Genomic DNA, 43,428 nt, shown 5'->3' with positions numbered 1-43,428 from the left:
CGCGGCGCTCGCGGCCCTGGCCACGGCCGGCCCGCCCGGCCGCGACGCCGCCGAAGGTGAGAAGGCGGCAGGGGTGGGTGCCGCCGTCGCGCTCGGGCTCGCGACGGGAGTGGGTCCGCCCTCAGGGCCGGAAGCCGGATTGGGCGCGTCCCGGGGTGGGGCTGCCGGGCGTGGGGCCGGGGTGCCGGCGGGGCCGTCGGCGAGCAGCCCGTTCGTCAGGATGATCGGGGGTGCGGTCGTCGGTGTGCTGGTCGGGTTCATGGCCGGCCTGTTCGCCGCCGTGCTCGTCAGCGTGGCCGTCAGTGACGGGATGGCCCTGGTCACGCTCGTCCTGTGCACCGCGCTCATGGGCGCGGTCGGCGCGGGGATGGGGGCCGGGTCCGGACGCCGGGCGGCCGCGGCGGCCTACCAGTCGGCGCAGGTCGCGGCGTACCAGTCGGCGGCCCAAGCGGCGGCGGGCTACCCACCGGCGGCTCAGGGTGCGGGCGACCCGCATACGGTTCAGGCGACAAGCGGCGCGCCCGCGACCCCGACGACGGGCGGCGCACCCGTGACCCCGACGACGGGCAGCCTGTCCGCGGGCCAGGCGGCGGTCGGTCCGGCTGCGGGGCAGGCGGTGGGGAGCCCGCCGGTGCCGGCGCCGTACCGGAATCAGGGAGGGCCGCCGCCCCCCTACGTGCCGCCGCCCCTCTTCCCCAGGCCCGAGCTGCCCGACTCGCCCCGCTGGCTGCTGCCCGCGGCGGCCGGGGCCGGGGTGTTCGCGGCGGTGGCGTTGCCCGAGGCGCAGGTCGGCCTGGGGATCGTGCTGGTCGCGATGGTTCTGGGCGCGGCCGCGCTTCCCGCCGTGGTGCGGCGGATGACGCCGTGGACGGTGGCGTTCGGGCTGACGGCTTACTTCCTGATCTCGATGGCGGCGGTGCGCGACGCCGACTGGCTGGTCGCGATCCTGCTCGTGGCGGGAGCCGGCCTGGGCGCGCTGGCCGTGTCAGGAGCCGGGGCCGGGTGGCTCGGCGTGATCAGGGGCGGCATGTCCGTGATGCTCGCGCTCGGCCCGGTGCCGTGGTTCCTGGCCCAGCCGCTGAAGAAGCTGTCCGCCAAGCGGCGCGTCCTGCCGATGCTGGCCGCGCTGGGCATCACGGCGGTGCTGCTCCTGGTGTTCGGGCTGCTGTTCGCCTCGGCGGACGCGGTGTTCGCCTCCTTCCTGGAACGGCTGACGACCGCGCCGGACTGGGCGGAGTCGGCTCCGGTGCGGATCTTCCTGTTCGCGCTGTTCGCCGTGCTGCTGGCCGCCGTGGTGCTGGTCGCGCTCAGGCCGGTGGTCGACCCCGTGGGGCCGGAGCCGAAGTTCAGCGTGAGCAGGAGTGTCTGGATCGTGCCTCTCACGGCGGTGAACCTGCTGTTCGCCTCGTTCGTGGCGGTGCAGATCACGGCGCTGTTCGGCGGCAACACCTGGGTGCTGAAGACGGCCGGGCTCACCTATGCCGAGTACGCCAGGCAGGGGTTCTTCCAGCTCGTGGTGGTCAGCGTGTTCGTGCTGGGCATCGTGGCGGTCGCCAGCGGGATGCTCAAGGTCGAGCGGCGCGAACGCTGGCTGCTGGCCGTGCTGCTCGGCGTGCTGTGCGGGCTGACCATGGTGGTGCTGGCCTCCGCCCTGCACCGCATGAACCTCTACACCGAGGCGTACGGCCTGTCCAGGCTGCGCCTGTCCGTGCAGGCCACGGTGTGGTGGCTGGGCACGCTGTTCGCGCTGGTGCTGCTGGCGGGGGCGGCTCGGCTCCTGGGCCGGGGCTCCGGCTGGCTGCCGCGTACGGTCGTGCTGGTGACCGGGCTGGGCCTTGGCGCGTTCGCCATCGTGAACCCCGACCTCCAGGTCGCCCACACGCAGGTCCAGGTGCGCGGCGTGACCAAGCTGGACTCCGACTACCTCGGAGACCTCGGCGCGGAGGCCGTACCCGCGCTGGACAAGCTGCCGGAGCCGCAGCGCAGCTGCGTGCTGGCCGACGTGGTCAGGGCCAACGGCCTGTCCCGCCCCGACCCCTGGAACGGCTGGAACCTCGACCGGGCCCGGGCCCGGGCCGTGCTGGCCGCCCGGCCGATCGACAAGTCCGTGCAATGCCCTCCGGCGTATTCGCGCGGCTCTGATTGAATCTTGGTGTGAGGTTCGACGTAGTCATCAACGGCGGCCGGGTGCTCGACGGTACGGGCGCCCCGCCGTACCGGGCGGACGTCGCGGTCGCGGACGGCAAGATCGCGGCGATCGGGAGGCTGGGCGGCGCCGGGGCGGAGACCGTGATCGACGCGACGGGGCGGTTCGTCGCGCCCGGCTTCGTCGACTGTCACGCTCACGGCGACGCGGCCGTGTTCGACCCGGCGGTCCAGCGGGCGGCGCTCCGGCAGGGGGTGACCACGTTCGTGCTGGGGCAGGACGGCCTGTCCTTCGCGCCCGGCTCGGCCGCCACCGTCGCCTACGCCTCCCGCTACTTCGCCGCCGTCAACGGCCCGCTGACCGTCAAGGGCCCGCTGACCGCCGACGGCCCGCTCGCCGGTGATGGGCCGCTGACCGTCGGGGAGCTGCTCGGCGGCTACGACCGCGCCGTGGCGCTCAACACCGCCTACCTCCTCCCGCACGGCACCATCCGCTACGACGTCATGGGGCCCTCGCCCGAGCCGCCCTCCCGCGACGAGCTGGCGGCCATGCTGCGGCACGTCGAGCGGGGCCTGTCGGACGGGGCGGTCGGCCTGTCGACCGGCCTCGAATACCTCCCCGGCCGCTACGCCACCGCCGAGGAGCTGGCCGCCCTGTGTGCCCCGCTCGGCGGCCTCCCGTACGTCACCCACATGCGCGCGTACGGCCCTCAGGCCGGCGTGGGCATGACCGAGGTCATGGACATCGCCGAGCGCTCCGGCGCCGCCGTGCACGTCTCCCACCTGCACGGCCCCGCGGACGTGCTGCTGCCGCTGGTCGAGGAGGCGCTCGGCAAGGGCGTGGACCTCACCTTCGACACCTACCCCTACCTGCGCGGCAACACGATTCTGGCCATGGTCGTGCTGCCCGGCTCCGTGCCGGGCGCCGAGACCGACCGGGCGCTGGAGATGATCGCGTCGGACGAGCTGGACGGCTGGTGGCCGACGCTCGACGCCGTCTGGCCGCGGCTGACCGTCTCGCACGCCCCGGGGATGGAGTGGGCCGAGGGCCTGACCATCGTGGCGGCGGCCGAACGGGACGGATCGGCGCCCGCCGAGTTCTGCCGCCGCCTCCTGACGGAGACGCGGCTGGAGGCGGGCGTCGTGTCCGCGCGCCCCGACGAGGGCCCGGAAGGGGAGGAGTCGGTACGCAGGATGCTCCGGCATCCCTCGCACACCGGCGGCTCCGACGGCATCTATGTGGGCGGCCATCCGCATCCGCGGGGGTTCGGGGCGTTCGCCAGGTTCCTCGGCCGGCACGTGCGGGAGCTGGCCGACTGGACGTGGGAGCAGGCCGTGGTGCACCTGGCCTCCCACCCGGCCAGGCGCTTCGGACTGACGGACCGAGGGCTGGTGAGGAGCGGGTTCGCGGCCGACGTGGTGGTGTTCGACCCGGCGGCGGTGGGCGACCGGGCGACCTACGAGGCGCCGCGCACGCTTGCGGCGGGCGTCGGCGACGTGCTCGTGTCGGGGGTACGCGTGCTGGCCGGGGGAGAGCTGACCGGCGCGACTCCGGGGCGTGCGCTTCGTCCATGATGGGGGCGAAGGTCTGAGATAGGGTCGGACGCGGATGAAAGGGGTGTTGTGCTCGGGCAGCAGATCTTCGCGGGTGGGCTCGAACTCCCCCTCATGGTCGTGCACCGGGACGCGCTGGAGCACAACATCGAGACGATGGCGGCCTTCGTCCGCGATCACGGCATGGAGCTGGCACCGCACGCCAAGACGCACATGTCCGCTGAGATCGCCGCGCTCCAGCTCGAAGCGGGCGCCTGGGGTCTCACCGTCGCGACGCCGCGCCAGGCGCGGGTGGTCCGCGGGTTCGGGGTGGGCCGGATCCTGGTGGCCAACCAGTTCGTGGACCCGGCGGGGCTCGACTGGGCCGCGGGCGAGCTGGAGCGGGATCCGGCGTTCGAGCTCCTGAGCTTCGTGGACTCCGAGGCCGGGGTGGACATACTCGCTCGGCATGCCGCGTCCCGGCCGTTCCGGGTGTTGGTGGAGCTGGGGCACGAAGGCGGACGAGCCGGGTGCCGGTCGCTGGACCAGCTGCTGAGCCTGGTGTCGTACGTGCAGGAGGTCCCCGGCGTCGAGCTGGCCGGGGTCGCCGGGTACGAGGGTGCGCTCAAGACCGCCGACGATGTCCGGAAATATCTGGACTTGCTGCAGGAGGCCGTCGAGTACGTCCGCCTCAAGAGCCCGATCCTCACCGTGGGCGGCAGCCAGTGGTTCGACGTGATCGGCCGCGAGCTCGTCACCACCCAGGCCAGGATCCTGCTGCGCAGCGGCGCGTACGTCACCCACGACGACGGCTACTACCGCGAGCGCACCCCGTTCAACCGCATTGACGGGGAGCTGCGCCCGGCGCTGGAGGTCTGGGCGCACGTGCTGTCCACGCCCGAGCCCGGCTTGGCGATCGTGGGCATGGGCAAGCGGGACGCGCCCTACGACGAGGGGCTGCCCATCCCGCGCCGCGACGGCGTCACGATCGTGAAGATGCAGGACCAGCAGACGGTCGTGCGCGCTCACGGGCTCAAGCCCGGTGACCTGCTGGCCTTCGGCATCTCCCATCCCTGCACCGCGTTCGACAAGTGGCGCGTGCTGCCCGTGGTGGACCAGGACTACCGTGTCGTCGGCCAGATAACCACCAACTTCTAGGGAGACGCGGTGAAAAAGGAGCTCAGGACCACCGAAGGCGCCGCCCCGATCGGCGCCTACTCGCAGGGCCTTGTGGTGGGTGACTTCGTCTACACCTCCGGCATGGGCCCGCTCGACCCGCAGACCGGTGAGATCGTCGGCGACGACGTGGCCACCCAGACGCACCAGGTCATGCGCAACCTCGGCGCCATTCTCGCCGCGCACGGGCTCGGCTTCGACGACGTGATCAAGTCCACGGTCCACCTGCAGCACCTCGAGCGCGACTTCGCCGCCTACAACGAGGTTTACAAGTCCTATTTCAGCCAGCCGTTCCCCGTGCGCACCACCGTAGGATCCCAGCTGTTGGGCATCCTGGTGGAGATCGACTTCGTCGCTCACAAGAGCGCTTAAGGTCTGCTTGTGGACAGTTCGGTGTACGTCTTCGTCGAGGACCTGCGCGGCGAGGGCGTCGAGCGGGTGCTCGACAGGATCAGCGCGTACGGCGTGAGCGGCATCACCGTCGGCGCCGTGCACCACGCCTCCCGCGACGTCACCCCACACGGACTGTCCCGGCTGACCATCCGCCACGACGGGGCGCACTTCCCCCCGCCGTCCGATCTGTTCGCCGGGCTCCGCCTGTCTCCTGTGCCCGGCTATCCGAACGCCCTCGACGGGCTTCGCGAGGCTTGTGCGAAGCGATCCATGAAGCTCCACGGATGGACGGTCTTCCTGCGCAACGCCACGCTCGGCACCAAGCATCCGGACGTGACCGTACGCGACTGCTTCGGTGACCGAGGCTCGCTCACCGACCTGTGCCCCGCCCACCCCGACGTGCGCGAATACGCGGTCGCGCTGGCCAGGGCGGTGGCCAGGCTCGGGGTCGACAGCGTGGTGGCGGAGTCGCTGCACTTCAGGCCGCTCAAGCCGCAGCGCTCGTTCGTGCCGCTGGGGCCGATGGACGCGTACCTGTTCGGGCTCTGCTTCTGCGACTACTGCATGCGCCGCGCCACCGACCTGGGCGTGAACGCCGAGGTGGCGCGTGACGAGTGCGCCAGGATCGTGGGCGGCGTGTTCGACGGCGACCCGCCCGCGCAGGGGGAGGTGACCCGGGCCGCGCTCACCGCCTACGCGGGGCCCGATGTCGTGGCCTACGCGCGGGCCCGGTCGGAGACCGTCACCACGCTGGTGTCCGAGGTGGCCTCGGCGGTGGCCGACGAGGGCTCCAAGCTGGTGTTCATCGACTCGACCGGCGCGGTCAAGGGCTACCTGGACGGGCTGCCCACGCCCGGGCTCGCGGCGCACGACGCCTGGCAGCTCGGGGTCGATCTGGTGGCGCTGGGTGACCTCGTCCCGGCCTTCGGGGTGCTGGCGTACGCGCGGGACGCCGCTCGGGTGGCTGACGACGTGGGCGCCTACCTGCGGTCGGTGGGCAAGGACCGGGAGGTGCGGGCGGTGCTGCGGCCCGGCTACCCGGACAGCGACTCGGCGGACCGGCTGGTGGCCAAGGCCCGGGGCGCGAAGGCGGCGGGCGCCCTCGCCGTGGACTTCTACGCGTACGGGCTGGTGCCCCACCCGGTGCTGGACCGCATCCCCGCCGCGCTCTCAGAAGCGTTGTAGCCCGTCGAGCAGGGCCGAGACCGCCGCCGTGGGGAAGTCGTCGGCGACCGGCAGGCCCCGGAAGACCGCCCGCATCCACACGGCCCCGGCCAGCAGGTCGACGATCAGCATCGGGTCGACCGGCTCCTTCAGCTCGCCCCGCCGTACCGCACGCTCGAAGATCTCCCGCTCCCGCGCGAAGCGGTCGGCGAAGAAGCGGCGGGCGTCCAGCTCGGGATGGCGGACGGCGGCGGCCAGCGCGGCGACGGCGATGTCGCTGGACGGCGGCTCGGTGAGCAGCCGCTGCACCCCCTCGACCAGTGCGACCAGGTCACCGCGCAGGCTCCCCGTGTCCGGCGCCTCGAACCCCAGCACGTCGGCCTCCACCAGCGCCGCCCCCAGCAGCGCGGCCTTGGACGGCCACCAGCGGTAGATCGTCGTCTTGTTGACGCCCGAGTGCTCGGCGACCCCCTCGACGGTCAGGCCGTCGTAGCCCTTCTCCGCCACCAGCCGCAACGTCGCATCGAAGATCTCCTGCTGTTTCCTCGGCGCCATGGGGTCATTTTCTCCCGGCGAACGCCGTGGCCACTCCCAGTCCCAGGTAGACGAAGCCGCTGACGTACCGGAGGGTCCTGGCCCGGGCGGTGAGCCGGGTGCCGAGGGCGCCGGCGGTGCACGCGTACACGACGTCGGAGATCAGCCCCAGGAGCAGCAGCGTCAGGCCGAACAGCACCACCTGGAGCGCCGGCGAGCCCGCCTCCGGGTGCACGAACTGCGGCAGGAACGCCAGGAAGAACAGCGCCACCTTGGGGTTCAGCACGTTGACCAGCACGCCTTCGAGGAAGACCTTGCGCAGCGGCTGGGGTGGCGGCGCCACGCCCTCCGTCTCCTTGCCGGTGAACGCGCGGATGCCGAGATAGACGAGGTACGCGACGCCGGCCCACTTGACGACCGCGAACAGCGTCGCCGACTGCGAGATCACGTACGAGAGGCCCGCGGCGGCGGCCGCGATGTGCACGAGCGTGCCGGTCTCCACGCCGAACGCGCTGGCCAGGCCCGCGGCCCTGCCCTGGGCGAGGCCCCTGGCGGTGATGTAGAGGTGGTTCGGGCCGGGGATGAGCACCAGGGCGAGCGAGGCCGTGACGAAGAGGGCGAAAGTCGTTGGATGGATCACGAAACAGCAGCGTAAAATGGCTTTGGTATGTAGATGAGGGCCAATCTTGGTCCGGTTTCCTGGACCAATGGGATGTCAGTGGCGCGTGGCATAGTTTCTGGCGTGAACGGTCTTCTCGTCGGGCGCTCTGAAGAGTTGTCCGGACTTGTGCGGGTGCTGCGGTCGGCAGCCGAGGGCACGGCCGGGGTGGCGCTCGTCGGCGGAGACGCGGGCATCGGCAAGTCCCGGCTGATCGCGGAGCTGGTGCCCGAGGCCCGCAAGCGCGGCTTCCACGTGCTGGTCGGCCAGTGCGCCGAGCTGGGCGACGCGCTGCCCTACCTGCCGCTGGCCGACGCGCTGCGCGGCGCGGAGCCGGCCGTGCGCGAGGCCGCGGCCGCCCATCCCATGCTGGGCCAGCTGCTGCCGGGCATGGAGAGCGCCCCTTCGGCGGGGCTCACGCAGCAGCGGCTGTTCGGCTCGCTGCTGGGGCTGCTGGCCGACGTGCAGCCGGTGCTGTTCGTGATCGAGGACCTGCACTGGGCCGACCGGTCCACCCGTGACCTGCTGGTCTTCCTCAGCCGCATGGTGCAGAGCGAGCGGGTCTGCGTGGTCGGCACCTACCGCACCGACGACCTCCACCGCCGCCACCCGCTCCGCTCAGTGCTGGCGGAGCTGCGGCGGCTGCCCACGGTGATGGGCGTCGAGCTGGGGCCGCTGGGCTCCGGCGACATGTCCGACTATGTCGCCACCTTGGGGGAGGTGGGCGCTCAGGAGCTCGGCCTCATCGTGACCCGCGCCGACGGCAACCCCTTCTACGCCGAGGAGCTGTTCGCGGCGATGGCCGAGGGCGACAGCCTGCCCGACGGGCTGGCCAGCCTGCTGATGTCCAGGGTCGAGCTGCTGTCGGAGGCCGGGCAGCGGGTGCTGCGGGCCGCCGCCGTGGCGGGCCGGCGGGTGGAGGACGAGCTGCTGCGGGAGGTGTCGGGGCTGCCGCTGGAGGAGTTCGAGGAGGCGGTCAGGGAGATCGTCTCGCGCGGGCTGCTCAGGGTCGACGGCTACGGATACACGTTCCGCCACGCACTGCTGCAGGAGGCGGTCTACACCGATCTGCTGCCCGGCGAGCGCACGCGGCTGCACGCCGCCTTCGCCAAGCTGCTGACCTCACCCGCCGAGCTGGCCCACCACCACCTCGCCGGCCACGACCTGGCCGGGGCGCTGGCGGCCTCCGCCGAGGCGGGGCGGCTGGCCGAGCGGCTCGGGGCTCCCGCCGAGGCGCACAGCCACTACGACCAGGTGCTGGGCCTGTGGGATCGCGTCGAGGGCGCGGCGGAGCTGGCCGGGGAGAGCCGGTTGGCGCTGGCGCTCCGCAGCGCCGTGGCGGCGGCCGACAGCGGCGACAACCACCGTGCGATCACCCAGCTCAAGGCCCTGCCGCCGACGTCCGAGGTCAGCGAACGCCTGGCCTATTACCTCTACGAAGCCGACGACCAGCCGGGCGCCATCGCGGCGGCGGAGCGCGCGGTGGCGAGCGCCGAGGATCAGCAGGCGCTCGCCCGCGCCCTGGCCACGCATGCCCGCACCCTGATGTACAGCCCCCGCCACCACGAGATCGAGGCCCTGACCGCGCGGGCGCTGGAGACCGCGCGCGCGTCCGGCGCCAGGGACGCCGAGGTGGGCGCCCTCATCACGCTGGCCGTCTACGTGGAGCACCAGGGCGACGTGGCCAGGGCCCACGAGCTGGTCGAGACGGCCTCCGCCGAGGGCACCGGCGACCTGGCGATGGACCTGCGCGCCCACTTCCAGCACGCCCGCATCCACTACGAGCAGGGCCTGCTGGCCAAGGCCGCCGAGGTGGCCGACGCCGGCGTCCGCATGGCGTCCGAGACCGGGCTCAAGTGGAGCACCTACGGCACCGACCTGCGCTTCCTGCGGTTCCTGATCCACTACGTGGCCGGCGAGTGGGACCAGGCCGAGGCGGTCGCGTCCGGCTTCGGCGCGCGGGTGGGCACGCTGTCGGAGGCGACCCTGTCGTCGTTCGCGCTGTTCATCGAGGTGGCGCGGGGTCTGCCCGCGGTCGAGGCGCGGCTGAGCTGGGTGCGGCCGTTCTGGTACGACGAGCTGCCCGCGTACATCTCCCGTGGCCTGGCCGCCGAGCACGCGCTCTGGAACGGCGACCCCGCGGCGGCGCTCGACCACGTGCGGGCGGTCATGGCGCCGATGGAAGATGGCTACGCGTGGGTGCTGCGGGTGGCCGCCATCGGGCTGTGGGCGCTGGCCGAGCTCGGCACCACCGAGGGGGCCGACGAGCTGCGCGCCCGCGCCCGCCTCGCCGTCGACTCCGGGCCCACCGGCGTGCCCGGCCATCTGGGGCCCGAGGGGCTGGCCTGGGCGCTGCGGGTGGAGGCCGAGTGGCATCGGGTGCACGGGCGGCTCGATGTGGAGCTGTGGCGCCGGGTCGTGGACGCGTTCGACTACGGGTTCGTCTACGAGGTGGCGCGGGCCCGCTGGCGGCTGGCCGAGGCGCTGCTGGCGGCCGGCGACCGGGAGGGGGCGCAGGCGGAGTGGGCCCAGGCGCGGGAGACGGCGGAGCGGCTGCGGGCCACGCCGCTGGCCGGCGCGCTGCTGGAGTTCGGGCGGCGGGCCCGGTTCGGGCAGGCCGGCGGGCACGGCGGCGGCCAGGGCGACGGCGGGCTGACGGCCCGGGAGGCGGAGGTGCTGCGGCTGGTCGCCGAGGGCCTGACCAACCGGGAGATCGCGGAACGGCTGTTCATCGCGCAGAAGACGGTCAGCGTGCACGTGTCCAACATCCTGGGGAAGCTGGAGGTCTCCACCCGCACGCAGGCGGCCGCGGCCGGACGGCGGCTGGGGCTGCTGCCTTAGCGCCAGGTCAGGCGCGCCGGGTGAGGGCGACGGCGTCGAGGGCGTGCAGGGCGCCGAGTTCGTCGGCGGTCATCCAGACGTTGCTGATGCGGCCGTCCGCGATGGTGAGGATGTCGATGATGCGCAGGTCCAGGAGGCGGCCCGTGGGCTGGAGGAGCCCCGCCGAGGTCGCCAGCGGGCCGACCTGCTTGCCGCGCATCCTGAACGCCACCGCCACCTTGTCCCCCGTCTCGACCAGGTCGAGCACCTCGCGCTCGGGATCCTCGAAGGTGGCCTGCATGGCCCGGGCCCTGGCGACCAGGTCGGAGGCCGTGAGCAGGGCGCCGTTGACCCGTACGGGGTCGGTGTAGAACTCCCGGAACGCCGCCTCCGCCTCGCCTGCCGGAGGCAGCGGGCTGGTCCACAGGCGGAGAAGACCGTCGACGTCGAATGCCATGCCGCCAGTGTGCGCCCGTCGCCCGGATCCGCCCAGAGGCATCCGTTCAGGCGGGGCGGGTGAGGTGGTCGATGAGGAGGCCGACCCTGGTCTCCTGGTGCTCGGCCGGGATCCGCCGGTCGTGGGCCAGGGTGGCCTGGCCGTGCAGGGCGGCCCACACCACCTCGGCGAAGACGCCCGGATGGTGCTCACCGGCCACCGGCTCCAGCGCGAGCACGAACTCGCCGAACGCCGCCCGCAGCTCCTCCGGCGTCTCGTCGGTGGCGAAGGGGATGGCGACGGGCATGACGAACATGGCCTCGTACAGGGCGCGGTGGGTGCGGGCGAAGTCGAGGTAGGCCGTCGCCACCCGGCGCAGCACCTCCTTGGGCTCGCCGCCCGCCGTCCGCGCTGCTCGGAGCTTGCTCGTCAGCTCCGTGAACCCCTCGATCGCCACCTCCCGCACGATGGCGTCCTTGCCCTTGAAGTGGCTGTAGAGCACCGGCTGGCTGTATTCGACGCGCTCCGACAGGCGCCGGGTCGTCACGGCGTCCCAGCCCTCGGACTCGGCCAGTTCGCGGGCGGCGGTGATGATCAGCTGGTGGCGCTGGGCGCGTTCGCGTGCTCGGCGGGCGGCTATCGACATACCCAGCACGCTAGCATGACTAGCACTCCTAGCGTTGCTCTGGTCAGCTGGTGATGGTCAGGTCGCGGAAGAGGAAGTAGTTCGCGATGTCGCTCTGCAGGTACTGGTGGTAGTAGGTGGCCATGGGCTTGGCGGCCTTGTCCGCGGTGAGGATCGTGATGACCACGTACTTCTTGGACGCGCCCGAGCGCATCTTGCCGTAGGCGTAGCTCTTGTGCGTCTTGTCCGTGTGCCACTTGACCGCGCGGGAGGTGAGCGACGCCAGGCGCGTGACGGCAGTCTTGGCGGCACCCTCGCTGGGGAAGGACAGCACGAGCTGGACCGCCTTGATGTGCCCGCCGTACGCCGAGTATGCGAGCTGGACGGCGCGCCGGCAGTTGTTCTTGGCCAGCACGCCCTGGCCGTCGACCGGGTCGCAGCTGTCGTACGTCCAACCGGCGACCTTCTTGGCCTGGAGCTTCACGTCTCCCAGCTTGAAGTCCCAGTTCTCGAACTCGTCGTCGGTGAGCGGCGAGCCGGGATCCACGCGCTTCGAGGTGCTGGACCGGGTGTCGCTGGGGACCGGGGTGGGCTCGGCGGGCTCGGAGGCGGGCGGGTCCGACGGGGAGTCCGACGGGGGGTCCGACGGCGGGTCCGACGGCGGTGCGGTCGTGGTCGTGGGGACGGGCTCGGCGGTCGGCAGCGCGACGGCCGGTTTCCGGCCGGAGTCACGCATGTAGAGGAACGCGACGACCCCGCCGCCGATCAGGAGGACCGAGACCAGGCCCACGACCAGGCCGATGACCAGGGCGCTGGTGCTCTTCGCCGCCGGGGCCGCAGGCTGGGGCGGCCCTGGGACGGGGCCTGGGGCGGGGAGCAGCAGCGTCCCTTGGGGCCCGGTCGGGTTGCCGTACGGCGGCCCGCCCTGCCCCGGCGGCTGCCCCTGACCGGCCCCGTAGCCGCCTTGCCCGCTGGTCGGGCCGTATCCGGGCGGCGTGGCTCCCTGCCCAGCAGGCGGACCGTATCCGCGTTGTGGGGCTCCTTGCCCGGGCGGCGGGCTGTATCCGGGCGGAGGGACTCCTTGCCCGCTGGTCGGGCCGTATCCGGGCGGAGGGGACCCCTGTCCAGGCCCGTACCCAGGAGATCCCTGACCGGGAGGTGGGCCGTATCCCGGTTGCGGGGAGCCCTGCGCGGGAGGAGCCGGGTGTCCGGGTTGGCCGTATCCCGGCTGTCCCTGGCCGTAGCCGGGCTGCGGGGGGCCGGGTGGCGGGCCGTACTGCTGCTGTTGCTGCGGACCGTACCCCTGCGGCGCTCCTTGCGCGCCCCACGGGCCTTCCGGCTGGGGCTGGGGCGGGGGAGGCTGCGGAGGGTATGCCATTGCTCCATTGTGGTGTAGCTGATCCCCATGTGCCCCAGCCGCCCCCCGAATCCCATCTGACGCGCTCAGGAGACCGTACGCGCCTCGTCGCACACCTGACGGCGGTACTTCCCGGGCGCCAGCCCGTACTGCCGCTTGAAGGCGTTCCCGAACGCGAACTCCGACCCGTACCCGACCCGCTGCGCCACCTCCGCCACCGAGACGTCGGACTCGCGCAGGATGCGGGCCGCCGTGGCCAGGCGCCACCACGTGAGGTACGCCAGCGGCGGCTGCCCGACGAGGGCGGTGAAACGGCGGGCGAAGCCGGCGCGCGAGAGCCCGGCGTGGGCGCCGAGCGACTCGACCGTCCAGTGACGGGCGGGGGCACGGTGGATGGCGTCCAGCGCGCGGCCGATGGCGGGGTCGGACAGCGCGGCGGCCCAGCCCGAGTCCCTGCACGCATCGGACTCCAGGTCGAACCAGGCCCGCAGGATGTAGAGCTGGAGGACGTCGAGCAGGGACGTGACGACGGTGTCGGCGCCCGGCCGGGGGTTGTCGATCTCGCCGGCGAGCAGCTCGACGGCGGCCCGGAGCTCGGGGTGGTGGCCGAGCGTCGTCGGCAGGTGGATCACGTCGGGCAGCGCCCCCAGGATCGGGTGGGTCCTGGTGGGGTCCAGCTGGTAGCCGCAGCAGAGGGTGACCGTCTCGGCCCCGTCGCCGCCCGCGATGGTCGAGGCGAACAACTCGGAGTCCAGGTACGGGTTGCAGATCGGCGCGGCGAGCGGCGTATCGGGACTGTCGGCCAGGCCGTACCCGTCGCCGTGCGGGAAGAAGACCACGTCGCCCACGCTCAGCGGCACGGGATCGCCGGCGGGCGGGATGAGCCAGCAGGATCCGCGCAGCACCATCTGGAAGCCGGCCGACCCGGGCACCTTGGGGAACTCCTTGCCCCAGGGGGCCCGCCAGGAGACGCGCACGGAGGTCGGGCGGCCGGTACGCATGAGGGCGACGACATCGCTCAGCACGTCCACGTCTTCAGTCTAAGGCAAGAGACTCTCACGTATAAAAAGTAGCTTTTGAAGCATTGGATATCTCAACCCTCGCTCCTACTGTTGGTCAGGCATTTCCTGACCCTCTGAGAGGACCGATTGACATGATCAGGGTTGGCATCATCATGGGGAGCACCCGTCCCGGCCGCAACGCCGAGGCGGTGGCGCAGTGGGTCCACGAGCTGGCGGCTAAGCGCGGCGACGCCGAGTACGAGCTGGTGGACCTGAGGGACTACGCCCTGGGCAACCTGGACGAGCCGCAGCACCCCGCCGCAGGGAACTACGCGCACGAGCACACCAAGCAGTGGGCGGCGAAGATCGCATCCTTCGACGCGTTCGTCTTCGTGACGCCCGAGTACAACCACTCGATCCCGGGCTCGCTGAAGAACGCCGTCGACTTCCTGTACGCGGAGTGGACCAACAAGGCGGCCGGTTTCGTGGGTTGCGGAGTGGGCGGCGCGGTCCAGGCCGTCGGGCACCTGCGCGACGTCCTCTCCAATGTGGGCGTGGCCACTGTGCAGCAGCAGGTGGCGCTCTCGATCTTCACGGACTTCGAGAACATGACCGCGTTCAAGCCCGCCGCCGTGCACGAGGACAAGCTCGGCGTCATGCTCGACCAGGTCCTCGCCTGGGGCGGCGCCCTCCGCCCGCTGCGCGCGGCCTGACTCACGACGGACCAGGCCCTCCCCGATCCAGCCGGCCGACCCTCGCCCCGCCTCGCCACTGTTCGGGCGGCCCTCGGCGGTACGGCCGCGGTGCGGCGAGCCCGCCGACCAGCTATGGCGCACCCGCCCCCTCGCCGCCGGGGGCGGGTGCTTCGGCGTGCACTCGTTGGAGGGGGTGATCGGCGTGCTGAGGTGACGGATGGGACGAGCGCTGAGAGGCCGCCTCGGTGCTACGCCGGACACCGACGGAGATGGCGGGGTGGGGCCGCCGTCGCGGGGATGACGGCGCAGGAGCGACGGCGCCCGGGGTGACGGCGTGGGGGACGACGGCGCTGAGGGCGGCGTGGGGGTGGGGGCGGGGCGCCCGGCCACGGCCGCCGCCGACCCGGCGACGGCGATCGGAGCGCTGGGCGCGGCCCTCTCGGACGCCAACCAGGACGTGCGCAAGGCCGTCGTGCTCGCCCTCACCCCCTGGGCGTCCGACGCCGAAGCGGCCGCGGGACTGCGCGCCGCCACCGGCGATCCGGACGCCGACGTACGGGCTTACGCACGAAGAGCAGTCCATGACTTGACTCGATCTTGAAACTCATAAATCCTTAACCCTACTTGGATAGTAGGAAAGATAGGGAAAGGGGCGGTTGTGCGAGCGCTCATCCTGCTCGGGCTGGTCGGTTTCGCGGCCCAGCTCGTCGACGGAAGCCTGGGCATGGCCTACGGCGTCACGTCGACCACGCTTCTGCTGGCCATCGGCACCAATGCGGCGGCCGCCTCGGCGACCGTCCACCTCGCGGAAATCGGCACCACACTCGCCTCGGGCATCTCCCACTGGCGCTTCGGCAACGTCGACTGGAAGGTCGTCGCCAAGATCGGCATCCCGGGAGCGATCGGCGCCTTCGCCGGCGCGACGTTCCTGTCCAGCCTCTCCACCGAGGTCGCCGCCCCGGTCATGTCGCTCATCCTGCTCACGCTGGGCGTCTACATCCTCATCCGCTTCACCGCCTTCGGGCTGCCGCGCGGCAACCTGGGCAAGCCGCTGCGCAGGCGCTTCCTCGCCCCCCTCGGCCTGCTGGCCGGTTTCGTCGACGCGACCGGCGGTGGCGGCTGGGGCCCCGTCGGCACCCCCGCCATCCTGGCCAGTGGCCGCCTGGCCCCGCGCAAGGTGGTCGGCTCGGTCGACGCGAGCGAGTTTCTCGTCGCCATCGCCGCCAGCATCGGCTTCTTCGTCGGCATCGGCTCCGAGAACATCGACTTCGCCTGGGTGGCCGTGCTGCTGCTCGGCGGCGTCATCGCCGCGCCGATCGCCGCCTGGCTCGTCCGGCACATCCCGCCGCGCATCCTCGGCTCGGCCGTGGGCGGCGTCATCGTGCTGACCAACGTGCGCAGCCTGCTGCGCAGTGACTGGATCAAGGCCTCCGGCGGCGTCCAGGCGGTCGCCTACATCGTCATCGCCGTCATCTGGGTGGCCGCCATCGCCTGGTCGGTCCGCGAGTACCGCCGCGACAAGGCCAACGAGTCGGTCGAAGCGGTCGAGTCCGAGCTGCAGGTCCGTGCGGCGGCAGAGGAGGAGACGGCCTCCGCCTGAGGCCACGCGCGCAGGCTCGGCTTCCCGCGGGGGAGCCGAGCCCGACGCATTGATGCCTATGAGAATCTCTGCCCGCACCCAGTACGCCCTCGGCGCCATGCTCGCCCTGGCCGCGGCGGACGGCCCTATGCACGCGGAATGGATCGCCGCCACCCAGGAGATCCCGCGCCGCTTCTGCGACAACATCCTGCTCCAGCTCCGCAGGGCCGGCCTCATCCACAGCCAGCGCGGCCCCGACGGAGGCTACTGGCTCGCCCGCCCGGCCAAGGAGATCGCCCTGGCCGACATCATCCGCGTCACCGAAGGGGTGGAGCAGGCGACCCGGCCCTTCCCCAAGGCCGCAGCGCCGCTGGCCGTGATCTGGGCCCAGCTGCGCAGCCACGAGGACGCCCTGCTGGGCGAGATCACCCTCGCCGACATCGTGGACTCCGCCGAGCCCGCGTAGCGCTCCCAAGGCGGATATGCCCGGACGCATGGCTATTTCATGCTTTATAGGTAGGTTATATTGGTTTGCGCCGATGGCTCCCGTACAACGAAGGGCAGATCTCCCATGTCATCCTCCAGACTGCGCACCACAGCCGTGGCGAGCACCGCGATGCTCGCCGTCGTGGGGCTTCTCGGCGCCTGTGGCGGTGGCGGAGCTGCCCAGTCGGCCAGGAGCGGCGGGCAGCCGGTCCAGGGCGGCACGCTCACCTACCTCGAGCACCAGCCCCCGACCTGCCTCTACCTGCCGGCGGCCGGGTTCTATCCCAACGGCGGCATCCTCAACCAGATCACCGACAAGCTCACCTGGCAGAACCCGAAGACGCTCGAGATCGAGCCGTGGATCGCCACCAAGTGGGAGGTCGACAAGGACGCCACCGAGTACACGTTCCACCTGCGTGACGGCGTGACGTTCAGCGACGGCAGCCCGCTGGACGCCTCCGCCGTGGCGGCCAACTACGACGTGTACGGCCTCGGCGACGAGAAGCTCAAGCTGCCCGTCGCCGAGTTCGTCAACAACTACGAGCGCAGCGAGGTCATCGACCCGTTGACCGTGCGCTTCCACTTCGACAAGCCGTCGCCCGGCTTCCTCCAGGGCACCTCGGTGATCGGGGCCGGGCTGGTGTCCAAGAAGACGATCTCGCTGCCGTACGAGCAGCAGTGCCAGCTCAAGAACATCGTCGGCTCCGGCCCCTTCACGCTGAAGAACCAGATCGTCGACAAGGAGGTGGACCTGGTCGCGCGCAAGGACTACAACTGGGCGCCGCCGTCGTCGAAGCACCAGGGCCGCGCGTACCTGGACGAAATCAAGATCATCGTGACGCCCGAGGACAACGTGCGCGTCGGCGCCCTCACCTCCGGCCAGGCCGACTTCGTCAGGTACGTCCAGGCCTACGATGAGAAGACCGTCAAGGACGCGGGCTTCCAGATCTACGCCGAGCCCACGCGAGGCGTCAACAACGGCCTCTACCTGCGGCCGCGCAACAGCATCCTGAAGGACATCAAGGTCCGCAAGGCGCTGCAGGCCGGCACGAACGCCAAGGAGGTCGTCGACACCCTCTTCACGGGCAGTTACCCGCTGGCCACCTCGGTGCTCAGCCACCTGGCGCAGGGCTACGTGGACCTGTCGAAGGACCTCGCCTACGACCCCGGCAAGGCCAACCGGCTCCTCGACGAGGCGGGCTGGGCCAGGGGCGCCGACGGCATCCGGGCCAAGGACGGCGTGCCGCTGCAGCTCGGCGTGTTCGTCTCCGGCCCGCAGCCGCTGTCGAAGCAGACACTCGAACTCGTCGGCCAGCAGTGGGCCAAGCTCGGCGTGAAGCTGGAGATCCGCCCCGCCGACGCCGGCACCCAGGCCGTGGACATCAAGAACGCCGACAAGACCGCCATCCAGCACGGCATGGTCGGGCGCGCCGACCAAGACGTGATCAAGAGCCACTTCCACAGCAAGAACCGCGACGTCATCCTGTCCGACGACACCAAGCTGGACAAGCTGCTGGAGGAGGAGTCGGCCGAGCCCGACGCCGCCAAGCGCAACGCCAAGGTCGCCGAGATCCAGCGGTACGTGCTCGACCAGGGCTACGCGATCCCGCTCTTCGAGGAGCCGCAGGTCTACGGCGGTGCGCCGTACGTCCAGGGGGTGGCCTTCGAGGCGGTCGCCAGGCCGTGGTTCTACTCGGTGTGGAAGTCGCAGCAGTGACCAGGTACCTGCTCGGCCGGGTCGGGCAGGCGGCGCTCGTGCTCTGGATCGCCTTCACGGCGAGCTACGTGCTGCTGCAGCTGCTGCCCGGCGACTCGATCCTGATCAAGTTCCAGAACCCCGAGCTGGGCCTGTCTCCGCAGCAGATCGCCGAGATCCGGGCCTATTACGGCGCCGGCGACCCGCCGCTCCTCGACTACCTGAACACCCTGCTCGGCTTCCTGCGCGGCTCGTTCGGCTACTCGATCGACACCGGCACGCCGGTCGTCGAGCGGCTGGGCGAGGCGCTGCCGGAGACGGCGAAGCTGGCCTCGGCCGCGTTCGCGCTGGCGGTGCTGATCGCCGTGCTGATCGCGTTCGCGGCCGGCTACAGCAGGGCCTCCTGGCTCAGGAACGCGCTGCTGTCGGTGCCGTCGTTGTTCGTGTCGGTCCCGGCGTTCTGGCTGGGCATCCTGCTCATCCAGGTGTTCTCGTTCCGGCTCAAGCTGGTGCCCGTCATCGGCGGCGGGCCGGTTCAGCAGCTCGTCCTGCCGGTGCTCACGCTGGCCGTGCCCATCTCCGCGCCGATCGCCCAGGTGCTGGCGCGCAGCATGGACCAGGTCTCCACGCAGGCGTTCGTGCCCGTGGTGGCGGCCAAGGGGGCCTCGCGGTGGTGGATCCTGTGGCGGCACGTGGCCCGCAACGCCGTGCTGCCGACCCTGACCGTGGCGGGACTGACGCTGGGCGAGCTGATCGCCGGGTCGGTCGTGACCGAGACGGTCTTCGGGCGCGGCGGCATTGGGCGGCTGACCGAGCAGGCGGTCAACGCGCAGGACACGCCGGTGATGCTGGCGGTCGTGGTGCTCGCGGCGGCCGTGTTCGTGCTGGTCAACCTGGTGGTGGACGTGCTGTTCCCGGTGCTCGACCCACGGCTCGAGGCGGCCTCGTGAAGCGCGGGGGACGGCCGGCGCTCGCGTGGGCGGTGATCGGCCTGGCCGTGCTCTGGGCGGTCCTGCCGGGTCTGTTCACCGGGTACGACCCGATCGCGGGTGTCCCGGCCGAGAAGCTGCAGGCGCCGAGCGCGTACCACCTGTTCGGCACCGACGCGGTGGGACGCGACCTGTTCGCGCGGGTGGTGCACGGGTCCGTGCACTCGCTGTCGGGCGCGTTCGTGGCCGTGGCGGTGGGCCTGGTGCTGGGCACGCTGCTCGGGCTGCTGGCCGGATCCGTCGGCGGGGTGCTGGACGAGGCCGTCATGCGGATCGTGGACGTGCTGCTGTCGGTGCCCGGCCTGCTCCTGGCCCTGACCGTGATCATCCTGCTCGGCCCCGGCACCGTGAACGTGGCCATCGCGGTGGGCGTGGGCTCGGTCGCGGCCTTCGCCAGGCTGTCGCGCTCGGAGGTGGTCCGGGTGCGGCGCACCGACTACGTCGAGGCCGCGTTCGGCAGCGGCGGCCGGTTCCTGGCCGTGCTGTGGCGGCACGTGCTGCCCAACTCGCTCGGCCCGGTCATCGCGCTCGCGGCGCTGCAGTTCGGGATGGCCATCCTGGCGATCTCGACGCTCGGCTTCCTCGGGTACGGCGCCGAGCCGCCCACGCCCGAGTGGGGCCTGCTCATCTCGGAGGGGCGCAACTACCTGGCCACGTCGTGGTGGCTGACCACCCTGCCCGGCGCCGTCGTGGTCACGGTGGTGCTCGCCGCCGGCCGCATCAGCCGTTCGATCGGGAGGCACGAGTGAGCCTGCTGGAGGTCCGCGACCTGGCCGTCTCCTACGACGGCAGGCGCGCGGTCGAGGAGGTCTCCTTCACCGTGGAGCCCGGCGAGGTCGTCGCCGTCGTCGGAGAGTCCGGATCGGGCAAGTCCACCACCGCGCACGCCGTCATCGGCCTGCTCCCCTCCAACGGCGCCGTGGACGCGGGCCGGATCCTGCTCGGCGACGCCGACCTGGCGTCCTGGTCGTCCAAGCGCATGGAGTCGGTGCGCGGCGCGCAGATCGGCCTGATCCCCCAGGACCCGTCCAGCTCGCTGGACCCGGTCAAGACCGTCGGAGCGCAGATCGCCGAGGTGCTGCGCATCCACAAGCGCGGCGACCGCCGGGCCATCCGGAGCCGGGTCGTCGACCTGCTGGCCCGTGTGGGCCTGCCGGACCCCGAGGCGCGGGCCCGCCAGTACCCGCACGAGCTGTCCGGCGGCATGCGCCAGCGCGTGCTCATCGCCATCGCGATCGCGCTCGAACCCCGCCTGATCATCGCCGACGAGCCCACCAGCGCCCTGGACGTCACCGTGCAGCGGCGCATCCTGGACCTCATCGACGACCTGCGCGCGGAGTCCGGCACCGCGCTGCTGCTGGTGACCCACGACCTGGGCGTGGCCGCCGCCCGCTCCGACCGGCTGGTCGTCATGAAGGGCGGCCGGATCGAGGAACAGGGCAGGACGGCGGAGGTGCTGGCGGCCCCGGCCGCCGACTACACCAAGCGCCTGCTGAACGACGCCCCGTCGCTGTCGGCGTCCCCGTTCCGCGACCCCCCTCCCGGGAGCGAGCCCGCGATCGTGGTGCGCGACCTGGTCAAAAAGTTCAAGGGGTTCAGGGCGGTGGACGGGGTCTCGTTCGAGGTGGCCCGCGGCACCACGCACGCGCTCGTGGGCGAGTCCGGCTCCGGCAAGACGACCACGGCCCGGATGGTGGTGCGGTTCGCCGCGCCCACCTCGGGAACGGTGACCATCGCCGGGGCCGGGGAGGGTCGCGGGTTCCGCCGGCACGTGCAGCTCGTCCACCAGAACCCGTACGGATCGCTGGACCCCCGGCAGTCGATCGGCGACATCGTGGAGGAGCCGTTGCGCAACTTCCGGCTGGGGGACCGGGCCGAGCGGCGGGCCCGCGTGCTCGACCTGCTGGACCGGGTCGCGCTGCCGCGGGACGTGCTCACCCGCAGGCCGCGCGAGCTGTCCGGCGGCCAGCGGCAGCGGGTGGCCATCGCCCGCGCGCTGGCGGCCGGGCCCGAGGTCGTCGTGCTCGACGAGGCCGTCTCCGCCCTCGACGTCACCGTGCAGGCGCAGATCCTCGACCTGCTCGAACAGCTCCAGCGCGACCTGGGGCTGACCTACCTCTTCATCTCGCACGACCTGGCGGTGGTGCGGCAGATCTCGCACACCGTCTCCGTCATGAACAAGGGAAGAATCGTGGAATCAGGAACGACCCGGCGGGTCTTCACCGACCCCCGGCACGAATACACCCGCGAGCTGCTGGCCGCCATCCCGGAGCCCGCGATATGAGGCTCGGCTTCTTCACCCGGCTGCTGGACGACGTGCCCGCGGGCGAGCGCTACCGGCTGGCCACCGAGCAGATCGCCCACGCCGAGGCGTACGGGTTCGACACGGCCTGGGTCGCGCAGCACCACTTCGACGGCGCGGAGGGCGGCCTGCCGGCGCCGCTGGTGTTCCTTGCCCACGTGGCCGCCCGGACCAGCCGTATCAGGCTCGGCACCGGGATCATCACGCTCCCGCTGGAGCAGCCGGTGCGAGTGGCCGAGGACACCGCCGTGCTCGACCTGCTCACCGGCGGACGGCTGGAGGTCGGCGTGGGCAGCGGCGGGACGCCCGCGTCGTTCGCGCCGTTCGGGCACGACAGCGGGGAGCGCTCGGCCGTCTACGCCGAGCACCTGACGGTGCTGCTCAACGCCTGGTCCGGGGGCGACCTCGGCGGCGGCAACCGGCTCTACCCGCCCGCGCCGAGGCTGCTGGAGGCGGTCTGGCAGGCGACGTTCTCGGTCGGCGGCGGCGTACGCGCCGGGCGGGCGGGCCACGGGCTCATGCTGTCGCGCACGCAGCCCCGCCCGGCCGACGACCCGCAGGCCACGCTGGCCCAGATCCAGCGGCCCATCGCGGACGCCTACCTCGAACACCTGCCGCCCGGCGCGGCGCCGCGGATCATGGCCTCCCGGACCGCGTTCGTGGCCGACAGCCGGACCGAGGCGCTGCGCTACGCCGAGCTCGGGCTCGGGCGGGGGCGGCTGCCGTTCGAGCTGCCGGACAGCGACCTCGACCGGCGCATCGCCGCGTTCGACGTGCACGTGGGCACGCCGCAGGACGTCATCGAGAGCCTCAAGGCCGACCCAACCCTCGAACGGGTCACCGACCTGGTCCTCCAGGTGCACTCGGTGGACCCGCCGCACCCGCTCATCCTCCGCTCGATCGAGCTGCTGGCGACCGAGGTCGCGCCCGCGCTCGGCTGGGTTCCCTCCACAGAATTGAGCTCCACATGATCGCTGACGTCATCGACCACCTGGCGGGCATCCAGCCCGGCTCGCCGCTCGACTGGTTGCGCGGCCGCCGGCCCGCCGCCCGCGAGCACGCCCAGCGCAGCTACGACGCGCTGTTCAGCCCCGAGACGGAGGAGGAGATCACGCTCGTCGAGCGGGACGCGGTCGCCGCCTTCGTGGCCGGGCTGCACGACGATCCCGGCATCGCGCGCTTCTACGCCGACCGGCTGGCCGAGCTGTCACCCGGACTGCTCGCGGCCGTCGAGTCGGAGGTCTCGGCCGGGGCCACGACCGGGCCGTACGGGGTCTACCCGGGGGAGGGGCCGCTGTCGGTGGAGAGCGACGAAGGGCTGCGCTACCGGGCGCGCCGCCCGGGCGACCTGGGCGTCCGGCTCGCCGCCGCGTTCGAGCACGCCCACCTGCTCGTGTTCCGCCCCAGGGAGGCCGGCCGGGAGTCCCTGGACGCGCTGGCCCGGGCGGGCTGGAGCGCCACGGGCGTCGTGACGCTGTCGCAGCTCGTCGCCTTCCTCACCTTCCAGATCCGCGTGGTGGCCGGGCTGCGTCACCTGCAGAACGGAGCGACCTCATGACCCGACTGGCGTTCACGCGGGAGCAGCTCGGGTGGCAGCCCTGGCTGGCGCCACTGGAGACGGACGAGCTGACCGACGAGCACTACGAGGCGCTGGTCGACAAGGCCCGCGCGAAGTCGCCGTACTTCCTGCTCCTGGCCAGGGACCCGGCGATCCTGCAGGCCAGGACGAAGACCGACAACGACATCTTCTACAACGCCGACGGCGGGCTGCCGCGGGCCGGGCGTGAGCTGGCCGCGACGGCGACCTCGCGCCGCAACGGGTGCGTGTTCTGCGCCTCGGTGCACGCCCGCTTCGCCGCCCACTACTCCAAGCGGGCCGACGACGTGCAGCGGCTGCTCGACGAGGGGGTCGGCGCGCCCCAGGACGGGGAGTGGCAGGCGATCATCGACGCCTCGGTGGCCCTGGCCGCCACCCCGGCCGAGTTCGGCGCGAACCACATCGAGGCGCTGCGCGCGGCCGGGCTCGACGACCTGGCGATCAGCGACGTCGTCCACGCGGCCGCGTTCTTCAACTGGGCCAACCGCCTCATGCTCTCGCTCGGCGAGCCCGTCGAGGAGCCGGCGTCATGACGGCGGAGCTCGACCACCTCGTCTACGCGGTGCCCGACCTGGCCGCGGGTGTCATCGCGTTCGCCGAGGCCACCGGGGTGACCCCGGCGGCGGGCGGCAGCCACCCGGGCGGCACCGCCAACTACCTGATCGGCCTGGGCCCGGCCGCTTACCTGGAGATCATCGGCCCGGACCCGGCGGCGGCGGGCGCGCGGCCACGCGCGTTCGGCCTGGAGAACCTCACCGCGCCCCGGCTCGCCGGGTGGGCGGTGCGGCCCGACGACATCGACGAGACGGTACGGCGGGCCCGCGCGCTCGGCGTCGACCCCGGCGAGGTCCAGCCCCTCTCGCGCCGCACGCCCGCGGGGACGCTGCTGGAGTGGCGCCTGACCAGATGGGCCGACCCGGCGGCGGTCAACCCGGTGCCGTTCCTCATCGACTGGGGCCGGACCGCGCACCCGGCCGCCTCCGGGCTGCCACAACTGGGCCTAACCTCCTTCACCGCCACCCACCCCGACCCCGACGCGCTGCGCCGCGAGCTGGCCGCGATCGACGCGGAGCTGGAGATCTCGGAAGGGCCGGAAGCGGCGTTGCGGGCGGTGCTGGACACCCCCCGCGGCTCCGTGACCCTGATCTGACGATCACCCGTGCCCGTCCCCGCGCGGACGGGCACGGGTGTCCCACGGCTCAGGGCGCCTTGACGGCCTCGGAGCCGACGAGGGTGACCAGGACGCGCGAGGGGTCGCTCCCGGTGAGGGGGACGGCGAAGACCGCCGTCCGCTCGCGGGCCCCGAAGACGACGAACCGCAGGCCGTCCTCGTCCCAGGTGTCCTGGACGTCGGAGCTGATCTGCGCGGACGCCGAGCAGTAGGCGGGGCTGCGGTAGAGCAGGTGCAGCGAGGCGCCCAGCGGGACGTGCTCCGGCGGCGGCACGGCGAGCGGGCCGCGCAGCCGTACGCGCAGGCGCCGCAAGGGGGTCAGCCAGTAGCGGTCCAGCTCCGCAGAAAGGGCCATCAGGGCCACGGCCTCCGCCAGGCCGAGCGCCACCAGCGGCGGGCCCGGGTCCGCCGGGACGGCCAGCAGGCTCGCGGCCAGCAGGAGCCCGGCGCGGGCGAAGGCCCGTACGTCCACCGGCTTGGAGTGGGCGCCGAGGCAGCCGCACGACGCGGTGGGTGCGGCCACGTACGAATAGGTGAGGTACGCCAGGAACCCGGCGGAGAGCAGCGCGGCGAGCAGCGCAGTGACCGGGCCCTGCCACGGCGAGACGGGCGGCAGCAGCAGGACGGCGGCGACGGCGAGCTCGGCCACTCCGACGACCCGGAGCGCCGGGACCGCGCGCGTCGCGCCGACCAGTCGGGCCAGGGCGGTCTGCCCGGCCCGCACCCGCATCCGCCGGCTGAACAGCTTCATCAGGCCCGCCCAGGCGAGGAACAGGGCGATCACGTACGGCTGCGTCGCGGCGATCCCGTGCATGCCAAGGCTCCTTGCTAGTGCGGGGAGAAGACGGTGGCGATGTCGACCTCGTTCGTGTCAGGCCGCCAGGCGCCGAGGATCTGCACGTGCTGGGCGACCTTCAGCATCGACAGGTCCGCGGTGGCCGGCGCCTCGGAGTGGATCGCGACCGACTTGCCGGCCACGACGTGGCACAGCACCTCTTTGCCGTTGTGGTCGAGGTGGATGGTCTGGTCGGTGATGTTCTTGATGTGGCCCTTGATGTTGACGATGTTGAGCCAGACCGACTCGGCGGCGAGGGTGCCGTCCGGCATCCGCACGCCGCGGGCGTAGAGGCCGTCGCCGGGCTTGGCCGCGTCGAACGCCACGGGGCCGAGCTTCCACAGGCTCGTGCCGTCCACGACCCTGATGTTGTGGATGACCATGTTCGAGCCGAGGACGAGCAGGGTGTTGTCCTTGATCGAACGGATCCTGCCCTCGGCGAAGTTGGGGTCGGGGGCGCCCGGCTCGACGTCGGGTGCCGAGTTGGCAAAGGCCGCCTCGGGTCCGAGCGAGCCCATCGCGGTCGCGGCCACGACCGTGGCGCCGCCGCCGAGCAGGGCGGACTTGAGCATGTCTCTTCTGCTGGTCATCGTCGCCCCCTCACGCCGCGTCGATCGAGCAGGGACGCAGGCCGGTGGAGAGACTGGCGATCTTGCTGTACGCCGCGGGCGTGAGGTCGATGATCCGGTCGGTGGCGCAGGTCGCGCCGCAGCAGCTGCGCTCGCCGCAGAACAGGTCGGTCTGCGGGCCGCAGTCGGCGATGGAGGTGACGACGCTGACGCCGCTGCACAGGTTGGTGGTGCGGTGCTGGAAACCGCAGGTGCGCCGGGAGAGGTTGAAGCCGCAGGTGTCGGGGTGGGTGATGGCCCAGCAGGCGTCGGAGGTGTTGGGCCAGGCGTGCTGCAGGCTGCCGGAGTTGCAGGTGCCGCAGGCGCCCTTGCCTGTGGTGCTGCACGGTCCCCAGGCTGTGCCGCAGCAGAACCAGGACACCTCTCCTTGGACGGCGGCGTTCAAGTCGATGGGGGTCTCGGGGGGCTGGGTGCGCGCCATGCGCGACCTCCTCGGGTGAGCTCTGGACGGTCTCGGTGGGGGATCCTGAAACTTTCCGACTCGATCTATGAGTACCATGTAAGGATTTTTCGTCAATGCCCCTATTTTTTGGCCTTTATCCGACCATGGGGTCATCCCATGATCTACTGATGGGCATGATGACGACGGGCGTGGCGCAGGTGGACGGAATCCGGTTGCACTACACGCGGGCCGGCGAGGGGCCCTTGGTGGTGCTGCTGCACGGCTGGCCGCAGACCGGCCACTGCTGGCGGCACGTCATCGAGCCGCTGGCGGCCGAGTTCACGGTGGTGGCCCCCGACCTGCGGGGATACGGGCTGAGCGACAAGCCGGTCGGCGGCTACGACAAGCGGCGGATGGCCGCGGACATGGCGGAGCTGGTGGACGCGCTCGGGTTCGGGCGGGCCGCGGTCGTCGGGCACGATCGCGGCGCCAGGGTGGCCCACCGCTGGGGGCTCGACCGTCCCGAGCAGGTGAGCAAGGTGGCGGTGCTGGACATCGTCCCGACACGCGAGATGTTCCGCCGGCTGGACGCGTCCGTGGCCGCGGGCTACTGGCACTGGCTCTTCCATCTGCAGCCCGACCTGCCCGAACGCCTGGTGGGGCACGACGTCCGGGGCTATCTGGAGTACTTCTTCGAGCGCTGGACGTACAACCGGCACGGCCTGCCCGCCGAGGCGGTCGACGTCTACGTCCAGGCGTTCGGCCGTCCGGGGGCCCTGCGCGCCGGGTTCGACGACTACCGGGCGCACGAGCGCGACCTCGCGCTCGACGACGAGGACGCCGCCGCGGGGCGCCGCCTGACCATGCCGGTGCTGGCCCTGTGGGGGTCGATGGGGCTGCCGGCGCGGTTGCCGTCGGAGGAGATCTGGCGGGACTACGCGGACGACGTCACCGCCGCCGAGATCCCCGAGTGCGGGCACTTCATCGCCGAGGAGCGCCCGGAGGCCCTGCTCGCTCACCTGCGGGAGTTCCTGCGCCGCTGACCGCGGTGCGTGCCGAGCGTGGCGTTCGTGATCGTGATGGGTTAGGTTAGCCTCACCTAATGGTTGCGGCGGGAGGCTGGCGCTGGTGGAGCCCTATCGCATGTTCGACGTGCGTGTGGCCAGGTTGGAACGGTTGAGCCCGTCGTTCCTCCGGGTCACCTTCACAGGGGAGGACCTGGGCATATTCGCCGACAACGGCTACGACCAGCGGATCAAGCTCATCCTCCCCCTCCCCGGCTACGGCCTCGCCCACCTGCCCACCGGCTCCGACTGGTTCCCCCGGTGGCGCGAGCTGGACGACGACAAGCGCAACCCCATGCGCACGTACACGGCCCGGCTGGTCAGGCAGGCCGAGCGCGAGGTGGACGTCGACGTGGTGATGCACCCCGGCGGCGACGGCCCGGTCTAGCGGTGGGCGCGGTGGTCGTGGCGCTGCTGACGTACCTGCTGGCCTGGCGGCGCGGGGCCAGCGGCTACCGGATCGTGCTGGTCGGGGTGGGCGTGTCGTGGATGTGCACGAGCGCCACCGAATACCTCATGGTCACCACGGGGAACTTCCAGGCGCAGCAGGCGCTGGGCTGGCTGTTCGGCAACCTGAACGGGCGCGACTGGGGACACGTGGCGCCGCTCGCGCTCGCCCTGGCCGTCCTCGTGCCCGCCGCGCTCCTCCTCGGCCGCTGGACGCGGGCGCTGCAGCTCGGTGACGAGGTGGCCGTCGTGCTCGGGGCCCCGGTCCAGGCGGCGCGGCTGACGCTGCTGCTGACCGGGGTGGCGCTGGTCGCGTCCGGCACCGCGGCGGCCGGTCCCGTCGCGTTCGTGGCGCTGGCCGCGCCGCAGATCGCGCAGCGGCTGGCCCGCACCGCCTGGCCGCCGCCGCTGGCCGCCGGGCTCGCCGGGGCGTTCGTCGTGCTGGCCGCCGACGTCGTCGCGCGGCTGCTGATCCCGGACGTGGAGCTGCCGGTCGGCGTGGTCACCGGCGTGCTGGGAGCGCCCCTGCTGCTGTGGCTCCTGGCCCGCGCCCGCCGCCGCTAGATCGCTACCGCACCGGGGTTAGCAGTAGGTGTCCATCAAGACACTCTACGGATTGTGTCAGCCTGACTACGTTCAGTGGTGAATGCCTCACGGGCATCGGCTGTCACAGGCGAGCGATTGCGAGGGAACATGTCGACGGAGCCCCGGTTGAGCCTGGACACCCGGGCCGCGCGCAACCTGGCCACCACCACCAAGACACGCCCGCAGATGCAGGCCATCACCTCCCGCTGGCTCCTGCGCAGGCTGCCGTGGGTCGACGTGCGCGGAGGCACATACCGGGTCAACCGCCGGCTGACGCACCACCTCGGGCGCGGCCGGGTGAGCGTGGTGCTCAACGGGGCCGACGACGTGCTCATCGTCCCGCAGACGCTCCAGGAGCTGCCCTTGCTGCGCGGTTTCGACGACCTCGACGCGCTGGCGGCGATCGCCTCGACCTTCGCGCCGCGGGAGTTCCAGGCGGGGGAGGTCATCGCCGAGGCCGGCACGCCGGTCACCGACACGTACGTGATCGCCCATGGCCGGCTCGAACGGCTGGCCTCAGGCAAGTACGGCGACGCGCAGGTCCTCGGCGTCCTCACCGACGGGGCGCACCTGGGCGACGACGCGCTCGTGCAGGAGGGGCCCCGGTGGCCGTTCACGGTCAGGGCCGCCACCTCCGGCACGATCATGGTGGCGCCGCGACACGAGATCCAGCAGCTGCTCGGCGGCATCCCCACCCTGCGCGAGCACGTCGTCAGCTATCTGGAGGAGACGCGCAAGCCGGTCAACCGCCGCGGCGAGGCGGCCGTCGCGCTCGCGTCGGGGCACGTGGGCGAGCCGGTCATCGACGGCACGTTCGTCGACTACGACATCCGGCCCCGCGAGTACGAGCTCAGCGTCACCCAGACCATCCTGCGGGTCCACACGCGCGTGGCCGACCTCTTCAACGACCCCATGAGCCAGCTCGAACAGCAGCTGCGCCTGACGGTCCACGAGATCCGCGAGCGCCAGGAGTGGGAGCTGGTCAACAACCGCGAGTTCGGCCTGCTGCACAACACCGAGTACGACCAGCGGATCAGCACCTGGTCGGGCCCGCCGACCCCTGACGACCTGGACGACCTGATCAGCATGCGCCGCAAGACCAAGCTGCTGCTCGCCCACCCCAAGGCGATCGCCGCGTTCTTCAGGGAGTGCAACAAGCGCGGGCTGGTGCCGGGCAGCGCGGACGTGGACGGCCACGAGATCCCGGCCTGGCGCGGCATCCCGATCTTCCCCTGCGGCAAGATCCCGATCTCCGACCACCAGACCACCTCCATCCTGGCCCTGCGCACGGGGGAGGAGGACCAGGGCGTCGTCGGCCTCTACCAGACCGGCCTCCCGGAGGAGCACGAGCCGGGGCTCAACGCCCGCTTCATGGGCATCAACTCCCAGGCCGTGATGTCGTACCTGGTCAGCGCCTACTACTCGGCGGCGATCCTGGTGCCCGACGCCATCGGCATCCTCGAGAACGTCGACCTCGCGACGCCGCGTTCCTGACCGCCCGACTCCGGCCCGACTCCAGGAAGGGGCGCGTCATGCCCGAGATCGCAGCAGGTCCCACCGGTCTGGGCACCTCCGCGCTGCGCCTGCCGCTCTTCGACCGCCATCCCGTGCCACGGCCTGACGGAAGGGACGGGCACCAGCCGCCCAGGCCCGCTCCGATGGATCCCGCGCAGGCGGCGCGCGGCGCCGCGTACCGCCACGCTCTCGCCCCGCTGTCCTACCGGGAACGGCAGTGGGGCGACGGGTCCTATCCGCCGCTCTACTGCCCCGAGCTCGTCCGGAACGACCAGGAGCTGGCCGACGAGGTGGACCGGCGGCTGGTGGCGTGGGCGGAGCGGATCGGCCTGCACGAGGGGCGCATGGAGGAGTTCGGCGCGACCGGCTACGGGCGGCTGGCCATGCTCACCCACCCCGACGCCGACGACCCCGACATGCTGCTGATCGCGGCGCAGACGAACGCCGCCTGGTGGGCGGCCGACGACTACTACGCCGACGAGACCGAGCTGGGCGCGACGCCGACCGAGCTGCCGCCGCGGCTCGCCCTCGTGACCTCGGCCATGGACCCGCCTCCGCCCGCGGGCGACTACACGCGCCAGCTGGAGGAGGCCATCGAGGCCGACCCCGTCCTGGTCTCCCTGAGGGCGTCCGTCAGCCACATCACCCGTCACGCCACCCCGTCGCAGGTCATGCGGATCTGCAACATCACCTCCCAGATGTACGTGAGCTGGGCCGCCTACGCCGCCTGGCGCTACCTGGAGACGCCGCCGCCCGTGTGGCGCTACCTCGCGGCCCGGCAGCACGACAGCTTCTACACGTCCATGACGCTCATCGACATCGTGGGCGCGTACGAACTGCCCGCCGATCTCTTCGCCGACAGGAGGTTCCACACTGCGCTCATGCAGGCGGGCACCGCCAGCGTGCTCGTCAACGACCTGCACTCCGTCGCCAAGGAGGCGGCCGACGAACTCCCCGACTCCAACGTGATCCTGCTGATCGCCGCGGAGGAGGGCTGCCCCATCCGTGAGGCGACCGAACGCGCCGTGTCCATGCACAACGACTTCGTCAGAGGTTTCGAAGCCAGCCGGCAAGCGCTCGACGCCATACCGTCCGTCGAGCTGAAGCGGTTCCTGCGCGGGGCGCAGGGCTGGATGGCCGGCTGCGTCGAATGGCACGACACCACCAGCCGCTACAAGTCCTAGGGAAAGGAGTACTGCCGATGACGGCCAGTCCCGTACTCAGCACCTACTACCAGCACTCCGTCGCCGACTACTGGAACACCGAGAAAAACCCGGTCAACTTGCGCCTGGGTGAGGTCGACGGGATCTACCACCACCACTATGGCGTCGGCGAGGTGGACTGGTCGGTCCTTGAAGGCCCGGAGGACACCCGCGACAAACGCATCGTCGAGGAGCTCCACCGGCTGGAGCACGCGCAGGCCGACCTCCTCATCGGCCAGCTCGGCCCCCTGCGCCCCGAGCACCGGGTCATGGACGCCGGCTGCGGCCGCGGTGGCTCCAGCTTCCTGGCCAACCTCAGGTACGGTTGCGAGGTCGACGGCGTGTCCATTTCGGAGTCCCAGGTGGCCTTCGCCAACGAACAGGCTGAGAAGCGCGGTGTGTCCGACAAGGTGCGCTTCCATTTCCGCAACATGCTCGATACCGGCTTCGAGCCTGGATCGTTCCAAGCGATCTGGAACAACGAGAGCACGATGTACGTCGAGCTGTCGCTGCTGTTCGCCGCGCACGCCCGCCTCCTGAGCCGGGGCGGCCGGTACGTGTGCATCACCGGCTGCTACAACGACGCCTACGGCCTGCCCTCGCGTGCCGTCAGCCTGATCAACGCCCACTACATCTGCGACATCCACCCCCGCAGCACCTACTTCAAGGAAATGGCGGCCAACCGCCTCGTCCCCATCGACGTCATCGACCTCACCGCCGCGACCATCCCCTATTGGGAGCTGCGCGCCAAGACCAACCTCGCGACGGGGATCGAGCAGGCGTTCCTCGACGCGTACAAGGACGGCAGCTTCCAGTACCTGCTCATCGCCGCCGATCGCGTCTGACGGCGGTAGTTCCCCCTCCATTCAACAAATCCACCGCCAGGTCCGTCTGAGGGGAGACAGATCACGGAAAGGCGATGGTAAGTGGAAGACGACCCCCGGTTCGCGGAGTTCGTCGCCGAACGCGCCAACGCGCTGCTGCGCTACGGCTACGCCCTGAGCGGCAATCCGCACGACGCGGCGGATCTTACGCAGGAGGCGCTGGTCAGGCTGCACCGGGCGTGGGCGCGCGTGCGAAGGAAGGAGGACCCGGAGCGCTACACCAAGGCGATCATGGCCAGGCTGCACATCAGCGCCTGGCGGCGCCGCCGCCGCGAGCAGCTCGCCTGGGCCCTCCCGGAGACGCCGATCGAGGACGTGCTGCCCTCCGACGCCGACCAGGAGCTCTGGCAGGCGCTCGAAGGGCTGCCACGCAAGCAGCGTGCCGTCCTCGTCCTGCGCTTCTACGAGCAGCTCCACGACGCCGAGATCGCCGGCGTGCTCGGCATCTCCCAGGGGACCGTGCGCAGCCACGCGTCGCTCGGCCTGGCCAAGCTCCGTTCCGCGATCGCCCACCGTACGCCTGCGAGGAGGAGCAGCCCGTGAGCACGGACCTGGAAGACGACCTGAGCCGGGTTCTCGGCCGCGCCGCCGAGGGGGCCCCGCAGGCCCCGACCGGCTTCCCCGGCCGGATCGTGGCCCGCTCCCGCCGTCGCAGGGCGCGGACGTGGACGCAGGCGCTGGTGGCGGCGGTCGCCATGGTGATCGTCGGCGTGACGGTACGCGGCACCGGCGGGGCGCAGCCGGCGCAGACCAAGCTGCCCGACCCTGTCGAGGCAGTCTGGCCCGACGCGGTCTGGAAGATCCCCAAGCAGCTCCCGAACCTCCCCGATTTCCGCCCGGTGACCTTCATCGACGACCGCACGGTGCTCCTGTGGACGCCGAAGAGCGACTGGCGGACCGACGCCGTCCACGCCTACGATCTCGGCACCGGCCGGACCCGCAAGATCGCGGACATCCCTTCCACGCAGCAGGTGCACGCCTCCTACTACACGGTCGGCGCGGGCCGGATCGTCTGGGAGACGATCGACGAGAAGGAGCACACACGGTTCTGGTCGGTGCCGGTCTCCGGCGGGAAGGCCGCCGCGATCGACACCGGCGGCCCGGTCAAGGGGCGCGGTGAGGGGCTGACCGTGGTCGGCGACCGGGTGGCGTTCTCACTCGTCGAAGGCGGAGTCTTCACGTTCCCTTTGAGGGGCGGGCGCGTGACCCCCGTCGCGGGTGCGGAACGGCACCACATCCTGCGCTGGCCGTGGGTGGGCACCCCGAGTGAGTACACGCAGTCCCGTGAGCCCAGCTTCCGGGAGCTGCTCAACGCCGAGACCGGGCAGGCGAGCAGGGCGGTCGTCCGGCCGGGGGAGAGCTACGTCAGGTGCGGCGTGACGACCTGCGTCGGGATGAGGCCCGACGACACGCGCTTCTACCGGCTGCGCGACGGCTCGGGGGAACGGGATCTGCCCGGCTCCCCGGTGCTCGGGCTGGGCGACGACCGGTTCATGGCGGCCGATCCGCCCGGTCCCGCGGCCGGTCAGGTGCTGCTGGATCTGGCCACCGGCAAGCAGGGCGACCTGGGCCTGCGGCCCGACGAGGGCCGGATGAGCGGGGTCGAGCCGGGGATCCTCCATGGCGGCCTGGTGTCCTACGAGCTCAACGACCAGTACGTGCTCATCGACCTCGCCAGGATCCGCTGATCTCCGCCTGAGGCGAGGGCGAGACAGGTCTCGCCCTCGCGGCTACTTCCCGCCGGCCTTCCCGGGCAGGATCAGGTCGGTCTTGCGCCCGGAGGAATAGTCGGCCACGCGCCGGGCCTTCCCGGTTTCGATGTCGACCGCGTAGGTGCCGGCCTTCTTGCCCTCGCTGAGGATCAGGACCTCGGACGGGCTCTGCCAGATGGAGGCGCCGTGGAAGCCGCCGTCCTTCGGCAGGCCGCGGATCGGCACCTTCCGCACGATCCGCCCGGTCTTGGCGTCGAGGACCGTGAGCGTCTGCCTTTTGTTCCTGTAGTCGTTGTGGTCGTTGGCGACCAGCGTGCGGCCGTCCGGAGCGATCTCACTGAAGTCGATGAACGTTCCGTCGAAGTGCACCGGCTTGCCTCCGCCGGTGACGGGCATCAGCCACATGTCGGTCCTGCCGTAGCGGACCAGCTCGGCGATGCCGCCCTTGATGCTGATGACCTCGAACTTGGCGGGTATCGGCACCGACTTGCCGGCGCGCACGTCGATCAGCAGCCCGGTGTCCTTGCTCCCCACGCGCGGGTCGAAGCCCACGTAACGGCCGTCGTCGGAGACGACGAGCTGGTTGCCGACCTGGACCCGCTCCTCCTTCACCTTGACGGGGGAGGTCATCACGGCGCCGGTCACCAGGTCGCGGACCACGTGGGCCTGGGCCTCGCGGCTGTAGTAGGCCAGCATGCGACCGTCCCGGCTGATCGTGATGGGGACGCGATCGCCCTTGCGGGTGACGGTCAGCGCCTGCGGCACCCGGTACGTCGTGCCGGCGCGGGTGACCACCCGCCATTCCTGGACGCGGCAGTTGATGACCTGATTGTCCTCGGACACGTCGCAGGGCGTCTTGTACGCGTACCCGAGCGCCCCCACCTTGCCGTCGGGAAGGTCGGCCACCGCGTCCGCTCTTTGCGGGGCGGCCGGGTAGGCGCCACGGGGCCAGACCACCGTCGCGACCGCCGCCGAGGCCACCAGCGCCGCGACCGTCGCCACGGTGGTCGCCGCCATCGTGACGCGCTGCCTGCGCCGGTGGCCGGCGATGGCCACGTCGGCCAGGCTCACCATCGGCGCTTCCTCCGCGAGACCGCTCAGCGCCTCGCGCAGCCTGGTCATCGAACTACCTCCTGCAGGTACGGGTCGTCCGCCAGCTCGGGCGCGAGCGCGCGCAGGCGGGCAAGGGCATGATGGGTCTGGCTCTTGACGGTGCCGATCGAGCAGCCGAGCGCTTCGGCCGTCTGCGCCTCGGTGAGGTCCTCCCAGTAGCGCAGCACGATCACCGCCCGCTGCTTGCGGGTCAGCTTGGCCAGCGCCTGGCGCAGGACGATCCGGTCGAGCGTGGCGTTGTCATGCGAGGCGGCCCGCTCGGGCGGCGCGGCGCTCAGCACCTCGGGCCGGGGACGGCGCCGCCAGGCCAGGTACTGGTTGACCAGGGCCTTGCGCGTGTATGCCGCGGGATTGCCCTCCTTGGCCAGTTTGGGCCAGTGCTTAACGATCTTGGTCAAGACGCTCTGCAGCAGGTCCTCGGCGAGGTGGGCGTCCCCCACGAGCAGGTACGCGGTCCGCATCAGCGCTTGCTGGCGGGCCAGCACGAACTCGCGGAAGCCGTCGTGACGATCCAATGTGCTCTCCTCTCGCCCCTTACCAATGCGGCCCATGGGACGAAAGGTTGCACATCCGGTCTCTGTTTTTCACAGGGTGAGGGGGCCCCGCTCTGGGACCCCCTCGCATCTGATAGATCGCGTTTACGCGGGTGCGTATACGCGGTGGACGAACTCGGCGAGCTTGTTGTCCGGCAGCTCCTTCGCCAGATCGGCCTCGGAGACCATGCCCACGATCCGGTGGTTCTCGATCACGGGTAGCCGCTTAATCTGGTGCTGCGTCATCTTCTGCAGCGCCTCCTCGACGCTGCTGCGGGCCTCCACCCAGACCAGCCCGTGAGCCAGCTCGCTCGCGGTGGTCTGGTCGATGTCCTTGCCCTCGGCGCAACACTTGATCACGATGTCGCGGTCGGTGATGATCCCTTTGAGCCGGTCGTCGTCCCCGCAGATCGGCAATGCGCCGACCGACAGGTCACGCATCATCTGCGCGGCCGTGCGGAGGCTGTCGTGTTCGCCGACGCACTGCGCTCCGCGGTGCATCACGTCCTGCACTGTTTTTTCGACTCCCGATGTGCCCATTTCTACCTCCTCCGAGAGGGGACGAAGGAATCTTCAATCGGAGCCCTACCCCGCCTGCGGGAGATCGCACGAGGTTTGGCGAGGGCTCTGGGCGGTATGGTCCCATCAGGGGAAATATGAAAAAGATCGCCGCTGTCGCAGGGCTCGTGGTCATGGCCACGTCCGGCGTGACCGCCGCCTTCGGTGACGGTACCGCCCAGCACGAAGTGAGTCAGCAACAGTACGACACCCTCATCTCCCAGTGCCGCTACGCCGACCAGGGCAAGGCGAAGTGCCGTGAGGCGGTCAAGGAGATGTACCGCATCGGCAAATACGACAAGACGCTCGACTGTCGCACGTATTCCGGCGTGACCGTATGCGGCACGCTCAAGCTCAGTAAGGCCGAACGCCAGTGCGTTCGCGAGGCCGTCTCCGCGGGGCTGACGTACCGCCGCGCCGAGGTGGAGTGCTACGCCTTCGACTGAGGAGCCAGTTCGATGATCATCGTCGGCGTTGACGGCTCGAGAACCGGGCTGGACGCCGCCGGCTGGGCCGCCACGGAGGCGGCGCTGAGACAGGTGCCGCTTACCGTGGCGCACGCCGTTCCGAAGTGGGTGTGCGAGGAGACCGGCGGGCACTACGCCGAGGTCGGCCGGTGGCTGCGCGAGGGCGCGAAGTCGGTGCTGATCTCCGCGCGGGACCGCGCCCTGCGGGAGCGGCCGGAGATCACGGTGGAGACCGTCCTGCTGCCGGGCGATCCCCGCTTCGCCCTGGTCAAGATCTCCGAGAAGGCCGAGCTGCTGGTTGTCGGCAGCCGGGGGGTCGGCGGCGTGCGCGGGCTGCTGGTGGGGTCCGTCGCGTACGGCGTGGCCGCGCACGCGGTCACGGACGTCGTCCTGATACGCGCCCGTCCCTCGGCCCCGCGCGGCGAGATCGTGGTGGGAGTCGACGGTTCGCCCTGGGGCGTCCGGGCGCTCGGCTTCGCGTTCGCCGAGGCCGAATTGCGCGGTACGAAGCTGCGCGCCGTACACGCGTGGGCCTGGCCGCATCCGAGCGGGTTCGAGCCGGCCGACCGCGACAGCGAGCTGGACCGCTCGCATGAGCTGAACGAGCTCCTGGCGGGGCACCGGGAGCGGCATCCCGGTGTGGAGGTGGTGGCGGAGATCGTGCACGGCCACCCCGTCGAGGTGCTGCGGGAGGCGGCGGCCGGCGCGGACCTGCTGGTGGTCGGCACGCACGGGCGCCGCCAGCTGGCCGGGATGCTCATGGGCTCGATCAGCCAGGCCATGCTCCACCACGCCCCCGGCCCGCTCGCCGTGGTCCGCAGGGGCGGGGTCTGAAAGTTATACGCCGACTCCACCACGCCCCCGGCCCGCTCGCCGTGGTCCGCAAGGGCGGGGTCTGAAAGTTACACGCCGATCCCCGCGTTCGCGCAGGTCGCCGCCTCGTGCGTGGCTCGCCGCCTTCCCGCCGTACGTGAGCCGTCCTTACGATCTGCGCAGGCTACGACGGGAGAGCAGACGATGCGCAGGACCAGCACGTTGCTGGCGGCGATGCTGGCGTTCGCCGCGGCGGTGTTATTCGCGACGACCACGCAGGCCAGCGGTGCCGCCGCCACCCGGATCATGCCCCTGGGCGACTCGATCACCGGCTCTCCGGGCTGCTGGCGGGCCCTGCTGTGGAACCGGCTCCAGAGCACCGGCTACACCAACATCGACTTCGTCGGCACCCTCCCGCCGCAGGGCTGCGGCGTCTCGTACGACGGCGACAACGAGGGCCACGGCGGCTTCCTGGCCACCAACATCGCCAACCAGAACCAGCTGCCCGGCTGGCTCTCGGCGACCAAACCCGACATCGTGCTGATGCACCTCGGCACGAACGACGTGTGGAGCAACATCGCGCCGGCGACGATCCTCGGCGCGTTCACCACGCTCGTGAACCAGATGCGGGCCGGCAACCCGAACATGAAGATCCTCGTCGCCAAGATCATCCCCATGAACCCGTCCACCTGCCCCGACTGCGGCCAGCGCGCCGTGAACTTCAACAACGCCATCCCCGCCTGGGCGGCCGCGACCACCACGCAGCAGTCGCCGATCACGGTGGTGGACCAGTGGACGGGGTTCAGCACGAGCACGGACACCTACGACGGCGTGCACCCGAACTCGGCCGGTGACCAGAAGATGTCCGACAAGTGGTACCCGCCCCTGGTGAACGCCCTGTCGGGGATCACCCCCACTTCGACGCCCACCGTCACCCCCACGGTGACCCCCACCACGGGTGGCGGGTGCACGGCGACGTACAAGAACGCCAACCAGTGGCAGGACGGCTTCCAGGGCGAGGTCACCGTCAAGAACACCGGCGCCTCGGCCATGAGCGCGTGGACGGTGCAGTGGGCGTTCGCGAACGGGCAGCGGATCAGTCAGCTCTGGAACGGCACGCTGAGCGCGAACGGCTCCGCGGTTACCGTGCGTAACGTGGGCTGGAACGGCTCGCTCGCGCCGGGGGCCTCGACCACGTTCGGCTTCATCGCCTCGTGGAGCGGCACGAACACCGCCCCCACGCCCACCTGCTCCTAGCTGAGGACTCCTAGCTGGGGGCTCCTTAGTTGAGGGCGATGGGGGCGACTCTGGGCTCGGCCAGCCGTACGTAGTCGTCGGTGGCCAGCGCGACGGACCGGTCGAGCCTGGCGGCGTTGAAGTACAGCTCGGGCTGGTCGAGCAGCGCCGGGTCCGCGATCAGCTCCAGCCGGGGGTCGTAGCTGAACGGGAGCACGGTCCCGCTCATGCTGCCGGCCAGCTCCTCGGCCTTGTCCTTGGCGGCGAAGGCCACGTACGTGCCGTCCAGCAGCGTCTTGACCGCCTGCAGGTCGAGCCGGGCGTTGCCGGGCACGACGGCCAGCACGTGACGGGTCTGCTTCTTGCCGATCTTGACCATCACGACGAGACATTTGGCGGCCTGTGCGACGTCGTGCCCGCGCAGGGCGCTGACCTCGTCGGTCCGCCCCTCCGGCGCGTGCTCGATCACCCGGTAGCGGGCGCCGGCGGCGTCCATGTCGGAGATCAGCCGCTCGTACAGCTCACCAGCCACTGCTCAACAACTCCTTCGCCGCGACGATCCGGTCCTCGTCGCGCTGATAGAACACCCACTGCTTGATCTTCTTGCCGCGGATCAGGCCCGCCTTGGCGAGCACCTTGAGGTGCTCGCCGCAGGTGGGCTGGCTCACGCCGAGCTTCTCGGCGATGAAGAGCGAGCAGACTCCGTCGCGTACGAGGTCGCCGTCGCGCTGTGGCGGGAAGTGGCGCTCGGGATCGCGCAGCCAATCGAGGATCAGCAGCCGCTTGTCATTGGCCAGCGCCTTGACCAGGTCGACGTCCAGCACAAAGGCATTATGGCAATTAGCTAATTACCTGTCTAGCTCTGGGTGACGATGGGCGCTCCTTCGCTGGCCTGCACCAGCACGAACCCCTGCCCGGTGAACGCCAGCTGCATGGCCTCCCCGCTGCCCCGCCCGATCAGCGCCCCCACCTTCATCGTCCGGTTGACGCCGACGTGCAGCCCCGTGCTCCAGCACACGGCGGACTGGCCGTCGGCGTACGTGGGCATGCGGGCGGCATCGAGCAGCACCGGCGTGCCGTGTGTGGTCACCGCCACCCACCCGGTCCCGGTGACCGTCGTGTTGAACAGCCCGCCCGCCGCGATGCCCGCCCCCTGCACGCGCTGGATGTCCCAGGTGAGCTGCGGCTGGAACGCCAGCAGGTTGCGCCCGTTGACGGTGATCCCCTCGTTCTCCAGGTAGAACAGGTGGATGTCGTCGGCGTTGTCGGCGAGATAGAGCAGCCCTTCGCCGCGTACGCGCATGAGGGACGCGCCCTCGCCCGTCACGGCCTTCTTGAACAGCTTGCCGAGGCCGCCGCCCTCGTAGTCGAAGTCCATCTTCCCCTGGAAGGCGACCATGGAGCCCTGCTTGGCCAGGACCTCGTGCGGCAGCTGCACGCGCAGCATCTTGCCGTTCTGGAGCGCGAAGCCGGGTGGCAACTGCTGGGACTCGAGATTGCCGAAAATGGAGCTACGCACGGTTGGACCTTCCTAGGGTCGGAGGGAACGCTACGGCCCACCGTACGCAAACTTTTCACAAAAGAAGCGGCCGGCTACACCTGCCCTCGGGCGTCCTCGACCCACCCCAGCACGGTCGCCGCTCCCTCGGCCTTGGCGATCTCGGCGGCCTCATCCAGCATCGCCACGGCGTCATCACGGCGGCCTTCGGCCACGGCGATGTAAGCCAGCCCCACCAGATTGGCCGCCACCCCGGTCATGAACCCGATCTCCCTGCGCAGCCGTACGGACTGCTCCAGCCGTTCGCGCGCCGCCGGCAGCCGTCCGGCCATGTGCTCGGCGATGCCCAGGTGGCGCAGGACGTACGAGAGGGTCAGCTTGTCGCCGGCCTGGGTCGCCAGCTCGTGGGCCCGCTCGAAAGCCGCCGCCGCGGGCGCCTCGTCCTCACGGACGACCTGATGGAAGAGTCCCACCCAGAGCAGCGCCTCACCCTCGCCCCGGACATCCCCGAGCGTCCGATAGAGCTCCGCCGCCCTCTCGAACAGCCCCAGCTCCTCCTCGGCCTGCCCGCCCTGCCCGTCGAGAAATCGGGCATGCAAGATCTGCCCCCGCGCCAGCGCCAGATCGGCCTCCACGCCGTCCAGCCCCCGATCGGCGGCCTCCAGCACGGCCACCTCCCCGCCGAAAACGGCCCGCTCATAGAGCTCCCGGGTCCGCTCAAGCCGCTCGTCCACGCCCACCACTCCCATCGGATCCGGGGAGCGAGAACCTCAGGCCACCCCTACCCTCTACCGGCCACCGTCACCGCTCACCGGCCACCGTCACCGCTCACCGGCCACCGTCACCGCTCACCGGCCACCGTCACCCTTCACGGGCTGCCATCACCTTTTGCCGGCCGCCGTCACCCTTTACCGGCCGCCGTCGCCAGATCCCGTACGACCTGGATCAACTCGGCCGGATCGAAAGGCTTGGTCAGATAAGCGTCGACCCCGATCCCCAACCCCCGCCGCCTATCATCGTCCTGAGCCCGCGCCGTGATCAACACCACCTTGATGTGGCTCGTGGACTCCTCGGTCCGCAACCTCTGCGCCGTCGTCCATCCATCCAGACACGGCATCATCACGTCCAACGTGATGACGTCCGGCATGACGTCGAGCACGCGATCAAGGCAGTCCTGCCCATCGGTGGCGGTCGCGACCTCGAACCCCTCCAGGTTCAGGTTGACCGCGATGAGCTGCCGGATGACCTCGTCGTCGTCCACGACCAGTACTTTCCCAAGAACCTCGCCCACGGGCGCCAAGGTAACCTGTAGCGAGGTCGTCACGGGTGGTTTTCGCTGGATGTGTTCAAGGACCTTTATCCTGTGCCGAGTGGTGCCGGGATGCTGATAGCCTTATCACTCGTCGAGCCCCCTTAGCTCAGGGGATAGAGCACCGGCCTCCGGAGCCGGGTGCGCAGGTTCGAATCCTGCAGGGGGCACTCGATCTTGACCAGCGGTTCCGGCCGCTGAGCAGGGTGAACATCGCAGATACGGGCGGGCCTCTAGTCTCACGGAGTCCCGCCCGTTCTCGTTGACGCTCACTGGTTGTGGGCCAACTGTGGGCCGCTATCAGCGACCTCATCAGAGCCTTGATGTCGAGGTGCCTGACAAGCCTTACGGCCTCCGAGCACCCGCAACTGCTCGGACGCGTCCCCGGCAATGCACGATGTGACGTCAGGACCTGAACGACGGCCGGTTCATAGGCAGCTCCGCGCTGCGATCCGCCCCGGGAGCGCAACAGTTCCGTGCACAACGCCCCTTGTGCACGGTCAGGAACTTCTGGCTCTGTCTCACTTCATGGGGCGGGTTACGGAGTGTGAGTTCCGGCGCTGGTGGCGTTAATCGCGGTCCTGTAACAGGCTGCATGGGCGTGACCGTTCACGATCTGGATCACTCGAAGATCGACATGAAGAACGGCCACGTGGGGGTCCATTGTGCTGCACGAGGTGTCGTCCGACCAGGCTCGCCTGTTAGAGATGCTGTTCCCGCACCTGGGCGGGCTGGAGTTCGTTCGGGCCGAGATCGGGGACATGGGAGTGGTCCTGATGGTTCGGACGGTTTCGGCCCGGTGGCCTGGCGGGAGTGCGGGACGCCGTCCGCACGAGTGCATGACCGGTATCGGCGCAGACTGAAGGACCTATCGTGTGCCGGACGGCCGATGCGGGCTGAGTTGGAAGTGCGCCGGGTGCGCTGTGTCGGCCCCGCGTGCGGGGTGGCGACGTTCGTTGAACAGCCTCGCTGTCAGGCGTGCTCCGGCCCGCCCGGCCAGTGCCAACGCGACCCGCTCCAACACAGCACGCAACCTGAGCGTGCGGCGTTGCCGCCACTGGGTCACCCCCTCGACCACCATCCTGGTCGACATGGACACCCGCCGGCCGGTCGATGTGCTGGACGGCTGGGAAGCCCAGATGTTGGCCGACTGGCTGATCGCGCACCCAGGGGTACGGGCGGTGTGCCGCGACCGCGCCGGCGGCTTCGCTGAGGGCGCCCGTCTGGGGGCACCCGATGCCCAGCAGTGCGCAGACCGGTGGCATCTGTACCAGAACCTGTGCGTGGCGGTCGACAAGACGGTTCGTGCTCACCACGCTGACCTGCGTGAACCCGCGCCAGACCCGAGTGAGCCCGAGCGGAGCGAAGCGATGACCGCGGTTAAGGAGAGCCGGGTCGTGGAGCGGACCCGCCACCGTCACGCTGAGATCCACAAGCTCCTCGCCGAGGGCTACAACCAGACCCAGATCTGCCAGATCCTCGGCTTGGACTTCAAGACCGCCGACGGCGCCGCCATCGTCCAATGGCGCTGGAACGGCGGGCCCAACCAGCAGTGGCGGATGTCGCAGAACTCCGACGGCTCCTTACGGCTGTTCGGTGTCGGCAGCGGCAAGGTCCTCAGCAGCCCGAACGCCAACCAGGGCGCCGCCCTCGTCCAGGCGACCGATAACAACGGCGCGAACCAGCAGTGGAAACTCCTTCCCGCAGCCACAAGCGGCTACTACCGGCTCGTCAACATCGGCAACGGATTGTGCGCGGACGTTGAAGGGGGCTCCACAGCCGACGGCGCCCGAATCATCCAATGGCCCGGAAACAACGGCGCCAACCAGGAATGGCAGATCGTCACCATATGACACCCCGGACCCACCCACGCGTTACGTCGCACTACCTCGCTGCCGAGATTGTCACTTCAGGTTTGTAAAGATCATTTCTGATAGTCAGAGAGCGGTCTTTACTTGATTCGGCCTGGATAGGCGATGTCGAGTTCGATGAGTGCCGCGCGCCAGCCGATGGTGCGCTCTCCCTCGATCAGGCGGGCGGTGCTGGGCGAGTTCTTGATCTTTCCGGTCTTCTCCTTGCGCACGGCGCGGAGGTACCCGGCGACACTCCGCCGCTGACCGTCACTTGCGGCGAGCGAGCGGTCCCCGCCCGGGAGGTCTCCGGCGTGCTCGCGGGGCGCCGGCGCATGACCTGGGACGCGACCGCGCTCACCCGCTACACGCTCGTCCCCGAGGGTTCCCTGTGAACGCGCGCGATCGCGATGCCGGCGGCATACGCCGCCGTGCTCGC

Annotated in this window: 48 protein-coding genes, 1 tRNA gene and 1 pseudogene; 32 read left to right on the top strand and 18 right to left on the bottom strand. The window is 71.0% G+C overall.

What is annotated here, in order from left to right; genetic code table 11:
* From ACFKCF_RS57780 to ACFKCF_RS57760, 5 genes are all read left to right on the top strand, one after another.
* Positions 1–2,146, top strand: a 2,146-nt coding sequence (locus ACFKCF_RS57780) for a DUF4153 domain-containing protein (protein WP_394505552.1), incomplete at its 5' end; no start/stop codon positions are given.
* 8 nt (positions 2,147–2,154) lie between these two features.
* A complete protein-coding gene (locus ACFKCF_RS57775; RefSeq protein ID WP_394505550.1) occupies positions 2,155–3,720 on the top strand; it encodes an amidohydrolase family protein in 1,566 nt (521 codons plus the stop codon).
* Positions 3,721–3,768: 48 nt separating this feature from the next.
* Complete coding sequence (locus ACFKCF_RS57770) at positions 3,769–4,836, top strand: alanine racemase (protein ID WP_394505549.1); 1,068 nt, start codon at positions 3,769–3,771, stop codon at positions 4,834–4,836.
* Between the two features lie 9 nt (positions 4,837–4,845).
* Positions 4,846–5,226, top strand: coding sequence for a RidA family protein (locus tag ACFKCF_RS57765; RefSeq protein WP_185071114.1), 381 nt, complete (start codon positions 4,846–4,848; stop codon positions 5,224–5,226).
* A 9-nt stretch (positions 5,227–5,235) separates the two neighbouring features.
* Positions 5,236–6,432, top strand: coding sequence for a hypothetical protein (locus ACFKCF_RS57760; protein WP_394505548.1), 1,197 nt, complete (start codon positions 5,236–5,238; stop codon positions 6,430–6,432).
* On the opposite strand, the gene ACFKCF_RS57755 is transcribed toward ACFKCF_RS57760, so the two are convergent.
* Together ACFKCF_RS57755 and ACFKCF_RS57750 are read right to left on the bottom strand one after the other, a co-directional pair.
* On the bottom strand, positions 6,418–6,966 hold the full coding sequence (locus ACFKCF_RS57755) for a TetR/AcrR family transcriptional regulator (protein WP_394505547.1): 549 nt from the start codon (positions 6,964–6,966) through the stop codon (positions 6,418–6,420). The two genes, ACFKCF_RS57760 and ACFKCF_RS57755, sit on opposite strands and share 15 nt — an antisense overlap.
* Before the next feature lie 4 nt (positions 6,967–6,970).
* Positions 6,971–7,585, bottom strand: coding sequence for a LysE family translocator (locus ACFKCF_RS57750; protein WP_394505545.1), 615 nt, complete (start codon positions 7,583–7,585; stop codon positions 6,971–6,973).
* A 102-nt stretch (positions 7,586–7,687) separates the two neighbouring features.
* On the opposite strand from ACFKCF_RS57750, the gene ACFKCF_RS57745 reads away from it, so the two are divergent.
* The gene (locus tag ACFKCF_RS57745) at positions 7,688–10,444 is read left to right on the top strand and encodes an ATP-binding protein (protein ID WP_394505544.1); all 2,757 of its coding nucleotides are present in this window, start codon (positions 7,688–7,690) and stop codon (positions 10,442–10,444) included.
* Between the two features lie 7 nt (positions 10,445–10,451).
* Here the strand turns inward: ACFKCF_RS57745 and ACFKCF_RS57740 are convergent, their stop codons facing one another.
* The 4 genes from ACFKCF_RS57740 to ACFKCF_RS57725 form a co-directional block, all read right to left on the bottom strand.
* Positions 10,452–10,880 carry an ester cyclase gene (locus ACFKCF_RS57740; RefSeq protein ID WP_394505542.1) on the bottom strand — a complete coding sequence of 143 codons (429 nt, stop codon included), beginning with the start codon at positions 10,878–10,880 and terminating at the stop codon, positions 10,452–10,454.
* Positions 10,881–10,926: 46 nt separating this feature from the next.
* The gene (locus tag ACFKCF_RS57735; RefSeq protein ID WP_394505540.1) at positions 10,927–11,505 is read right to left on the bottom strand and encodes a TetR/AcrR family transcriptional regulator; all 579 of its coding nucleotides are present in this window, start codon (positions 11,503–11,505) and stop codon (positions 10,927–10,929) included.
* A 43-nt stretch (positions 11,506–11,548) separates the two neighbouring features.
* Positions 11,549–12,274, bottom strand: a complete 726-nt coding sequence (locus ACFKCF_RS57730) for a hypothetical protein (RefSeq protein ID WP_394505538.1) — start codon at positions 12,272–12,274, stop codon at positions 11,549–11,551.
* Positions 12,275–12,927: 653 nt separating this feature from the next.
* On the bottom strand, positions 12,928–13,872 hold the full coding sequence (locus tag ACFKCF_RS57725) for an AraC family transcriptional regulator (protein WP_394505536.1): 945 nt from the start codon (positions 13,870–13,872) through the stop codon (positions 12,928–12,930).
* Positions 13,873–13,994: 122 nt separating this feature from the next.
* On the opposite strand from ACFKCF_RS57725, the gene ACFKCF_RS57720 reads away from it, so the two are divergent.
* The 12 genes from ACFKCF_RS57720 (at position 13,995) to ACFKCF_RS57665 (ending at position 24,336) form a co-directional block, all read left to right on the top strand.
* Complete coding sequence (locus tag ACFKCF_RS57720; protein ID WP_394505534.1) at positions 13,995–14,555, top strand: NADPH-dependent FMN reductase; 561 nt, start codon at positions 13,995–13,997, stop codon at positions 14,553–14,555.
* Positions 14,556–14,871: 316 nt separating this feature from the next.
* A complete protein-coding gene (locus tag ACFKCF_RS57715; protein WP_394505533.1) occupies positions 14,872–15,138 on the top strand; it encodes a hypothetical protein in 267 nt (88 codons plus the stop codon).
* Positions 15,139–15,195: 57 nt separating this feature from the next.
* Positions 15,196–16,137: a sulfite exporter TauE/SafE family protein gene (locus ACFKCF_RS57710; protein WP_394505531.1), complete on the top strand. Its 942-nt coding sequence runs from the start codon at positions 15,196–15,198 to the stop codon at positions 16,135–16,137.
* A gap of 58 nt (positions 16,138–16,195) precedes the next feature.
* On the top strand, positions 16,196–16,582 hold the full coding sequence (locus ACFKCF_RS57705) for an RrF2 family transcriptional regulator (protein ID WP_394505529.1): 387 nt from the start codon (positions 16,196–16,198) through the stop codon (positions 16,580–16,582).
* Between the two features lie 105 nt (positions 16,583–16,687).
* The gene (locus ACFKCF_RS57700) at positions 16,688–18,319 is read left to right on the top strand and encodes a TIGR04028 family ABC transporter substrate-binding protein (RefSeq protein WP_394505528.1); all 1,632 of its coding nucleotides are present in this window, start codon (positions 16,688–16,690) and stop codon (positions 18,317–18,319) included.
* Positions 18,301–19,248, top strand: coding sequence for an ABC transporter permease (locus ACFKCF_RS57695; RefSeq protein ID WP_394505526.1), 948 nt, complete (start codon positions 18,301–18,303; stop codon positions 19,246–19,248). Before ACFKCF_RS57700 ends, ACFKCF_RS57695 begins: the two co-directional genes overlap by 19 nt.
* The gene (locus tag ACFKCF_RS57690) at positions 19,245–20,036 is read left to right on the top strand and encodes an ABC transporter permease (protein ID WP_394505525.1); all 792 of its coding nucleotides are present in this window, start codon (positions 19,245–19,247) and stop codon (positions 20,034–20,036) included. Before ACFKCF_RS57695 ends, ACFKCF_RS57690 begins: the two co-directional genes overlap by 4 nt.
* Positions 20,033–21,571, top strand: a complete 1,539-nt coding sequence (locus ACFKCF_RS57685; protein ID WP_394505523.1) for a dipeptide ABC transporter ATP-binding protein — start codon at positions 20,033–20,035, stop codon at positions 21,569–21,571. The genes ACFKCF_RS57690 and ACFKCF_RS57685 overlap by 4 nt, the downstream gene beginning before the upstream one ends.
* Positions 21,568–22,560, top strand: a complete 993-nt coding sequence (locus tag ACFKCF_RS57680; protein ID WP_394505522.1) for a putative FMN-dependent luciferase-like monooxygenase — start codon at positions 21,568–21,570, stop codon at positions 22,558–22,560. Before ACFKCF_RS57685 ends, ACFKCF_RS57680 begins: the two co-directional genes overlap by 4 nt.
* Entirely contained in the window at positions 22,557–23,147 is a 591-nt protein-coding gene (locus ACFKCF_RS57675) for a CMD domain protein (RefSeq protein ID WP_394505520.1), read from the top strand. The genes ACFKCF_RS57680 and ACFKCF_RS57675 overlap by 4 nt, the downstream gene beginning before the upstream one ends.
* Positions 23,144–23,719 carry an alkylhydroperoxidase domain protein gene (locus tag ACFKCF_RS57670; protein ID WP_394505518.1) on the top strand — a complete coding sequence of 192 codons (576 nt, stop codon included), beginning with the start codon at positions 23,144–23,146 and terminating at the stop codon, positions 23,717–23,719. Before ACFKCF_RS57675 ends, ACFKCF_RS57670 begins: the two co-directional genes overlap by 4 nt.
* The gene (locus ACFKCF_RS57665) at positions 23,716–24,336 is read left to right on the top strand and encodes a VOC family protein (protein ID WP_394505516.1); all 621 of its coding nucleotides are present in this window, start codon (positions 23,716–23,718) and stop codon (positions 24,334–24,336) included. Before ACFKCF_RS57670 ends, ACFKCF_RS57665 begins: the two co-directional genes overlap by 4 nt.
* Before the next feature lie 49 nt (positions 24,337–24,385).
* Here ACFKCF_RS57665 and ACFKCF_RS57660 read toward each other — a convergent pair whose 3' ends face one another.
* The 3 genes from ACFKCF_RS57660 to ACFKCF_RS57650 are packed head-to-tail and all read right to left on the bottom strand — an operon-like array spanning position 24,386 to position 26,242.
* Positions 24,386–25,171: a MauE/DoxX family redox-associated membrane protein gene (locus ACFKCF_RS57660; RefSeq protein WP_394505514.1), complete on the bottom strand. Its 786-nt coding sequence runs from the start codon at positions 25,169–25,171 to the stop codon at positions 24,386–24,388.
* Positions 25,172–25,185: 14 nt separating this feature from the next.
* On the bottom strand, positions 25,186–25,782 hold the full coding sequence (locus ACFKCF_RS57655; protein WP_394505512.1) for a cell wall protein: 597 nt from the start codon (positions 25,780–25,782) through the stop codon (positions 25,186–25,188).
* A 10-nt stretch (positions 25,783–25,792) separates the two neighbouring features.
* Entirely contained in the window at positions 25,793–26,242 is a 450-nt protein-coding gene (locus tag ACFKCF_RS57650; protein ID WP_394505510.1) for a hypothetical protein, read from the bottom strand.
* Positions 26,243–26,391: 149 nt separating this feature from the next.
* On the opposite strand from ACFKCF_RS57650, the gene ACFKCF_RS57645 reads away from it, so the two are divergent.
* The 8 genes from ACFKCF_RS57645 to ACFKCF_RS57610 all read left to right on the top strand — a co-directional run bounded on the left by ACFKCF_RS57645 (position 26,392) and on the right by ACFKCF_RS57610 (position 33,588).
* On the top strand, positions 26,392–27,246 hold the full coding sequence (locus tag ACFKCF_RS57645; protein WP_394505509.1) for an alpha/beta fold hydrolase: 855 nt from the start codon (positions 26,392–26,394) through the stop codon (positions 27,244–27,246).
* A gap of 100 nt (positions 27,247–27,346) precedes the next feature.
* Complete coding sequence (locus ACFKCF_RS57640) at positions 27,347–27,655, top strand: siderophore-interacting protein (protein ID WP_394505507.1); 309 nt, start codon at positions 27,347–27,349, stop codon at positions 27,653–27,655.
* Between the two features lie 2 nt (positions 27,656–27,657).
* Entirely contained in the window at positions 27,658–28,278 is a 621-nt protein-coding gene (locus ACFKCF_RS57635) for a FecCD family ABC transporter permease (protein WP_394505505.1), read from the top strand.
* Positions 28,279–28,407: 129 nt separating this feature from the next.
* Positions 28,408–29,793: a family 2B encapsulin nanocompartment shell protein gene (locus ACFKCF_RS57630; RefSeq protein ID WP_394505503.1), complete on the top strand. Its 1,386-nt coding sequence runs from the start codon at positions 28,408–28,410 to the stop codon at positions 29,791–29,793.
* Positions 29,794–29,831: 38 nt separating this feature from the next.
* Positions 29,832–30,998: a family 2 encapsulin nanocompartment cargo protein terpene cyclase gene (locus ACFKCF_RS57625; RefSeq protein WP_394505502.1), complete on the top strand. Its 1,167-nt coding sequence runs from the start codon at positions 29,832–29,834 to the stop codon at positions 30,996–30,998.
* A 17-nt stretch (positions 30,999–31,015) separates the two neighbouring features.
* On the top strand, positions 31,016–31,861 hold the full coding sequence (locus ACFKCF_RS57620) for a geranyl diphosphate 2-C-methyltransferase (protein WP_394505500.1): 846 nt from the start codon (positions 31,016–31,018) through the stop codon (positions 31,859–31,861).
* Between the two features lie 81 nt (positions 31,862–31,942).
* Entirely contained in the window at positions 31,943–32,443 is a 501-nt protein-coding gene (locus ACFKCF_RS57615; RefSeq protein WP_394505498.1) for a SigE family RNA polymerase sigma factor, read from the top strand.
* Positions 32,440–33,588 carry a hypothetical protein gene (locus tag ACFKCF_RS57610; RefSeq protein ID WP_394505496.1) on the top strand — a complete coding sequence of 383 codons (1,149 nt, stop codon included), beginning with the start codon at positions 32,440–32,442 and terminating at the stop codon, positions 33,586–33,588. Before ACFKCF_RS57615 ends, ACFKCF_RS57610 begins: the two co-directional genes overlap by 4 nt.
* Positions 33,589–33,630: 42 nt before the next feature.
* Here the strand turns inward: ACFKCF_RS57610 and ACFKCF_RS57605 are convergent, their stop codons facing one another.
* The 3 genes from ACFKCF_RS57605 to ACFKCF_RS57595 form a co-directional block, all read right to left on the bottom strand.
* Positions 33,631–34,734, bottom strand: a complete 1,104-nt coding sequence (locus ACFKCF_RS57605; protein WP_394505495.1) for a hypothetical protein — start codon at positions 34,732–34,734, stop codon at positions 33,631–33,633.
* On the bottom strand, positions 34,731–35,240 hold the full coding sequence (locus ACFKCF_RS57600) for a SigE family RNA polymerase sigma factor (RefSeq protein ID WP_394505493.1): 510 nt from the start codon (positions 35,238–35,240) through the stop codon (positions 34,731–34,733). Before ACFKCF_RS57600 ends, ACFKCF_RS57605 begins: the two co-directional genes overlap by 4 nt.
* Before the next feature lie 123 nt (positions 35,241–35,363).
* Complete coding sequence (locus tag ACFKCF_RS57595) at positions 35,364–35,798, bottom strand: CBS domain-containing protein (RefSeq protein ID WP_394505492.1); 435 nt, start codon at positions 35,796–35,798, stop codon at positions 35,364–35,366.
* A 116-nt stretch (positions 35,799–35,914) separates the two neighbouring features.
* Here ACFKCF_RS57595 and ACFKCF_RS57590 point away from each other — a divergent pair, with 116 nt between their 5' ends.
* From ACFKCF_RS57590 to ACFKCF_RS57580, 3 genes are all read left to right on the top strand, one after another.
* On the top strand, positions 35,915–36,262 hold the full coding sequence (locus ACFKCF_RS57590; RefSeq protein WP_394505490.1) for a hypothetical protein: 348 nt from the start codon (positions 35,915–35,917) through the stop codon (positions 36,260–36,262).
* Between the two features lie 12 nt (positions 36,263–36,274).
* Positions 36,275–37,117 carry a universal stress protein gene (locus ACFKCF_RS57585; protein ID WP_394505488.1) on the top strand — a complete coding sequence of 281 codons (843 nt, stop codon included), beginning with the start codon at positions 36,275–36,277 and terminating at the stop codon, positions 37,115–37,117.
* Between the two features lie 183 nt (positions 37,118–37,300).
* On the top strand, positions 37,301–38,353 hold the full coding sequence (locus tag ACFKCF_RS57580) for a cellulose binding domain-containing protein (RefSeq protein WP_394505486.1): 1,053 nt from the start codon (positions 37,301–37,303) through the stop codon (positions 38,351–38,353).
* 25 nt (positions 38,354–38,378) lie between these two features.
* On the opposite strand, the gene ACFKCF_RS57575 is transcribed toward ACFKCF_RS57580, so the two are convergent.
* From ACFKCF_RS57575 to ACFKCF_RS57555, 5 genes are all read right to left on the bottom strand, one after another.
* On the bottom strand, positions 38,379–38,864 hold the full coding sequence (locus tag ACFKCF_RS57575) for a YbaK/prolyl-tRNA synthetase associated domain-containing protein (protein WP_394505484.1): 486 nt from the start codon (positions 38,862–38,864) through the stop codon (positions 38,379–38,381).
* Positions 38,854–39,156 carry an ArsR/SmtB family transcription factor gene (locus ACFKCF_RS57570; protein ID WP_394505482.1) on the bottom strand — a complete coding sequence of 101 codons (303 nt, stop codon included), beginning with the start codon at positions 39,154–39,156 and terminating at the stop codon, positions 38,854–38,856. Before ACFKCF_RS57570 ends, ACFKCF_RS57575 begins: the two co-directional genes overlap by 11 nt.
* Positions 39,157–39,188: 32 nt before the next feature.
* Positions 39,189–39,851 (bottom strand): AIM24 family protein, encoded by a 663-nt coding sequence (locus ACFKCF_RS57565; protein ID WP_394505480.1) that lies wholly within the window; start codon positions 39,849–39,851, stop codon positions 39,189–39,191.
* A 74-nt stretch (positions 39,852–39,925) separates the two neighbouring features.
* Positions 39,926–40,564 (bottom strand): tetratricopeptide repeat protein, encoded by a 639-nt coding sequence (locus ACFKCF_RS57560; protein ID WP_394505478.1) that lies wholly within the window; start codon positions 40,562–40,564, stop codon positions 39,926–39,928.
* Positions 40,565–40,731: 167 nt separating this feature from the next.
* Positions 40,732–41,121, bottom strand: coding sequence for a response regulator transcription factor (locus ACFKCF_RS57555; protein WP_394505554.1), 390 nt, complete (start codon positions 41,119–41,121; stop codon positions 40,732–40,734).
* Between the two features lie 116 nt (positions 41,122–41,237).
* On the opposite strand from ACFKCF_RS57555, the gene ACFKCF_RS57550 reads away from it, so the two are divergent.
* From ACFKCF_RS57550 to ACFKCF_RS57540, 3 genes and pseudogenes are all read left to right on the top strand, one after another.
* Positions 41,238–41,309: transfer RNA gene (locus ACFKCF_RS57550), tRNA-Arg, on the top strand.
* A 425-nt stretch (positions 41,310–41,734) separates the two neighbouring features.
* Positions 41,735–42,052 (top strand): annotated as a pseudogene (locus tag ACFKCF_RS57545) (hypothetical protein); the annotation flags it as partial.
* Positions 42,015–42,992 (top strand): RICIN domain-containing protein, encoded by a 978-nt coding sequence (locus ACFKCF_RS57540; RefSeq protein ID WP_394505476.1) that lies wholly within the window; start codon positions 42,015–42,017, stop codon positions 42,990–42,992. The pseudogene ACFKCF_RS57545 and the gene ACFKCF_RS57540, both read left to right, overlap by 38 nt.
* A 98-nt stretch (positions 42,993–43,090) precedes the next feature.
* On the opposite strand, the gene ACFKCF_RS57535 is transcribed toward ACFKCF_RS57540, so the two are convergent.
* A partial coding sequence (locus ACFKCF_RS57535) for a hypothetical protein (protein ID WP_394505474.1) occupies positions 43,091–43,428 on the bottom strand: 338 nt, incomplete at its 5' end.

Origin of the sequence: Nonomuraea sp. JJY05, assembly GCF_043496855.1 — a bacterium.
Classification (GTDB): Bacteria; Actinomycetota; Actinomycetes; order Streptosporangiales; family Streptosporangiaceae; genus Nonomuraea.
Note: the sequence above shows the minus strand (reverse complement) of the source record. Positions and strands in the feature narration are given on the sequence as shown.

What these genes read in the sequence shown, in the direction of transcription:
- ACFKCF_RS57665 (WP_394505516.1), top strand. Translation starts at nt 23,716, where the DNA reads ATGACGGCGGAGCTCGACCACCTCGTCTACGCGGTGCCCGACCTGGCC.
- ACFKCF_RS57755 (WP_394505547.1), bottom strand. Translation starts at nt 6,966, where the DNA reads ATGGCGCCGAGGAAACAGCAGGAGATCTTCGATGCGACGTTGCGGCTG.
- ACFKCF_RS57595 (WP_394505492.1), bottom strand. Translation starts at nt 35,798, where the DNA reads ATGGGCACATCGGGAGTCGAAAAAACAGTGCAGGACGTGATGCACCGC.
- ACFKCF_RS57620 (WP_394505500.1), top strand. Translation starts at nt 31,016, where the DNA reads ATGACGGCCAGTCCCGTACTCAGCACCTACTACCAGCACTCCGTCGCC.
- ACFKCF_RS57640 (WP_394505507.1), top strand. Translation starts at nt 27,347, where the DNA reads ATGTTCGACGTGCGTGTGGCCAGGTTGGAACGGTTGAGCCCGTCGTTC.
- ACFKCF_RS57670 (WP_394505518.1), top strand. Translation starts at nt 23,144, where the DNA reads ATGACCCGACTGGCGTTCACGCGGGAGCAGCTCGGGTGGCAGCCCTGG.
- ACFKCF_RS57655 (WP_394505512.1), bottom strand. Translation starts at nt 25,782, where the DNA reads ATGACCAGCAGAAGAGACATGCTCAAGTCCGCCCTGCTCGGCGGCGGC.
- ACFKCF_RS57675 (WP_394505520.1), top strand. Translation starts at nt 22,557, where the DNA reads ATGATCGCTGACGTCATCGACCACCTGGCGGGCATCCAGCCCGGCTCG.
- ACFKCF_RS57700 (WP_394505528.1), top strand. Translation starts at nt 16,688, where the DNA reads ATGTCATCCTCCAGACTGCGCACCACAGCCGTGGCGAGCACCGCGATG.
- ACFKCF_RS57590 (WP_394505490.1), top strand. Translation starts at nt 35,915, where the DNA reads ATGAAAAAGATCGCCGCTGTCGCAGGGCTCGTGGTCATGGCCACGTCC.
- ACFKCF_RS57705 (WP_394505529.1), top strand. Translation starts at nt 16,196, where the DNA reads ATGAGAATCTCTGCCCGCACCCAGTACGCCCTCGGCGCCATGCTCGCC.
- ACFKCF_RS57735 (WP_394505540.1), bottom strand. Translation starts at nt 11,505, where the DNA reads ATGTCGATAGCCGCCCGCCGAGCACGCGAACGCGCCCAGCGCCACCAG.
- ACFKCF_RS57740 (WP_394505542.1), bottom strand. Translation starts at nt 10,880, where the DNA reads ATGGCATTCGACGTCGACGGTCTTCTCCGCCTGTGGACCAGCCCGCTG.
- ACFKCF_RS57720 (WP_394505534.1), top strand. Translation starts at nt 13,995, where the DNA reads ATGATCAGGGTTGGCATCATCATGGGGAGCACCCGTCCCGGCCGCAAC.
- ACFKCF_RS57630 (WP_394505503.1), top strand. Translation starts at nt 28,408, where the DNA reads ATGTCGACGGAGCCCCGGTTGAGCCTGGACACCCGGGCCGCGCGCAAC.
- ACFKCF_RS57660 (WP_394505514.1), bottom strand. Translation starts at nt 25,171, where the DNA reads ATGCACGGGATCGCCGCGACGCAGCCGTACGTGATCGCCCTGTTCCTC.
- ACFKCF_RS57645 (WP_394505509.1), top strand. Translation starts at nt 26,392, where the DNA reads ATGGGCATGATGACGACGGGCGTGGCGCAGGTGGACGGAATCCGGTTG.
- ACFKCF_RS57680 (WP_394505522.1), top strand. Translation starts at nt 21,568, where the DNA reads ATGAGGCTCGGCTTCTTCACCCGGCTGCTGGACGACGTGCCCGCGGGC.
- ACFKCF_RS57650 (WP_394505510.1), bottom strand. Translation starts at nt 26,242, where the DNA reads ATGGCGCGCACCCAGCCCCCCGAGACCCCCATCGACTTGAACGCCGCC.
- ACFKCF_RS57580 (WP_394505486.1), top strand. Translation starts at nt 37,301, where the DNA reads ATGCGCAGGACCAGCACGTTGCTGGCGGCGATGCTGGCGTTCGCCGCG.
- ACFKCF_RS57625 (WP_394505502.1), top strand. Translation starts at nt 29,832, where the DNA reads ATGCCCGAGATCGCAGCAGGTCCCACCGGTCTGGGCACCTCCGCGCTG.
- ACFKCF_RS57605 (WP_394505495.1), bottom strand. Translation starts at nt 34,734, where the DNA reads ATGACCAGGCTGCGCGAGGCGCTGAGCGGTCTCGCGGAGGAAGCGCCG.
- ACFKCF_RS57585 (WP_394505488.1), top strand. Translation starts at nt 36,275, where the DNA reads ATGATCATCGTCGGCGTTGACGGCTCGAGAACCGGGCTGGACGCCGCC.